Here is a 57,671-nt window from a genome sequence, read left to right on the forward strand (position 1 = left end):
ATTATAATAAAGTTGTGATACAAAAAGTTGAGTCAAAAGTGGAGGAAAACACGGTTTTTTAGCATGACTTTATTTATGAGGCCAGCGGTGGAATGCGGGTTTGAGGGCTGTTTTTTAGCAGGAGTTTATTCATACTGAACATAGTAGGGACGAAAAAAGGAGAAAAGTTTATTTTCTCTTTTTTCTTTTGGGAAAAGGGTATAGGGAAAACCGACTTTGAACCCAATTAACCTGGCAGACAAATCTCTATTGAATGCAGTGTTACTTTACTTTTTTTTTTATAAACATGAGTTACTTGACATTTATTATAAAAAGGTAAATAATATATATATCAAATGGTATAGAGGTGGGGGTTGATTATGAAGAGTTATTTAGCGAAGTGTATGCTTACAGATGAGCAGAGATCTCTTATTGTAAGAGGGGTACAGGAAGGGAAAAATGAACATCAAAACATAAAAAGTCTACTAAGGAAATTCACTACGAATACATATGATCCCCGCTTGCAATATGATTGCGTTAATACTCATGTAGAAGAAATAATCCTTAGCAATCCTCATACACAGATGAGAGTTTTAAAGAAAAAGGCTGGATTTCATCCATATATCGTGATTCAGGATACAATAAGGAACATTTTTATACTTGTAGCAAAACTACCGAAGAACAAATATATCTACAATCCGAGCGGTTATCGAGGTGATTTTGCTTCTTCGAATTTTGATCGCCTTTTGGAGATGGGAGCATCCAAAGAAGAACTGCTCGGTGATCTCACATATCAGACATCAATGGCGTTGGGTATTGAGAATCAGCCTTTTGGGATTATCGTTAGCTACGACAGAGATAGTGACATTATTTTTGAGGGAGCTTTAAAACCTGATCAAGAGGGCTGGATCTACAAAGAAGATATTACGGATTCAATTATTGCTCATACGGTAGATGTCGTACCTGTAAACGTCTATAATTCGTCAAACATAGAGCCGAAACTTAAAGTACCTAACACAGACAGTGAAATTGTTATTAAACTAAAAAGCAACGCTACATCGTAGAAGGATAACTTTTGATTAGGGGAAATAAAAATGAAAGTAAGGGAAGAACAACAATTTAATCCCAAAAGATTAAGGGAGGCTCGATTAGTAAGAGGGTTATCGATAAGTAATCTTGCTGATGAAATAGGAGTATCGAAACAAGCGATATCACAATTTGAATTAGGTGATCACACGCCGAAGCCAGAAACAGTAATGGCTTTAATCAATACATTGAGATTTCCGAAAAGTTTTTTCTACCGTGAATTCAAGGAGCAATACGTTGGTAATACATTTTTTCGTGCGAATGCAACGGCAACTAAAAAGAGCAAGGAAATACAATTAAATAAATCGCTGTTAGGTGGATATATTTTTGAGTATGTTTCAGAGTATATTGAGTTCCCTGATTTGAACCTGCCAGATACATCGCAGAATATAAATTTAGAATGGGATAACGATTCTATTGAAAGTTTAGCTAAACAAGTACGAGAATATTGGGGAATTGATGATAAGCCAATCACTAATATCGTTCATTTGTTAGAGAGAAATGGAATAATGGTCTTTTCTGTTGATACGGATAGTGAAAAGGTAGATGCATTTTGTCAACACCGCAAAGGCAGACCGTTTATTTTTCTTGGCAACGATAAGCAGTCAGCGTTCCGAAGGCAATTTGATGGTGCTCATGAATTAGGGCATGTTTTAATGCACAAATATATTCATAATCAAGATGTGCTAAGTCGAGAAGAGTTTAAGAATATGGAGAGTCAAGCGAATAGGTTTGCTTCAGCATTGTTAATGCCAGCAGAGGCTTTTGCTAAAACAATAAACTCAGTATCTTTGCTTCATTTCGTAGACTTAAAAAAATATTGGAATGTTTCTATTGCCGCTATGTTATACAGATGTTTAGATTTAAAGCTAATTGATGAGAGTAAATATACCTCACTTGTTAAACAAATGTCCATGAAAAAGATGAGGACAAAAGAGCCACTCGATGATGTCTTTCCTCTACAGAAACCTGTAGTCTTTAGGAAGAGCATTTTATTGCTATTGGAGAACAAAATTAAAAATGAATTGCAGTTAATACAGGAGATATCCGTACCACAAGAATATATTGAAATGCTCTGCAACCTTGATCAAGGCACTTTAAATCATAAAGAACCTGAACCCACCATTAGGTTGATTAAGGGATAAATAATACTGAAGGGAAGCTCCAGTTTACAACTGAACGGAGCTTTTTACATAATATGAAAGCGGGGGAATACATTACAGAACGTTACTTAGCAAAATTCGAGGACATATGGGATAAAAGTTTACTTGTTTTTGATACGAGTAGTATGCTTCGAATATATGAATGGCAACTTAATAAGGCTATTGAATTCAAAGACGTAGACGTTTTGAAGTTTAAAGTTGATAAGATAATATCTGGATCCCCCATCAGTTTAATTTAGAATTTCGAAAGTATGTTGGCTGGGTAGAGGCTGAAAATAAGTATGTAAAAATAATTGAAAGGATAGAAAATCAACCAATAAAATGGGCAAAAGTTCGAAAAATACTTGAGAGATGGGAAAGTAATGGGTTCGAAGAAGCGTTTAAGCTGAAAGTATTGGAAATGGACCAAGCCGACGAATTTCAGGTATCCACTCCTGATTTTCGCTCGGCTTTTCTTTACTCTTTTCCCCCGCCCCCAGTCTTCTTCAATCCCTTTCTCCTGCCTTTTCCCAAGCGATTTTAGAAAGCAGGGCAAAGGGGATAGGAAGCCCCAAAACCCTCCATGCCTTCCTTCCCTTCCTACAAACCCTTACCCCAAAAGAGATTCTGCCACTTTCATGCAGTGCCTTTAGCTCGATCTTTTCCCCAATTTCTTTCCCGACCTGATGTGATGATTGCAATCCTCCAGCGGCTGTTCCCAGGTATTTTCTCCGTCTTTTTCTCTGCTTTTTCCCTTTAACCCTTTGCCCTTAATCCCTGATTCTCTCCTGCTTTCAGCGGCAAACTTATTTTTCCTTTTCTCGGCTGTTTTTCCTCGATTTTTTTGTATTTTGGGCAGTGATTTTGCGGGCTTCAGTGGCAAACTTAAATTGCTTCGGGGATTAGGTGGAAGGGAGGCTGAATCGCTGGGAAGCCTTGTGGGGCGTGGGGGACTTGGAGGGGGAGTGGTAAACTTATTTGCAAGTCCACATAGTAGGGATTTCTAATTGTAATTCTCGTAATCTGGGAGTGATTTCGAGGTTGGGATTCGGGTGTAGGGGAAGAATTGTCTTCGTCAAATTATAGATGTAATCAATCTATAATTATCAAATGATTAGAAATCGGTTACAGCCAATAAATTTGCTAAAACCATACTGCAAGTTTATGTGATATGATTCCTATGTGATTAACTCCAATATAGGGGGCTTTGATCGAATGGTTATTAGTACAGTAGAATTGAAGTTTGCAGAAGAGTTTAAAAGGTTCTTAACAGGAACTTATGATAATCCCAGGGTAATTAGTGATTGTTTATCCAGATGCAGAAGAGTGCAAAAGTATGAGGGGGATCTTTGGGGACATTTTCAAACGGATAAAGGTCGTCTCCTTATAGGTCGATTAACTTATACACTTGATGATGTTAAGAATTGTGTGAATCCAATACACTCTATTCCAATTCAGGGATCGAACGGCTTTAAGTCCACTTATGATGGAACACAATCTTTAAGTCATGCTATTAGTAAGTACTTTGAATTTTTGAGTAGGTTTTAGTAAAGTATTTTATTTCAAGAAACTACAGAACGAGTTAATATTCAATATAAGGTGGTTTTGATAATGAACACCACGAATCAAATCATTAACACGTATAGTTCAAGAACAATACTTTTGAAAAAAAATGGCTATAATTATGATCCACTTGTTAATGGGTGGAAATTCATGAGTGGCAACCGCAAGATCATACCTGATAAACTGGTAAGTAATCTTGAAATTTCATTTGTAGATTTTGAATTAGCAGTTAAAAATTTTGTTCCTCTTAAACAGAGAAGTAAATTCAAACAATATAGAACAGAAAATACGAAAAAGAAAAAAGAATCAATTGTGACAATTGATAAACTCGACCACAATGATGCACTGGATTATAGAGTATCTGGTGGTTTTGGAACAGGAAAGAGAAGGTAAGTGATAACAAGATGAGTTAATTTCAGGTGTTTTATATTCCAGATTTTGCTCGGCTTTTTTGCGCTGGATCAGGGGGGTATGCCCTCATGAGGGATGCTATTCAGCAACGGCATGCGTTTTAATCAAATAAGTATATTTTCATTATAGTATCATAAATGTTTTGCCAACTGCATCTTACGATATACTTGTACGTTTGACATGGTTGTAGAACTGCATTTAAGTCTGCAACTCCGCACATAAGGTTTGCCATTCATCACTTAAAGTTAACCACTAAGCCGACGAACTTCAAGTATCACTACCCTGATTTTCTCCCTGCTTTCAGCTCAAAATTATTTTCTTTATCTAAACTGATTTTCCCCGATTTTTGTGATTTCCTCGGTCATTTTGCGGAGTTCAGAGGCAACCTTAAATTGTTTTAGGGATTAGAGTAAGGGAGGTGGAATGGCTGGGAAGCCTTGTGGAATGTGGGAGATTTGGAGGGGGAGCGGGAAACATATTAACTTATGATCACAGTAGGGATTACAAAATAGATTTTGAGATTTTGATAGATTTGTTTGAGCTGGGGAAAAAGTGATAGGCAGACATAGATTCAATTTAGCTTGTATTTAAAAATTGACGCTTACATTCTGTTTATAACGATGAAACGGTATGGGTAATATTTCGTATGGAATGGACATATTGAGGAGAGGGGGATGTATTTTGAGTATTAGTAAATATCAAATAGAGTCTGATCAGGAATTTCATTTAAGGGTGGCATATTATGAATGTTGGAATAGACTGATTTTAGCAATTGAACAATTAGATCGACAGGATCTTGAACATTTGTCCAATCCGTTTTTAGTTACAGCATTGCCTGCTTATAGAAAGGCAAATAAAAAAGTGCTGTTTGTAGGTCAAGAAACGAACGGTTGGGACTCATTTAAAACAACTTTAGATACATTTAGGAGCCACGATGAGGAGGTGCGGCGGAAGAACAGTATTGATTTCTTACAATGGATGTATGAGGATTTACGATATCATCGTAGGTTCGATCATACGGCGTTCTGGAAAGGTATGCGGAGGCTTTATCAGGCTTTTTCACCTGGAGAGGGTGACGATGGTTTTTTTACATACGGAATTAGTTAGGTTTGATTATGCGAATAAGAGACCAGCCCATGAAATTGAAGACTTACTCCAGCGTGAATATAACATCTTGCCGATGGAGATATCGGCTCTTTCGCCTGATATAGTTTTATTCTTGACGGGTCCTGATTACGATGAACGATTGAGAGAAACTTACCAAAGTGTTGGAGGATTGGGCAAGCCATTAAGCTTTGAATCTGTTAAGCATTTCAGTGCAAATGCATTGTCACGAGTAGTTCATCCCAAATTGCCATATCATACATACCGAACTTATCATCCGAATTACTCGTTATACTATAACGAGAAAAGCGTATTTAAGCCAATTGAAGATGCTTTACAAAAATTGATTTGCATTGGCAATTAATATATCTCCTCCTAAAAGCCGAGTCACCTCAGATAATGATCTGAAGTAACTTGGGTTATTTAATTTTCTCAAGGGAAACCTTTTTTCCTGTACCAAAGCTCAAACTTACTTGAACATTAAAGCGGTAGCAAGCCCTCTACAATCTGCGTACAATCACAGTATCTATTACTAAGAAGGAGATGATTGAAGTGTACGGACATCAATTTCACCAGTTCCCGAATTCAATAAGGGTCGAACTTTATTCAATTCCTACAAATTCCTTGTTAATACTAACTACACTCATATCAAGAGATGAAATGTGACAATCCCCCTTACAATGGAGTGTAAATCCCTATGATTAAAGTTTGGCGTTTTATCCTCATTGTCATGATGAAACAGTAACTTCCCATCTTTCGAAATCCAATCATAGCTGTAGCCCACGTTGAGCTTCTCGGTGACACAAAGCTTGGTATCGTCGATAAAAGTAATAGTTGCCCGCTGAATCCCCTCTGAACTCCGCTCTCTACTTCCGTCTATGTCCTCCACTAATTTAATGGCAGGGGCAAACTTCTTTGTTAAGACTTCAAGGTCGGTCAACATCTCCAAACTAACTTCACTCCTCTGTGTGATCGTTAGATCATGTATATTACCATTTTGAAGAAAAGGCAAGATGGAGCTAAGATTATTTTCAATATGGTTACAAATGTAACGACATCGAGATTTTATTTGACGTAATCAAGTTGCTTGAGTATTGTCATACAAAGCGAGTCTGTAAAGATCGTATCTTAATGTGAAATGAGGAAAAGAATGTAATGGCTCTGGCAATCCTCAAGTCTTTTAGGAGCGGGGGCATAAACGATGCATCTTCCAAAAGAATATTTGGATGATCTTTTAGTACGTATGACTCATCATTCATGTACATTAGAAAGTAACAATATCACGCTAAGTGAAGCTATTTCCATCCTACTTTATCGAGTGATTCCTGGCAATATTTCAGTTCGTGAATTTTACGAAATAGAAAATCATCGGTTAGCTTTTAAGTTCATTTTTGATAATATCGATCAAGAACTTACGATATCATTAATCCAAGACATTCATTCGATTCTAATGGATAGACTTCACCATGAACAAGGACAATTCAAATCAGAACATAATGCATTTGTAGGAGAGAAACTCTCTACTGCCTCTCCAAAAGAAATACCGTCCCTTATGTATCAATGGGTTCAAGAGCTAAACAACCAGATTAAACAAGTGAAATCACCTGATGATATTATTTTCTCAATCTGTTCCAGTCATATTGAATTTGAACGAATTCATCCATATGGGAATGGACGAACGGGTAGATTAATAATGATGCATCAGTTTTTGCAAAATCAAATTTTGCCCCTTGTTATTATAAAAGAGCACAAGCAAGAGTATTTTCATTTTCTCGATAATCAAGATGCAGAAGGATTTGCTGTGTACGCTAAAGCAACTATAGATAAAGAGCAACAGCGATATAATGCATTCCTAAATTCTCTTTCCAAAGAGAGAGGTGGAGAGACTAATGGAAAAAAAGGAAGATAATTTTGACGATGATTTCGATGATAGTATATATGCGGTCCCAAGACCGAAGTGCCTGCCGCAATACAGCATACGCAGAATTGCACAGTAGATGGAGAAATATAAGATAGGAGGTCCGTTAAGTGAAGATGAGTTGAAACAATTCATGATTGAGCCGAGCGGATTTATTTGCAGACAAGTCAAGACGACGACAATTATAGCTTCTCACTTATCCATATCTGGCTTAAAGGTAGATATGTCGTCCTTGAAGAAACATGAAAGTAGGAAGAAACGGGATACTGAATATAAGGAGAGGAGCGATGTCTATGGTTAATTATTATGATCATCAGCAAACCGTTAAAGAGTGCCTATTAGCATTTATGCGGCAAAAGGGTTACTCAAGGTTAACGTTTTCAGAATTAACGAATATACCCAGGAGAGCTATTAATCAACTAATGCTTCAGGGCGGGGAAAATATAGATAAATCGGAATACAATGCTTATATTGTGCAGATCAATCAAACATTTAATTTTGCTGAGGACTACTTACTAACAACGAGAGAAGGTGTAAAGTCGTCGACAATTTCTTCGCTAAAAAGCGAAAGAAGCCCAGAAGCAGAAGAGGCGCATTTTGGACTGGAATGCATCTTGGACATCTATTCGATGTATATCAAATGAGTATTACGTAAATCTTTGATTGTTAGGGATGTGCCCGATTAAATGCTGAGAGAAGCACTATCAAAATGTATCTGCGGTGAGCAATCATTTCTGTACTTCGTTAATGAGCGTGGTAGGGTTGGCAAAATAATAATTACCGTGATTGAAGTTCCCCTTTATATTTGCTCTAAATGTGGTGAGCAATTTTCAAACGGTCCCGACAATATTCGCTTTGCAAAACAAGTAAAAGAGGCGGTGTAAATGGGAATAAAAAAGATACAGTTTTAAAGATGTGAGAAAAGCAGAAGCCAAGGGGTTTACGATGGGAGGTTGGGATGCCCGAATTTCACATGGCTGAGGACTCGCTGAGGCGGGTCCTTTGTCTTTTTGATATCACGTTGGAAGTGGGTTTTGTTCACCAATTCGTTAAAAAAACATAAAAAAAGCGTGTGAAAAGAAACCACTGATACATGCCTGTACAAACCATAAATGTGGATATATAATTCGTTCATAACGTCAGGTATTACATAGAATGGAGAGCTTTGTATGATAGAATTAAGTTACTACAGGAAGAATGAAACGGGTCTATTGGCACAATATATGGATTCCATTATTGATGCATCTGGTTTGGTGAAAGATATCGATTTCGAGATTGTATCAATGATAGTGATGGACAACGAATTTGATACATTTTCATTGGGTGGCTTTCTTGGGAGCACAAGCAATAAAATATTCAAAAGTAGCACTGGTTTTTTGGAGCAAGCCAAGAATGTTATTAAAGAACAGGGTAAAGAAAAGGATTTAATGTGGGTCGCTCCAACTCAAAATGTAGTCAGAGACAATGTTAAGTTTTATAAGATTAAGGGTGGTATCGAATATGATTTAGCGGCGGAAGTCGGCTTAGGAGTTGTTTCGTATAAGGACGAGTTTATGATTTACTCACCGCAAGGAAACGACGACCCAATGGATGTAGTACATGAAATGATTAAGTTGAAGGTATATCTTCAATTGATGCATCCAGAAAACGTGGATATGAAACTTAAAGAATCGTTTGATAAAAATGCTCATTTAATACAATCCTTAATGCTTATTAACCATTGCAAACACATGGATCGATTGGGGGATATTTTATCTTATGATGGGGGCATTGCAAAGGAAACAGAAGAAAAGTTGGAAAAACCCAAATTAAACCGTACAGAGCGTATCACGAGTGGGGATATCCTATACATTCTCACCTTTTTAAACGGAAGAAAGGTTGAACGCTACGAGGCATTAAAATTCTTAAAAAATGTTGATGATTGTATCCTTGACGATGTTCAGAATGGTTCCCTAAAAGCGATTTATACAGCATCTAAACAGAGTTTTTTTAAATATGTCAATTCAAAATACACTAAGCTATTAGAAAATAGAGATATAAGAACTTTTCAGGAATTAGATGATTATGCAAATCAATACGTAATTAATCATTTCTGAATGTCGGACGAAAAATATAGAAAGTGAGAAATGTAGTTGCTGGACTGTTACAAGTCTGCACTCCATTACGTCAAGTTTGCTTCAGCGGATAATATGCATGAATCCTTATCATGAGGGGTGACAGCAGGATATTAAAAGAAGTTGGGACCATGATTAAAGATGCAAATAAAGATAATATATCTGGAGACTTCACTTTACATGGAGGGGATTTTCTTATGGAGATAACTGATGGAATAGGTTATTCCCAATCAGAGATTAATTTAAGATTTGACCACGGCTTTATTGTTAATAAGATAATGAAAATTGAGGCTAATTTCCAAAGTGATGAATTAGCAATACTATTATTTAGAAAGAAGAATGAATTATTATTTAGGGATAAGTTATCCTACCTAATTCAAAAAGATATCCAGCACGATAACTATATAGTGACCCCAAAATTGAAGGCAAAGAAGTGGGGGCAATGTGATGGAAATCCATCATTTGATGTGGCAATATTAAAAGAGAAATCGGTTGAGCAAGGGTATCACAACCATCAATACACTCCTCACACATTAATAGAAATCAAAAATGCATATTCTCCGTTTATTTTAGGATACGAAGCAAGTGATAGTATATGGGAGTACAATAATGATGGGGGAATAGCTTCTTACATTAAGAAAATGCGTGATGCCAGAAGGGGGCACGCAGGCATCGTTGACTTTCATGCAATTCTTGCAGTCAACTGTCCTCGAAGGCATCGTTCAGAAAAGTATTGATTTATTGCTTCTGATAACCCCAATTATACGTCATTAAACAAGCTAATGATTGGTTATAAAAATGACTTTAGTAGAATAATTGAAGATTTAACAATTAAACCTCGTGCTGAGGCGGAAAAGTTCAATCCTACTGACATTTCGTTTGTAACACTCTATGGTGGTCAAGCCTATGAAAAATGAAATGGACATTGTATACATAATACTTTCCTTTTAGACTGCATTTGTAGATAAAAGAGATACTTGTACCTTAACCAGATCTAAAGTATATTATATCTAACATCATATAATGTTCGGGTTTGTCGGAAGCACCGCAAATCTCCTTTCATAAGGGGACGTTGCGGTCTTTTTGCGTTTCCGAGACAAATTGGAGGATAGAGATTATGAAATGCTGTACTTTTTGCTCGAAAGAGGCTGAGAAGTTGTTCAATCACATGACGCATGATATAGGGTCGCTCTGTCTTAATTGTTACTTGAAATTCCAGGGGTCGTGTGCGGTGTGTAGTGAAAGTTTCATGCCTGATGTAGTTGCATGAAGGGATTAAATACAGAGTGGAGTCAAAGTTCATCGGCTTGGGAGAGAATAATATTATTGTATGTGATGGTTGTTATGTAGAAATTCGTCGTAGGTTTCCATAAATGATGGTATGAGATGGCAGGAATAACAGCGGATCGGGAAATTGAGGGATATGATAGGTAAGCGGTGATTAATACCAATCACAAACTAAGTCACAACACCCAATTATTTACGGAGATTATGGAGGTAGCCTATAATAGAACGATAGGAAATAACTGGAGTAGGGAGAGTGGGGACATGACTTTAAAGGATAAGATCATCGGTTATCTGAAAGACAAGGATGGCTTGACCGATCGTGAAATTGCGAATGGGATATTGGGTGTAAATGAGCCTCAGCAGGCAGTAAACCAGGCATGCAGGGCTTTGGAAGGCAAAGGGTTGATCAAAAGGGGAAATCGTAGAGATGGATTAATCGGAAACTACTTAGTGACTGAGGGCATACCTTCTGTGTCAATTCCAGTCGTTAAGGCAAAGTAGATAACGATGGAATCCGCGGTGTTTAAGGAAGATAATCTCAAGCAGATATTGAAAGATTATTTACATGAGGATGGTTGGGAAACGCAGATAGCATGGGGGAGAACGCCTGGAATTGATATCAATGCCGTTAGAGGAACAGAACGATGGATCATTGAAGTCAAAGGGTTAGGATCCCTAAGTGCGATGAATGTGAATTGTTTTTTGGGTGTGCTGGCGGAAACGATTCAACGAATGGATGATCCGAATGTAAAATATAGCATTGCATTACCCGATGTGAGGCAGTTCCGTAATCTTTGGGGTAGGCTTCCACTCTTAGCGAAGAAACGAACTGGTATTACGGCAATATTCATTGATGAGCAGGGTAGTATTGATGAAAGTGAAACTTAATGGCTCTTCTTCAGTTCTGCATAAATAAATATCTATAAAAGATTGTTCAAAATATCAAGTTGATTTGTAATTCACCATGTCAGACAACCCCAGAAGTATGACATGGATTCCCTTCTGTGCTTGGTGTATTGCAGATTACGTATGGTTTCTTCTCAGTCGCCTTACGTTCGGAATTTCAATTAACGCCTTCGCTCTGCAATATTCTAATGATTGATTGGCAGTCATCATGCGGAAGCCTCATACATAAGATAGATTGCATCCAACGTACTAAATACAACAAAGCATCGATATACGAGGATCATCTTCACTGAAGTGCATATTCGTCATATTAAATGATGTTAACCATCCAAGTCAGGTGCTGCACAACACTTTAATGCGGAAAACTACTGGAATATTATTTTTCTAAATAAAAGCTTTTATAAGGGAGTGATACGAATGAAGATGGATGCGGTATTTGATCCAACAAAGAAGTACAGATATTTGCTATCTCGTGAGTGGAATGCTTCTTTGCCGAGGTTGTTATACGTCATGTTAAATCCCAGCACGGCAAGTCATGAAGAGGAGGACCAAACCTCTAAACAGTGTCTTTATTTTGCCAAAAAGTTTGGCTTTGGATCGTTAGAAATCGTTAATCTATATGCTATCATTTCAACAGATCCAAATCAGCTCAAGTTCGTGCACGATCCAATTGGTGATGAGAACGATAAATTCATTCTTGAAGCCGCAAGTAGAGCAACGACAATTATTGTTTCTTGGGGAGAAAAGCATTTTATCAATCAACGGCATAATAAAGTTGCGAGACTTCTCACCTCCAAGGGACACCAACTACACTGCTTGGGTATAGCTAAATCAGGTCATCCAAGACATCCCTCCCGCATGAGTCATAGTATCGAATCCCTGACTTTATATTCAACAGACGATTATTTGAGAAAATTGCATGCACCTCAGAAAGTCATTTCGTTAGTGCCCACTATTATGAACAGAAAATTGAAGAGTCCAGATAGATATGATCCAGTTACAAGATCCGATTATGATTTTCACAAGGATGTAATGGAGGATTGAAATAATCATTTGTGTCGAATATGGTTTACATTGTAACAACATCCAAATTTTTATTGACTGGCTAAATGCGATATATTATTCTCATATGGAAAGTGATAGGTGCTTGGTCATGGATGACTGGGCACTTTTTTTATAAAACTTCATTTTAAACGAGGACAAAGACGATGGCTAAGGTAAATCGGAAACCTAAGAAGGATTTGAAATACGATATGCAGACAAGAAAGATAGGACAAAGAGAATTAGAAATGACGCAAGAAGCATTATGTCTGTTGAGAAATCATAAATATCTGGTTCTTGATTGTTATTTGAGAAGGAAACGAGGAGAGAAGGAACTTGACTGACGAAATCCAGCATTTAATAGACATTCATGATCGAGCTTCAGCTAACGAATACCTTAGAAGGAGAGATGAACGGAGGCGTCGGCTTATTGCTTCTCGTATGTTGCAGTTGGGTGAGCGTGATCATAAGTATATCAAACAAATTACTCTTTGCCGTATAGAAGAAATTGAAGGTTTAAAGGCATACCTGACGATGGAGCAAGTAATGCATGAGCTTGGGTTATCAGAGATGAGTTTGAAAAAATACATCCGACAATGTGGACTAACTGTTTATAATCGAATGATTCCTCGATATGCGATTGAACTTGCGAAGGATTCCGTTTATGGAATTCTGATGCAGAAAGAGTATCAGGATAAAAAGTTGAAAACACAAACCCAAGAAGAATACCTTCTTGAGATCGAAGAACGAATTGCTGAGTATGGGAAGTGTTTTTAGGAGGATTTGGGGAGTTATATGGGCATTTAACTGATGAAGAGTTAGATTTAATGGACGAAGGTATGGAAATTAAAGCATGGAAAGACTTAATTGAGGAGTTGCGGGAAAATCAATCAAGAATAGGGGAGTGAGATACGATGCGGGCTAAGATCGCACCTATGGGAAAAAAGAGAATCACTCATCTATCGAATAAGTCAACGACAAAGATATCTTCCGAATTGACGTCGATGAATTGAACCGTTCAAAGGCGTATTACCTTCAGAAAGTATGGAGGTTTCCATTAAAGGCGGGTCATTCCTTCAACTTTTATAATTTGAGGTGAGTAAGATATCTAAATATACTTGTCGTTGCTGTGGATACATTACTTTGGAAAGTGAGATTCATGATATTTGCTCCATTTGCTGGTGGCAGGATGACCCTGCTTGCTGGAATGACCTTGACGCAAACGGAGGAGCTAACGGAAGCACATCGCTAAGACAAGCTCAAAAAAACTATATTGAGTTTGGAGCTTGTGATGAATGCATGCTTGACCTTGTACGTGCTCCAAGTATTGATGATGTTCGGGACCTTAAATGGAAACCATTTGAGGTCAACAGGTAATGATATGCACGCTACTACAAATTTCCCTAACCCCATCGTATTCATTTCTTCCCGCCCTCTCGCTATAACATAGGAATTCAAAAAAAAGCAGGAGGGAGCTACTATGGATTTCTGTTTCCAAGCACCAGGAGAGAGTCGAGCGATATTTCGAAATGGATGAGACTCATTCGAATGATTTAGAGCGGCAATCGTTATGCTTATCCTCTCCTCGGCATTTCCCTGATCAGTACGTAGTCATCGGAGTCCCAATCCCATATAAAGACTCCTTCCCTACAAACTAAGTGATCTTCCCATGGATAAAGCTCATCATCACAGGACGGTTTCCCATCACTGTCGAAGCCTGTCTCTAATGCCTTCTTCTGCTCCTTAATTTCCTCCCGCAGAGCTTCGATACTTGCTAATTCAAGATGATTGATAATTGTAAGCACTCCTACAAGTCCTTCCCTGTTATCGCCGTACATATATATCATACGATCATTCTCCACTTTTGCTTGATTTTGCAAGCAATGATTTCTCCAGGCATTAAGTTCAATTTTGATATTCATTTTGAATCTCCTTTGATTTTTTTTTTTTTTTTGGATGGTTCTCATCTTATTTCAGAAGAGGTAGTATCCTCTACGATCTCATATTCTCCTTTCAATGTGTGTACAAGTCCCAACTTAATAGAGTAAACTGTCGTGTTGTAGTGGTACATTTCTCTGAAGGCATATAGTTTGCCGTCTTTTTCGTAAAGGTCTGTGGAAATGGTCCTGAATTTTCGGTTGTATTTAACCTTACCGATCTCCTTATATCCCTTGTCTGCTAATGCTTGAGAAGCAAAATAATAATGCTTACTGTCGTCAGTTTTTATAGTAATTATCTTCATGGTGTTCCCCCCTCTAAGTGTAGTAATGGGTCGTAATTGCCCTGTATAGTATCTTATGCACTTACTTAACTATGATAATTAATCATCAAACGATAAGTAGAGAGCGTTGGTCGAATGAGGTTTGACCACTTCTCTGACTTGATTGATTGAATTATTTCCACCATGGGTATTTTACCTTTCTGTAATAGTAGTACCATATTAAACGATGAAATGAGGTTCAGGTTGCACCCCCTTGAAATTTTTTTGAAAATTGATTGAGTGGGAAAAAATACTAATAGCGTCTTTTTACTTATAGTAGATTAAGCGTAAACGTATAGAAACTCATTTTAGGTCATGTTTTGTTCAAATTCTGTGTTGTTCAATGCCAGTATAATGAAGAGAGGAGGGCAATCGAGATCTAAATGTCAGTTGGCAAAGGTTTTGTGAGAAATCCGTCAAGAATTTCGAAGTTGATAAGAAAATGTTTGAAGATAAGGTGAGTACGAAGAAAGGGGCTTCGTAATTAGGTATGGCTGTGCCAGTCTAACTCAATCAAACATATACTTGAAAGCCATAGTGCTGTATGTATTTTGTTGCAAAATAGAGGCTGATTTGAATGCAGTGATGGATTCAAAAAGCAATAAGGTTATAACAGTAACAATATTACATTTTTATTGACTGTCCCCCATTTCCAGATTAGTATTAGCAATGGAATAGTATAGGGGAGGTGATCGGGATTGACTCCGATGCGTAGTAGTGTATTTAAAAATAACTCAATAAGAATCGAATGAACCACTTAGTCGAATGGCGGCTAAGTGGTTTTGTTTTTAATGGAGTTTTGTAAGCAACATTATGGAGGTGAAATCGTTGAAATTCGTGTTGGGGAGATTGAAGGAGCGGCAATTTATACAGAATATTGTGATTATGGTGGTGGCGGATCTAACCATGCTTTCGGCAGGAGTTATAATTGGGTACTACTTTAAAACGATGATGATTTAAGGACGGGGGAGAGGTAGAACGCATGGTTATAAAGTGGGTAGACAGTTGCTAATTGTATATATAGTTGTGATGACAGATGAACAAAAGAAGGCTGTCAGAGATGCTGTTATGGATTTGGACGATGATGAGTTTCTGATTCTGCCTCAATATAATCAGGCAATCTATGGAGATAAGAAAACTGGCAGGGTCGTTATCAGAAAGGTTATGAATTATTTTTGAAGGGTAGGAGGGAAGAATGCATGGGTAAACGATTAATTAAGGATGAAATCAGTTGGGAGTTGGGACAGGCATACGGCATGACGAAGGCTATCCAAAGATTTATGGATCATTACTTTGACCAGCTAAAGGCAGAGTATTTCAAGATGTTGCGGGAGATAAATGATCTGGATTTGGTTGATCAAATCAACGATGTCATATATACAACAAAACCGACACGAGATGATTGCATGTTAATGCTAAATTTGATTCATCAACAGCATATGGAGCAGATTAAGAGGAATCGAGTAGATAGCCAGATACCATCTAAAGATGCCAAAGCGAATGATGAGAGGGGATAACGGTATGAGAGGAGATTAAGCTTTTAATATGCTATTGCCTCCGCAGGTAGTTTATCTTTAGAAGCAAGTAATTGATAATGAAGATGAAAACCGCCCGTTACTGAATGGCGGTTTTATTGTTTCATCTACTGAGATAATCATTTAGTGCTTCTTCAAATTGATCAAAGGTTTCAAGATATTCAGCTACGAGCCATAATTGATCAAACTCTTTGACCCCACGTTTTAACACATAGTAATGCCAAAGATGCATTTGTTGTTTCTGGGTCATTCCAAGCTTTGCAATGAGTCGTTCTTTAAAATCGGTATAATTCATTTTCTTAGCGGGTTGAGTGATAGCTGGGCTATAAGATGAAGCTACTTGCTGTCTTGCTAATTCAGCAGGCTCATTAATAAATCTGTTACTTTCTTCTGTTGCTAAATTAGAACTGGGATGGTTGACATGAATCGTTTCCTGGGATTTGAGTCTGGCTTCATTCCTTTCGCTCCATTTTGCTTTCATTAGATCGTATTTCTGACGAAAGGTATCCTGATCATTCTTCTCCAGTGTGGCATCACTCAATGCCAACTTTTCATTAAATGAGAGTGCGGTTGAAATACTCATTCGATATCCTTTTGATAATGCAAATGCACGATGGGGAAATTGCAATTCATCAATGATGAAACGGTGTACGGAAAAATCAATGCCCTCCTGAGTGGAATGGATGTAGTACAGGCTTCGGGTATCCATCTTAATTTCACTGTTTTTTCTCCAGTAGCCAAATATATCGAAGAGCTCGGGGAGATTGTTGTTTAATCCATTAATGAATGCATCCCATTGCGTATCTTCTGCCGTTTTAATGGACAGATCAATTTCAGACTCCCAGAGATGAATAACTTGATTGCCCCAGTCCAGTGATAGTTCTTGATCCTCAATAAACCAGATCGTCTGCAAACCCTTATCCCTGTAATACTGATTTCTCTTTTTGATTTGTTTGGTTAGTTTGCTGTCCCTGGAGCGGTCAACATTTGTTAAAATAGAGATGGCAAGCTCGTCCTCACGATTTCGCAAAATGATGTCAGGGTAATGGTTCCATTTTTCAGTTGCTTTTGCAATGTAACCAAAATCAACATGAAGATCAGTCCGTATTTTTTCCTGATTTTTAAGGACTTCATGGACGATTTCTCTCATTACGGAATGTTGCTTTGATTCCCTCGCTGTCTGTTTTTTATATGTGTTATAACTTTCGTTCAATTCACAGGCATCTCCTGAAGAATGTGCAAAGAAGACGCCTCGAATATCTCCAGCTTTAACAATAAGCGAAGCACCGCAGTGAGGGCACGTATAAGCTCCCTTGTCAGCTCTCTTCTTTAGCATGAAAATTTCTTGCTTACGATCTAAAGTATTATTTAATTGTTCTTCTAAGTTAAAGATTTTGCCTTCATAGAGAGCGTGGTACATACAGACACCTCACTTGGTTGATTTTCTATATTTTATCAGATTAGTAATCTATTTTGTGAATTAATATAAATTTGAGATGCTATAATTCGACATTTCAATTAGGAGGAAATATGTTGAAGTATTTTATGACCGATGTACACGGCGAGTATAAAGGTTTGGAGTTACTATTGAGGTATGCAGAGATCGATTTTACGAGTGATCAGCTTGTTTTTGGAGGCGATTCTATTAATCGAGGAAGGCAGAGCGGGAAAGTTATCAAAAGAGTAAAGGAGCTGACTGAGGCTTATCCTCAAAATGTCGTAGCTCTGATTGGCAATCACGAGGAGATGATGAGGGACTATTACCAGCGAGGTAACGTACTTTGGCTGAGCCACGGAGGGAAGGATACGATAAGAGATCTTGAGAAGACCTTTCCGAATGAGAAGGTAAGAACTGAGCATATAGAATGGGCAAGTAATCTGCCGTTGGTTTATGAAGATGACGAATTCGTTTACACGCACGCTGGCTTAAATCCATTTGAACCGCTTGATAAGCAAAGTAGGGATATCATATGGATGTCGGAGTTCGACTTTTACAGTATTTCGAAGGAAGACCTCATGAGCTTAACACAGCGTAGACCAGTGGTTCACGGGCATACTCCTTGCGAACGTATTTATTTTGATGGATCGAGATTAAACTGCGACATGGGATCAAATACATATATGATTGAGGAGGAGCGGGGATTAGGTCTGGTGAACCTGACAGAAATGACCTATCTCGTCTATCGGCAATATCATACGAAGATAGAGAAGCGGGAGATTGCAAGATTTTAAGTAGTGAATAGTAATTTTGAGGAGGATGCAAGGTGTCGGATCGTCAAAAAGTAAATTGCCGAGATGAGATTTTAGCGGCTGTACATGACATCGTGAAAAGAAAAGGGCGAAACGAGTTTGAGGTAAAAGAAGTCGTCGATTATATGTTGAGCAAGAATCCGAAACTAAATGAATCGACCATTCGAACGCATATTGGGTCAAGGTGTTGTGTGAACGCAAATGCTAATCATGCAGTTACGTATAACGATTATGAGCGAGTTGGATATGGAATGTATCGATTATATCAACCCGTGGAGTGTTGAGGACGATGCCCAAGATAGCAGAACAGAAATCGCAAAAAGCATTCAGACTCGTGAAGAACTGGAACGTATTGCGGCAGAAAAGGCAAGCGGATTTGGTCGTCTCCTGTTTCGGTAGCAAGACGCATCCAAATTCACAAGGATTGGCACTATCGTCAGGATGGTAATAAAGAACAATAAGATATGGTTCTTTAATAAGAAAAGCATCCTCACAGAAAATTGGGGGATGCTTTCATTTTGTCGCTGTGTGTCTTAGAAATGATAATCTGAGACTTGATCAAATAAGCCAAACAGTTTTACTTTTTCTGAATGCTTGTGACCAAGCAGATGAGTCTTTTCGCTACACATCTGACATGAACAATGGATCTTTCCTCTGCTTAAACGACCAAAATAGTCTCTGGTTCTTTTTGTTTGATATGGTTTCACTAACTATCACGCTCCCTGGAAGAAGGACTTAGCCTGCAACTGCCTCCAGAGAAAGAGTTGAACGGTTACAGGCTAAGCGTGAAATTCGTGAAGTATTGAGTTTGAGTCATGTATCATCACCTCGTTTTAGATACATTTAGTTTATTGGTTTACTACAAAAAAGGGCAATCCTAAGCGGAAACAATACAAGCGGCAGTAATGAAATCCATGCAAGCCAGATGAATTCCCGTTGTTTGAGAAGAATGGAATAAGTGATTAGAATATGAAAAACGAACAGAAGTATAGCACCTGTAAAGAGAGGTGTTGCATTCAAGTATAGTGTGAAAGAGGCATACAAAACTACACTTACGATTATATACTGCCATTTTCGAGAAACGATGGTGATAAACGCTACAATTAGTGAAAGAATTATTGAACAGCGAAAGATAGTACCTATCAACCTGCCATCCCCTTTCGCTCAATCCTATCCTTCCACGTACTCGTCATTGAAATACATAGACCAATATCTCAGATCGTCCATTCTACAAACTGCTTTTTGGACATCGATTTGCCCATTACGAACGTACCCTTCAATGAAAATCATTAAATCAAAGCATTGCGTATCTTATGATGCTTTCATCGTCCTTTCGTAATCAGATAAGGGAATTATATAAGAAAAGGAAACTACTGGATAAACTAATCGAACCGACAATCAACAAGTTCTTGGAAGAATTATTCAAAAGTCGTAAAATGATAAATATGAGTGAATGTTTGTGGAGGAGAGATGACAAAGTGAAGGCAGTTGAAACAAATTTACTAAAATTTCTGCAAGGGACAAAACAATTCATTATCCCGATTTATCAACGTAAATATAGTTGGACGATTAACCAATGTCGCCAGCTTTGGAATGATATTGTGCGAGCGGCGGAGGATGAGAAGGTAAAGGGTCACTTTGTCGGTTCGATTGTTTATATCGAGCGAGGATTGTATCAGATTTCTTCAGTTCCCCAATTGCTTGTAATCGATGGACAACAGCGGATGACCACATTAACCCTGTTTTTACTTGCACTGGGGAAAGCTATTGAAGGAAGTGAACAAGTATGTGATATTACAAAAAAGAAGATCATGAATTACTTTCTGGTCAACAATGACGAAGAGGGTGAGCAACGCCATAAGCTCATTCTTACGAAAAGTGACAAAGACACCTTGATCAGTTTGACAGCAGATAAAAAACTACCTGATGAATATTCACAGCGAGTATACGAAAATTACATGTTTTTCTTAGAAGCAATTCAAAAGATCGAAGTTGATTTAAACAAGCTATTTCAAGGTATATCGAAGCTAATTGTTGTGGACATATCGCTGGATCGTGATCATGACAATCCTCAATTAATTTTTGAAAGTCTTAACTCTACTGGACTTGATTTATCACAAGCGGATTTAATTCGTAACTTCGTCCTTATGAAATTAGAGCCGAAAGAGCAGACGGACTTATATACCGATTACTGGTATCCAATGGAGAAGAGCTTTGGCAATCTAAACGATTCTAATCTATTTGACCGTTTTATGCGTGATTATTTAACAGTCAAACAAGGGAAAATCCCGAATATTCAAGACGTATATGCAGTGTTTAAGGATCATGTGTATCAACAGAGTGAACATACGGTAACTGAGATTGTTGAAGATATCTACCGATTCTCCAAGTATTTTGTGAAGTTGGCATTTCAGACGGAAAAGGACAAAGATATTAATCAGGTACTTAATGATATTAACGCCTTAAAGGTGGATGTGTCGTATCCGTTCCTGCTCGAATTATATGAGGACTATGAACAACAAAAACTTCCCAAAGAAGATTTTATCAAGATTCTAAGAATGGTTGAATCGTATGTGTTCCGAAGATCGATTTGTGGGGTTCCGACAAATTCATTGAACAAAACATTTGCATCAATCAGCAAAGAAGTTGATAAGGATCAATATTTGGAAAGTACAATTGCGGCATTCGTACTTCAAGATTCGCATCGACGGTTCCCTAAGGATGAAGAGTTTATTCAGGAATCCGTTATAAAAGATGTTTACAATTTCAGAAGTCGCAATTATTTGCTTCGTAAGTTGGAAAACTTCAATCGTAAAGAGATTGTGGACATTGAAAGTTACACGATTGAGCATATTATGCCGCAGAATCCAAATCTTTCGTCCGAATGGAGGCAGGAACTCGGAGCTGATTGGGAGGAGGTTCAGAAGAAGTATTTACATATTCTTGGGAATTTAACGCTTACTCGATACAACTCTGAACTTAGTGATAAACCATTTATTGAGAAGCGTGATATGGAGGGGGGCTTTGGAGATAGTCCATTGCGACTGAATAAAGGAATGGGCAAACTTGGTGCTTGGAATGAAGTAGAGATCAATAAACGTGCTCGTTTACTTGCAGAACAGTCGGTTCAGGTGTGGGAGTATCCAAGTATTTCTGATGAAATCCTGTCTAAATACAATAAAAAAGTAACAAAAGGGGAATCTGCTACCTATACAATAGCTGATCATCCAGAGTTGCAGGGGGAAATGCTGGAACTATTCGAGGAGTTAAGAAAACGAATATGTAATCTCGATAGCTCTGTTCGTATGGAATACAAAAAGCCGTACATTGCTTTTAAGACAACAACTATTTTCGTGGACATTGTACCGCAAAAGAGTAGACTTCGGTTGAGTCTAAATATGGCTTTCGATGAAATAAATGATCCACAGGGCATCTGTAAAGACGTGAGCAAACTGGGACTTAGGGGTAATGGCGACGTAGAAATCGGGCTTTCGTCCATGGATGAAATTGAGAATGCGATGTTTTTAATCAAACAGTCATTCGAAAAGCAGTTGGATGATGAATAAGTTGTTTAATATCCAGTAGTAAAGAAATTTGGTATGACGTGGACCAGTAAGTTAGACTCTTGCTGGTCTATTTAGGAGGTCTTTATTAGATGGCTCTGTTAAAGCTCATTGTTGATTTTCAAGCAACAGAAAAAACCACCTTTTTCAGGACGATTGAATTGATCTTACGTTGCTCGTTAAATGCCTTGCTCCCTGCCTTTTTCAAGTAGCTTACTATATTCTTTGAATTTATCCAGGAGGTATAAAGTCATAATAAATTCCTAATTCTACGACAATTGATGTTGGAGTCCAACCTGTAACCTGCGAAAAGTAGTTATTAAGCACCCATATACAAGCATTACGCTATCCCCAAAAATTTCTTATTCGAGCCTTTGTCAATTCATTCTGGTTAAATACAGGAGTTATTATCTTTCGTATAACTTTGTTTATTTCTGCTGTACCAATCACAGTGGTCCCTCCGATTAAGCTCATGATTGCTTTAATATCTTTCCACATCCTTGATTACATTAAACTGCCAGTTAGCTTTATGAAAGAAAATCAACACCGACGTTTAACAAAGCCATAATGATAAGTGGCTCTACTAACGTTGAATATATGCAGATATTATGACCATATGCATAAGACATTCATAACAGTTATGAACAAGTGGAGATGTATTTATGTGGGACGCTTCATTCCTTATGTATAAGTTAAGATAGAGTTATGAGGATGTATGAAACAGGTATGAAGATGTACGATCAATTGTGAACAATTCTAATCAAATGAAGAAGCGACTGTATTTATACACAGTATCAACAGATTAGCCTGTGGATGAAACCTTAGTAACTAATCCCTGACTCCACTATTTTACTGATTAATATTTCCCCTCAGTCGATGCGGTGTGTGAGATTTCATTTAGACAAGCATTGTTTACGTCTCGAACGCTTGTTATAATTTAACCGAACGTAAGTTCTTATAAAGGGGTGGATATCTATATGCAGTACCGAGTCACACGAGACAATAATATATTCAGTAGTATTCAGAAGCATGCCTCCAGTATCAGAAATGGAGAGCGTGCTTTTTTTATTTCGTTGTGATGAGAACGGTATAGGAATGAGTATTTGAAATGATTTTAGGTTACATGGAACCAAATCATGACAGGGCGTGCCTTATTTTGAATGTAAACAGTATGCGAGGGGGGAGTGAGGGCAGTGAATATAAAATATCCTGAGTTCTCATGGAGTTTGAGCCGCCATAAGACGTTATCCGAGTGTGCCCGTCGCTACTACTTCAGTTACTATGCCTCTCCCATTGGAAGACGAAGGAATGCGTCCAACCTCCAAAAGCATGCTTGGAGACTGAAGAATCTGCAATCACTGGCAATGGTCTTCGGCTCTTCAGTACACGAACAAATACATCGAATTGTAAATTCATTAGATGAACTGAAGGAACTGCCTCTACAGCTTGAGATTATGGCGAATATACGCTCAGACTTGAACAAATCTTATTGTGATTTAAAGTACCGACAGAATCTATGGTTAGAGATGCCGAGTGATTATTCGATTTTGTCTGAAATCTATTTTGATGGTGAATTATCGCTTGAAGCAATTTCGGATTATCAACAAAGATTGCCTGATACAGTTCACAATCTAATTTCCTGCAATACGGTTAATGACTTATTTCAACGGCGGAAAGATACGGAGTTGATAGCGTCAGAACGGTTTAGATTTATTGAAGTTAGGGGCGTTAAGGTTTGGATCGTAATTGATCTTTTGTACAGGGACTTGGGGAATGGAAAGTATGTGATAACTGATTTCAAGACTGGCAAGAGAAGTGAAAATGATCGAACACAGCTCGCCCTTTATGCCAAGTTCGTAAAAGAATCATTCCAGATCGGCACTGAGGATCAGATTGAGCTTCGGAACGAGTATCTAAACGATGGTTCATTTGTTTCATTCGCCCCAACTCGCTACGATTTTGAAAATATTGATTATCTCATTCATACCAGCATCGATTGGATGCAGTCTTACTTACAGGATATTCAGAATAATGTGCCGCTCGAAATGGAGGCGTTTGAGCAGACAAAGTACGAGCCAACGTGTAGGAGCTGTCAGTTTAGGGAGCTGTGTGGGAAAGCGTGAGCATTCTAAAAGTTGTATCTGGATGCTCGCTTTTGTAAACCTGAATGTTATTGCATCAATCCCTGAATGAAAAAGTTGTATCTAATTTACCTTCTATAAGGAAGCAGGATGAAATTCAGTACAACTTTTAGTTTTGATCAGAATTCTGGAGTGGATTTCCCAAGAGATTTTCATTGAAACCAAATGTTGCCTAATACTCCAAGATGATTGAATTCTGTTGTCTTACGACAACAGCTAAGATGTTACTGTATTGTCCCTTGAGTAATTGATAAAAACAATGTCTCAATAAATGAATTGTTGATTTAAACACCAAAGGAGATTGCCATTCTTCAACTGGTAATTCATTTGTTAAACGTCTAAAGACAACATCATCTGCACTCATCAAAATTTAGATAACTGATGCTTCAAGTGTTATTGAAACGCAGGTCAATGCTTATGATAAAAGGTTCTACAGAACAAAGGATTCTCACTACGAGGAAAAGCAGAAAGGAGCCATTTAAGAATGGTAGATGACAAAAAGAAAGACAATACAGCTTCAGGTTTAGCAATTGAGGAAGGCAACCACGTAGGAGGGTATGCAATTTCGGAGAGCTTCGGAATCTTGATTCGGCACTACAGAATGAAAGTAAAAGATCTATCCTTGAAGCAACTGGAGGAAATGAGCCAAGTGTCAAGCTCGTACATCAACAGACTTGAACGAGGTGAAAAAACATCACCAAGCTTACCCGTTGTATTTTCATTGGCAGAGAGCCTTGAGATCCCGTATTCCGTCCTAATGGCGACTATCTTCCAAAAGACAGACGACAAAGAGCAAGGACAGCCATCAATTTCAGACGTGCTGATCCAAAGTAACTTTGCCTTAAACGACCAAGCACTAAGCAAAGAAGCACGTTCCATTCTGATAACGATTAACGAGTTTCTGGTTAATTGCCAATGGGATGCTGGAAGTAAAGTGAAGGAATTGTACATGCTGTCTGAAATGCTGGATGAGTTTAAATCGGCTATATAAAGGATGAGTAAGGGAGGGAAGGCGTTGTCTTCCCTTTCTAAAATGATGGAGAGTGATGTTGAATGAGTAAAAACGGATCCGAGAAAGAGTTTATTCTAACCCTTTTTCTCCTAAAGTATCCCGAATACCTGGAGGATCTCATTGGACAAAAGTTAGAGCTTGCAGAGGCAGAGGTTCCGATTGGCAGACGCAAAGTGGATTTGTATGCGATAAATGTATCTCGGAGATTGCCGATATTTATTGAATCTCAAGTTAACCAATCTGATCAACGTCACTTAGAGAAAGTGCTTGAAATATTAGATGGAACATCGGAGGGAACAATCATCTGGATTGCTTCAGGATTCAATGAGAGTTATCTTCAACGAGTTAGATCATACATGAAGAGTCATAAACACAAGTACATCGATTTTTACGCCTTGCGTTTACATGAACAAGCCATATTGTGGGCAAGTGATCTTAACAAGCTATACAAGCTTGAAGTGTGGGGAAAACTACATTGCATAAGAGATTCGGCGTATCCGCCACTGGAACTGTATGACTCTTATTCACAAGTTCCGTCAACTCATACTGGGCGGATAATAGTGAAGACAAAGTATGATTTTAAGCGGACGGAGGATGTGAAGCAATACATGCTTGAAAAGCTAAGGGGATACGTACCCCACTTAACCAATGTATGGAAAGCTAAGAAGCATAATAGTCACGATTGTCAGCTCTCACTTGGAGGTGGTCGCAATGGTGTTAATTTCAAATTGAGTGCTCATAATAAATATGGACAGGCATCGATTTATCTGCATTTTGATCAATCTCAGGCGGAGTTGTATCACTCATACGAGAGTAAGATTCAAGAGCTTCAGGCAAATATACACCCTGTACTCGTTGCGAAGGATCGAAAAATAGGATTAGGATTTCACCCGCAAGATGAACTGGACGATACTATCAGAAGGTTGGCCAATATACTTGAAAGGATGCTAAAGGTGATGGGACCAGAATTGTATTGGGGGAAATAATGTTGTCATCAAACCGCTTAACAAGCGGTTTTTCTTTTTGGGATGATCCTGTATAATAAAAAAGTAAGAGTAGAGTAATAATGAAGTATAAGCAGATTTTGTGCGAGGTGGTTAATTTGGAACTGAAACTTTTTTATAAAACTCAGAGGGAACTCGCTACGGCGTTAAACGAGATCGTTGATGCTTATTGGGATAATACCGTAAGCGAAGATTCGCTAATGCAGAGTGTGTCGAATATGTACATAAACAACCCGAACAAGATTATAAAGCAAGAACAGTTTACAACGATACTTAAACAACAATGCGGGAAGCGACGATTGGAGGTTATCGAACGGGTACTATTAATGACTGGAATGATGAAGGATCAAAATACTATTGTTGTAAAAGCAGGGAGTTGAGTTATGTCTACAGAATTAGAATATAGTGCTACATTAACAGGGGCTTCATTCCTATTTTTCGAGTTCAAGCAGGTCGTAAGTCTTAAAGTGCAGGGCTTAAATGAGCAAGAGATAAGGGAAAAGGTACTATCAGAGAACTTATTTCAGTATCAGGTCAGTGCAAGCCTTAAAAGAAGCATACCGTCGGTAATACGGAGGACAAGCATTCTCGATAATACATTATGTCGGTTGGTGCTGGAGCATTCGCTGGAGTCGGGAAAGATTATCAACCTTTATGCCATAATGAAAACAGACAGGCTCTATTATGAATTCATGAATGAGGTCATTCGTGAGAAGCTTGAATCGAATACCTATTTATTGGAGAAGAAGGATCTTAATCTTTATTTTAACTCTAAAGCGGAGCAAGACGAAGGTATTGCTGGATGGACGGAACAAACCGTTACGAAGCTAAAGAATGTCATCCAACGAATCTTACTTGAGTCAGGTGTGTTGAAGGACAAGAAGACAGGCGAGTTAAGCAGGATTATGATGGATGAACAGTTGAAACAACATTTGATCCAAATCGGAGACATTGCTTATGTTCGAGCAATGGGTGAGGTATAGCGTATGGCGAATATTAAAAGTAGGCTTGATAAAATAATACCGAAGATCAGGGAAGATAAGTTCATTGAGGGCAGAGGCTTGGGAAACGAAATTAGCTTCTATGTGTTTGATTACGAGCCTGAGAACGAACTGCTGGTTCGAGATTATATCCCTCACGTATTGAAGGAGTTCAGTCACGAAGGTTCTGGACGCAAACTCATTGAGTTCGATTTATATAAGATGCTCATTGAGATTGCCAAAGAGAAACGGATCTATGACCGAATACCTCAAATGGAAGAAAGACAGGGCAAGGATGCCTTGTTTAAAGCGATGGCTAACTTTGCAAAACCTGAAGTGTTTCTTCAAAAGATAAAGGAACAATTGGCCGATAATAATGTTGTGCTTATTACTGGTGTTGGAAAGGTGTATCCATTCGTACGTTCCCACAACATCCTTAACAATCTTCAAGAGGTGCTGGATAAAACTCCTGTCATTATGTTTTTCCCAGGGAAATACGATGGATTATCATTACGCTTATTTGATCGCTTCAAAGACGATAACTATTATAGAGCATTTCGTTTAGTGGATTAATTTCGAGGGGGAAGACTTGTGCAAATTAAAGACATGTTTGTAAAAGACATTGAACGTAGCATTAAAGGCGTAATTAAGGTTGCTCAAACCGATGAAGATAACATATATCAGGAACTTGATGAATATGTCGTGACACGAGAACTTAATAAGCACTTATCCAAATTCTATGAAAATTATCAGCAAGGTATTGATGGAAATACAGATAAAATGGGCGTTTGGATTTCGGGCTTCTTTGGTTCGGGTAAGTCGCATTTTTTGAAGATCCTTGCATACTTGCTTGAAAATAAAAAGGCAAAGGATAAGAGAGCTGTGGATTTCTTTGCTGATAAAATTCAAGATGAACTCATATACGCTAATATGAAGAGAACGGCAAATGTAGAAACTGAGGTCATTCTATTTAACATCGATTCGAAAAGCTCTTTGGATAACAAGTCGAAAGAGGATGCGATCCTTCGGGTATTCACGAAAGTCTTCTACGAGCATATGGGCTTTTATGGGGATATCCCTGGTGTGGCAGAGATGGAGAAGTACCTGACCAAAGAAGGTGTGTATGGGGACTTTAAACGTGAGTTTAAAGCGGCGGCAGGCGAAGAATGGGTTGACCGCAGAAACACCTTCTATTTTGATGCTGACTATGTAATTGGAGCCTTAAACAAGGTTACTTCCATGTCCGAGGAGACGGCTCGTAACTGGTTCGAGAATGGTGTTAATAACTTTGAGATTAGCATCGAAAAATTTTCGAAGGACGTAAAAGAGTACATTGCTCAGAAGGGGAGCAACTTCCACCTCATTTTCCTGGTCGATGAGATTGGTCAATACATAGGTGACAGTAGACAACTCATGCTTAACTTACAAACACTGGCGGAGGATCTCGGAACGCATTGTCAGGGTAAAGTATGGATCATGGTTACTTCGCAGGAGAGCATTGATAGTATTGTTAAGGTGAAGGGTGATGACTTCTCCCGTATTCAAGGACGATTCGATACGAGATTATCACTTTCCTCGATTTCGGTTGATGAGGTTATTAAAAAGCGGATTCTTGAAAAGAAAGAGCATGTTGCCGATAAGTTGAAGCTTCTCTCACATGAAAAGAGTGCTACCCTTAAAAACCTGATTAGTTTTAAGGATAGCACAGCGGATTTGCGTGGCTTTGAAAATGATTTGGAGTTTGTGGATGTCTATCCGTTCCTTCCTTATCAGTTCAAATTACTTCAGAACGTTTTTGAACAAGTGCGTAAGCATGGCAGTTCAGGTAAGCACTTATCTGAGGGAGAGCGTTCCATGCTTTCGGCTTTCAAGGAAGCTGGCTTGCGGTATAAGGATGCTGAAGAGGGTACACTCATCCCGTTTTATGCTTTCTACGATACAATTAAGGAGTTCCTAACCCCTACAATCGCAAGGGTTATTGAAGGTGCTTATGAGAATCCAGTATTAAAAGACGATCCGTTTAACATGGATCTGCTTAAAGTGTTGTTCATGATTAAGTATATTAAAGAGCTTCCTGCGAATATCGACAATGTTGCTACGCTCATGGTTACACAGATCGATGAAGATAAGTTGGCTTTGAAAGAAAAAATCAATGTTTCAATTCGGAAGTTGATAAAAGAAACATTAGTAGAGAAAAATGGGGAGCACTATCAATTCCTTACTGACGATGAACAAGATGTTAATCGTGAAATTAAAGAAATGAAGATTGATGAAGACACTTTGAAGAAAGAAATTAGAACTTATATTTTCGAAGGATTATTCGATGTAAAGAGGATTCCTATTTCGAAAAACTATCTATTTTCATATAACAAGAAAATGGATGAGAAAGATTACGGGTCTCAAACAGCAAGTATTGGAATCAATATTCTCTCTCCGTTATCAGATCACTATTCAAAGTCTGAGCAAGAATTAATGCTTATGTCATCTGGATCGAGTGAAATGATTTTACGATTGGGTGGAAGTGAAACATATATTGAGGATATGGAAGAAGCCTTAAAGATTGAAGAGTATATTAAGAAAAACCATCCAGAACAGCCAGAGCATATTCAAAATATTTTTAATAACAAACGTGTCGAAGCGAGAGTACGTAGAGGGAGAGTAAACAGCTTTTTAGAAGAAGCCATCAAAAACGGCACATTCTACATTAACGGTAATAAAGCAGATATTAAAGTTGCGACAGTTAAAGAACGAATCAACGCTGGATTTTACTCACTAATTGAGAATGTGTATACAAAGCTTGGATATGTAAAGAACTTTTTGGAATCGGAAAAGGATCTCCTTTCGATTTTGAGAAGTAATAATGAGCAGTTGACTATAGATGGTGGATCATCGAATTCAAACGAGCTGGCTGTCAAAGAAGTCATGGACTTTATTGGTCTACAGGATAGCATTCAGAAGCAAATACGAGTAAAAACTCTTTTAGATCGTTTCAAAGATAAACCGTATGGGTGGAAAGAGCTTGATATTGCAGGACTGATAGCAGAATTGATGAAGGAACAACGCATCCGTCTTAGACTTAACTCTGAATACTTGGAGCCAGAAGATAGTAATACTTTAAACGCTTTGACCAAGGTAAGTGAAGTTGATAGGGTTATTGTTACGAAACGGGTTAAAGTTGATGAATCACTTTTACGAGTGGCGAAGAACATCTGTAAGCAAGTGTTCAATAAAACGGATGTTGCTGATGATGAAGATGGACTGATTAAGGATATTCGAATTCTTATTGAACAACAGGTTAGCGAAATCAATGCACTGAAGAGCCGTTATGAGGGTAGGAAGTATCCTGGCGGAAGTTTGTTGAATAAAGGTCTTGAGTATTTTGGTGAATTTACGAAGGGTTTGGACAATGTTTCGTTCTTTACCAAATTACGCGACTTGGAAGACAACTTATTGGATTGGGAAGAAGATGTTACTTATGTAAAGAGCTTCTTCGCTTCCCAAAAAGATATCTTTGACAAAGGACTTCGTGCAATTGAAAAGTATAAAGAGAACAATGTTTACTTAACGGGTAACGAGATCAAAGGCTATGCAGATAAACTGCAAGAGATTTTGACGGAAGTGCAGCCATATCGCAAAATCAAGGATATTCCTGAGCTTGTGAACAAAATTGATAAGCAAATTCTGGGGGTACTTCAAGAAAAGAAAGTAGCGGCGAAGAACGTTATTCAATTGGATATTAATCATCTCACGTTACGTGCTAATGAAGATGGAGTTTCTGAGGAGACGAAACAACGAATCCACTCTTACTATGAAAACTTGTTCATAAGTATGAATGAACTTGTCGACATCTTTAAAGTTGATGCGACAATAACGCAAAGTTCAGCTTTCAAAGACAAACAAGAACTCATTATTAATCGTGAAATTCGTGATTTTGAAGAGAAGCTACAAGTGGAACCGCCAGAGAAAGATGGCGGAAGAGATAAGTATAACGTTGTAGTGAAGCCAGTCCCTCAGCGTGAACGTGTAAAGGTCAACGCCTTACTTTCAACCAAGACACTGAGAACGGAAGAAGATGTGGATATGTTGCTGGAGACATTATCGGCAAAGCTGAAACAGATTATTAAGAGTAATAAACAGATCGAGTTTATTGATTAGAAATTTGTGCCGTGGTCATAGGCCACGGCATTCTGACTATAAATTCTATTCTAATATGGGCTGGTGAAAATACGGATGAATAAGACAGCATTGAAAAACTTTGCGACCAATGCTCGCAAGGAGTTAATTGAGAAGGTCAAAGCGAAGGCGTTTAAGATTGGGATAACGGAAGAAAATATAAAGAAGGCTCAATTCGAAAGTTCAGATGCAATTTATATTGATGGTAAACGACTCTCAGCAATTGAAAAAAAACAACGGGAAAAGCTGATTTCTCGAATTAAGGAAATCGGGTATCAACAAGTAGTCGAAGAAGTAGCATATACATGGTTCAATCGCTTTACTGCATTGAGATTTATGGAGGTAAACAACTATCTTCCTACAAAGGTAAGGGTGCTGTCCTCCAGTAATGCCGACAGTAATGAACCTGACATTATAAAAGAGGCATTGACGGTCGATTTAGATGTGGATAAAGAACTGGTTTACGATCTCAAGATAAACAATAATACTGAAGAACTTTTTAAGTATTTGGTCATCAAGCAATGTAATCACTTGAATAAAATTCTTCCTTTCATGTTTGAAACGATCGATGATTTTAAAGAAATTCTTTTTCCTGATGGACTATTGGCTAAAGATTCATTTCTTCGTGTAATGACTGACTTAACAGCTATTCCAGAATCCAATTGGGAACAAGTTGAGATTATTGGATGGCTTTATCAATTCTATATTTCAGAAAAGAAAGATCAGATTTTTGCTAACCTTAAGAAAAATATAAAAATCAGTAAAGATAATATTCCTGCGGCAACTCAACTTTTTACTCCTCACTGGATTGTTAAATATATGGTTGAAAATTCGTTAGGGCGAACTTGGTTGGAGAGTTATCCCGATAGTTCATTAAAGTCAAAGTGGGAGTATTATTTGGAGGAAACAGATCAAAATGCAGAAGTTAAGAAGAAGCTCGAAGAAATGCGTTATAAAAATATAAATCCAGAGAGCATCACATTTCTGGATCCATCTTGTGGAAGCGGTCATATATTGGTATATGCTTTTGATATGTTATATGAGATGTATCTTGAAAAAGGGTACATTGACGATGATATTCCAAAGTTAATACTTGAAAAGAATTTGTTTGGTTTGGATATTGACGATCGAGCAGTTCAATTATCCTCTTTTGCTGTGATGATGAAAGCAAGGGAAAAATCCAGAAGAATTTTTAGACAAGACATTAAACTAAACATATGTGCAATACATGAAAGTAATTGGATGCGTGAAGAAATAATCAACGAAATAATAGATGAAAATGCTATAGGGCTTCCAATTGAGGAGCAATTAGAGGTGCTGAAAAATATAAGGAATACGTTCAAGGACGCAAAAGAGTATGGCTCTATTTTGATTGTTGAATCATTTGATTTGAATTTTTTAGATAAGAGATTAAAAGATTTATCAAAAGAAACAGAGGACCAAGGAGATATACTCCAACGAATCGCAAAAAACGAAATCATTGAGAAACTGCCTAAGATTTTGTTGCAAGCGAGAATTTTGGGAAATAAGTATAATATAGTTTGTACCAATCCTCCTTATATGGGTGGGAGCGGCATGGGAGCAAAACTTTCTGATTATCTTAAACGTAATTATCCTAATACAAAAATGGATCTATTCTCTGCATTTATTGAAAAGGGCTTTTTCTTAACGCAAGATTCAGGATATAACTGTATGGTAACTATGCAATCTTGGATGTTCTTGTCAAGTTTTGAAAAGATGAGAATGGAGATTTTGCGGAATAAAACAATTTCTACTCTACTTCACATGGACAATATGGTTATGGGTATAGCTTTCGGTACCTCTGCGACTGTTTTTAGAAATGTTTTAGTGGAGAATTATAAGGGCACTTATTTAGAAATAAAGTATTCAGACCTAAATAATAAAAATGAACCTTCTGAATTTCCCTTTAAAGAAAATCGAATTGCACAAGTGTGTTCTGAAGATTTTTCAGAAATCCCTGGCCAACCAATTGCCTACTGGATAACTGATAAGGTGAAAAGGATGTTTTCTAATGGTGTGCCATTAGAACAAAAAGCTCAACCAAAACAAGGAATGGCGACTTGCGACAATAAAAGATTTTTAAGATTTTGGTTTGAAGTAAGTCAAAATAAGTTGAATTATAACGCCAAAAACTCTCATGAAGCTATTGATTCAAGAATGAAGTGGTTTCCGTACCATAAAGGCGGAGCATATAGGAAATGGAGTGGGAATTTTGAATATGTTGTAAATTGGGAAAATAATGGTGCAGAAGTTAAAGAGTTCACAAATATGTTAAGTAAGGATAAGCCAGGTGGCCGTATTAAAAATGAAGACTATTATTTCAAAAAGGGTCTCACTTGGTCTACATTATCTTCGGGGAGCATATCATTTAGGTATTTTGAAGAAGGTTTTCTCTTCGATACCAAAGGATCAGTCTGTTTTCCAAATGACATTGAGGATATTTATTACCTTGCAGGCTTGCTTAACTCTAATGTTGTGAATCAACAAATGAAAATTTTAGCACCAACAATGGATTATAATCCACAAGCGATTAGGAGAATTCCATACATTCACAATGAGGAAAGAAAATCCATTATCGAGTTGTACGTCAAGGAAGCTATTATGATCTCTAAAAATGACTGGGATTCATATGAGACTTCTTGGAGTTTCGTAAAGCATCCATTATTAAAAAGTGGGTATGAGAATGAGAATATATCGAGAATAAAAAACTCGTTCGAAAGATGGTCAGCTCATTCTGAGACTCAATTTAATAGACTAAAAGAAATTGAAGAGCAACTAAATCGTATTTATATTGAAATCTATGATATACAAGACGAATATATACCTTCTGTAGATGACAAGGAGATTACACTTCGTAAGGCTGATTTAGAGAAGGATATTAAATCTTTTATCTCCTACGCAATTGGTTGTTCTTTCGGTCGATATTCTTTGGACGAAGATGGCTTGATTTATGCTGGAGGAGAGTTTGAATCATCTCGTTATAAAGTTTATAAGGCTGTTAAGGATAATATTCTACCTATTATTACGGATGCTTATTTTGAAGATGAAGCCGTTACAAGATTATTAGAACTTGTTCGTGTTGTATATGGAGAAGAATCATTAGAGGAGAATTTGGATTTTATAGCAAGCTCCCTTGGTAGAAAAAACGGAGAATCGGCAAGGGAAACATTGCGACGTTATTTACTTAATGATTTTTATAAAGAACATATTCAAACATATAGTAAGAAACCAATTTACTGGCTATTTACTTCTGGTAAGCACAAAGCATTCAATTGCTTAATCTACATGCACCGTTATGATAAATCGACACTGTCGAGAATTAGAACGGACTATCTGCATGAACTACAGATTCGGATGGATGCCGAGAAGAAGACATTGCTTGATGTTATTAATGGGGATGGAACAACTAAAGAAATTGCCAATGCTAAGAAAGAACTCAAGTCTCTTGATCTGAAGATTGAGGAACTTCGAGCATATGATGAAAAGCTTCATCATATGGCAGACATGCAAATTGAAATCGATCTCGATGATGGTGTTGCTGTGAACTATGCTAAATTTGATGGCTTACTCGCTCCAATCAAATAATTTGGGTACAATGGGGATATGCCAGTTATTGTTGGTATATCCCTGTTTTCAACCTGATTCTGAAAAGGTGTTGATAAATAATGAATATGGACGAAGTGACCAAAGCTCTCCAAGAGGCCTTTCTTCAGCCGCTTGCTGAGGGTGAGCATCGGAAGATCATCTTCTGGTTTGATAAGGATCAGGAGTTTGCTGAATATATACATGAGATTTCCCTTGAGAACGTCAAAGTGCATACGTTGACTGAGGGTAATAACTTCTATACTAAGGTGTTGCTCGAAGAAGAGGATTCGACCTCGAACTATTTGATCTATTCCAACCTGGACATGAGTATGGAAGACAATTGGTTGTTGGATACAATTCTGTACTCGAAGAAGTTCTATGCGGATAGGATATCCCTCATCATGAATGAACTGAACATCGATACTTCCCTTCGGAGTTCAGTAAAGAAATATGAGAAGTTCTTTGGAAGTAAGGATCGGATTAAGAAATTCAAAGGGTTCGAGGTTAAGGCGGATTCTGAAGGAACAATTGAACTAATGATAATGAGTGCGTTATGCAACATCAAGACTCCAGATTTTGAGGATGTTCTAAAGGGTGTACTGATGGATTCAATTGATGACAGTGAGAATAAGCATCTGGATTCGATTGCGAAGTATGTAGGGTTAGAAGTGTTTTGGAATGCGGTAGCTGAGCGGTATGGCTATGAGCAAAGTCAAAAGTCACTTAAAACGCTGTTTATCCATTTGACGGTCACTGCACTTAGCCATGCGGTTAATGAGGGACGTCTTTCACTGGTTAAAGGCTATATTGCTACTCGAAATAAGTCCAATGCTTTGGTGTTCGTTGACCACTGGATGCATCATAAAACGGATTATCATCTGTATGACCGATATGCGGAAATCGCTGAGAAAGAAATCAAGCTATCGGATATCGTAAATCAGCTCCCTATTGAAGAATTCAAGGCGGCGGATATATTCCCATACTTCGATAAAGCAATTATCATTTATATCGCCAATAGTCTGGAAGATCGACTTGAGGATTATGATGCATATACGAAGCTAATTAACCTGCGGAGAGCGAAGCATTACTACGAGAGATATCAATCCATTTATGAAGCCCTCTACTACACCGTTAAGATGTTCGAGTTTCATAAGAAATACAGCATGGGTATTCCGAAAACGCAAGCAGTGGACATGTACCGAGCTTATGTGAATGACTATTACCAAATGGACATGTTCTATCGGAAATTCTATGTTGCATACGATAATGATTCGAACAGCGAAATTTTGAAGAAGCTTAAAGTGATGGTTGAGAACCTATATACGAACTGGTATATGAGCGAATTAAGCTCGCATTGGTCCGCCGCTGTGCATGATGAGTTAAAATCAAGCTGGGTATTGCCAGGGATCCAAAGCCAGAAGGATTTCTATAGAAGTTTTGTTGCACCGAAAATCTCTAATGGTGATCGGGTATTTGTTATCATTTCTGATGCACTTCGCTATGAGATAGCGGCGGAGCTGGCGGACAAGCTAAACTCGGAGACGACAGGAGCTTGTGAAATTCAGCCATTGTTAGGAGTTGTACCTTCTGTAACCAAGATGGGAATGGCATCACTTCTTCCGCATAAGAATTTGGAGATCGATCTAAGTGGAAAAGTATTGGTGAATGGGAAGTCTTCCAGTGGGATAGATAATCGTATTGATATCCTACAAGGAGCAGTAGCTGATAGTACCGCCATTCACTATCAAGAGCTGAAAAACATGAATAAGGCTGGTCGCAGGGAAACTTTCAAGGGTAAGAAACTGGTATATATTTATCACGACAGCATTGATGCAACGGGAGATAAGGCATCGACCGAGGTCTATACGTTCACAGCGGCTGAGAAAGCTATTGATGAATTGTACGATATAGTTAAAATCATCAAGGATGATTTGAGCGGTACAAACATTTTCATCACTGCGGATCATGGTTTCGTTTATCAACGTGATGCATTGGAAGAGAGTGACAAGATTGATAAGGAAGATATTCAAGCGTTTGAGGTTAAACGGAGACATCTTTTCTCGCAAGAAAATGGAGAACGAAGCGGTCTCCTTGATATCAACATGGATAGTCTAATTAAGAATGAGCATAAGATCACCACTTATGTTCCGAAGGCGACTATTCGTTTCAAAATTCAAGGGGCTGGTGCTAATTTTGTTCATGGCGGAGCCAGTCTTCAAGAGATCGTTGTGCCGCTCATACAATTTAAGAACATTCGAGCTGGGCAAAAGAACAGTCGTGAAATCGAGAAAGTGGATGTAAAGATCACAAATACCACCAGAAAGATCACGAATAGCCTGTTCAACCTTACCTTCTTCCAGACGGAGAAAGTGGAGGACAAGCGGGTTCCTCGAACGGTTAAGATCTACATGGTGGATGATGCCGAAAGCGTGATTAGTAATGAGGAACTCGTCATCTGTGATCGAACATCAGATAAGCCAGACGAGCGTACATTTAAGCTTCGCTTTGCGTTAAAGGCGATACCATATGATAAGAATAGTAACTATTACCTCATTACAAAAGACATTGAAACAAATGTAGTCATTGAAAAAACGCAGTTCACAATCAATATGGGCATAGTTAGTGACTTCGATTTTTAGAGGAAAGGAGAGGAACGAATGGAGTCAATAAGCGAAGGACAAACGATCGATTTAGATAGGAAACTGAATGATGTCTTTTCAGGCAGGGCTGTTCGAAAAGACCTGACAAAGCTAATGAAAGAGGGGGCAAATGTCCCTGTTTATGTTCTTGAATATCTTCTTGGTATGTATGCCGCTACAGATGATGAAGACAACATTCAAGAAGGGATTCAACGGGTAAAGAAGATCCTCTCAGAGAATTTTGTTAGACCAGATGAAGCGGAGAAGGTCAAATCGAGAATTCGGGAACTCGGTCAATATTCCGTTATCGATAAGATAACGGTAACGCTCAATGAGAAGATCGATTCCTATGTGGCAGAGTTCTCTAACTTGGGACTAAAAGGGGTTCCAATATCGCCGAACTATGTCAAAGAGTACGACAAGCTCTTGGCAGGCGGGATCTGGTGTATGCTGAAGATGGAATACTTCTTTGATGAAGAGGTCAAGAACAGCAATCCGTTCAGCATCAGTAGCTTGAAGCCGATTCAAATGCCGAACATGGATCTGAACGAGGTATTTGAGGGTAGGAAGAGCTTCACGAAAGAGGAATGGATCGATGTACTTATTCGCTCTACAGGTATGGAGCCGACCCAACTTGAGGACAGAGTGAAGTGGCATCTACTACTTCGACTTGTACCACTTGTTGAAAACAACTATAACATGTGTGAACTCGGTCCACGGGGGACTGGTAAATCACATGTGTATAAAGAGATATCGCCTAACTCGATTCTCGTCTCTGGTGGCCAATCGACGGTTGCTAACCTTTTCTATAATATGTCTTCGAAAAAAGTAGGGCTTGTTGGGATGTACGATGCCGTGGCATTCGATGAAGTAGCGGGTATAACCTTTAAAGACAAAGATGGTATACAGATCATGAAGGATTTCATGGCTTCAGGATCATTTGCACGGGGCAGAGAAGAGAAGGCGGCTTCTGCTTCCATGGTATTCGTCGGGAACATCAACCAAAGTCTTGATTCACTGATCAAGACATCCCATCTGTTTGCGCCATTCCCTGAGGCAATGGCGAATGACTCTGCATTCTTTGATCGGATGCATTACTACCTCCCAGGCTGGGAAGTACCGAAGATGCGACCTGACTTCTTCACAGATAAGTATGGCTTCATCGTCGATTACATGGCTGAATACTTTAGAGAAATGCGGAAGCGTTCGTTTGCGGATGCTCTGGATCGGTATTTTAGGCTGGGTAATAACCTGAATCAACGTGATGTTATTGCAGTGCGTAAAACGGTATCAGGGTTAGTGAAGCTATTGTATCCGAACGGCGAGTATACGAGAGATGGCATCGAGGAGATCTTGAAGTATGCCCTTGAAGGAAGAAGAAGGGTAAAAGAACAGCTCAAGAAAATCGGAGGTATGGAGTTCTACGATGTTCACTTCTCTTATATCGATAAGGAATCATTGAGCGAAGAGTATGTATCTGTACCAGAGCAAGGTGGCGGCAAGTTAATTCCTGAAGGCATGGGCAGACCAGGGCATGTATATAGCGTTGGGCATGGAGATTCTGGAATGATTGGGGTATACAAACTGGAGAACCAAGTCGTTTCGGGGTCAGGAAAATTCGAGAAGTCAGGTGTCGGATCCCATCGGGGAGCGAAAGAGAGCTTGGATACCGCCTTCCGTTACTTTACTTCAAATAGTAAAAGTATCAGCGGCTCGATTAGTACAAAGACCAAGGACTATCTGATGCATATTAGTGACATGCAAGGCATCGGATTGACGGAAGAATTAGCGATTGCCGAATTGATTGGATTATGCTCAGGTGCATTGGAACGCCCCGTTCAAGAATCGATGGTCGTGCTTGGTAACATGACAGTAGGCGGTACAATTGCGAAGGTCGATGAGTTTGCCAATACTCTTCAAGTGTGCGTAGATGCAGGAGCTAAGAAGGTATTGATACCTGCGTCGTCCGTAGTTGATTTTCAAACGGTTCCCGCAGATCTGCTGATAAAGGTTCAACCCGTGTTTTATTCGGATCCGACTGATGCTGTGTTTAAGGCGTTGGGGGTAGGATAAACATATGGAGGATAAGGTACATAAAATCATTGCTGAGCTTGATTATGGTTCTGCTTTTATCATTACCTATACCGATCCTGACGGGGAAGAAAGGTGTTATGATCTTTGGTTAGACAAAGAGGACACTATATACCGTTTACAGACCATCTAATTGCTTGATGGTAAACCAGAAGAGGTTGGGCAGACTGTTGGGTACAGCAAGACAGAAATCACAAGGAAACTGATCGAGCTGTCAGCCTATGATAAGTTCCATATCCGTGAAATCGACTGAAAATAAAAGTTGTCAGGTCGTCGGAAGGGTGGTTTTCGGACTTTTTTAAGGATTACTGCCTAAGAAGTTTCCATCACGGCTTTTAAGAGGTAACACTCAATGGATCTTATTTGTAGTCGAAATACATGTGAATTGCTAAAAACCCTGCCGATAATGCTCAAATAGAGCAAAAAAGCAGGGTTTTCGTTTGAAAACAAGTGAAATCAGAAGAGTTGTGATAAAAGCTCGACATCTTCCTCTAAAATCTGGTGCTCAGGAGGGGGAGCGGACAAGGTTTGCGGAGCATTGCCCTGCTCCTGAAGGATCTGCAACACCATGTTCTTGATCTCTTTTTTTGATACGGGTGATTGCCCGCCGCCGCTGATAAACACTTCTAACGCTCTTGCAATATAGTCACTTTTATTCGTAATACCCTGCAAATGGTCATAAATATACTGATGCTCTTTCTTGAATGATATGGATAACCGATTACGATTTCCCATGATGTTTCGCCTCCAGGATTGTGAGAAAGCTCAATACGTTTGACATTTGTGGATCGTTAGATATAGCGGCGGCAGGATATTCTTGTTTTAGATGCTCCTTTAGCAATAACGAACCCCCACCTACGACTATGACTTCACTATTTGAAAAACTAACTTTTCGACTACGAGCATAGTTGAATATCTCCTTAACATGATTGGTCATCGATTGATCAACAATTTGTTTGCTTTCCACCATCTTCTCCCCGTTGATAATCAAGTGTTTGTCCCGATATATCGCCTCAACGTCAGAATCGGAAACGCTGATGCCGTATTCCGTTGAGAGCTTGTCCGCTATTTTTGAGCGAAGAATGTTCACCCCAAGATCAGCAGTGACCATTTTGTCGTAAATAGGAATCAGGTTGTTAAATTCCTGGATGTTGACATTAAGCGAGCCAATATCGAAGATCAATACCCGTTTCTGCCGATATAAATTTAGGTTGCTGTAGATGGGACCAATGCCTTCAGGGAAGAGGTGGATACTTTCAATACGGAAAAGAAACGGCTTGTTATTGACAATGATATTGATTGTATCGCCGTTGTTTCGGATGAATTCACTGAATTCGATCTTCTGTTTCTCATTTTTATACAGGCTGATCGGAATATTAACTGCCAATGAAATTTTACTTAACACGATGTTCTGCTTCGATTTTTTGAGCAATTGGGCGATAGCGAGATATATGCATATTCGATGCGTGTCAGTCTTTTTGCTAAGAGAAAAATCCATCTTGCTTTCTCCAAGCATGTTCCCCAAGAGATAGGTTTTATTTCCGAATTCAACCGAATATGAACCTGGTGTTAAGTCAGCCCCTAAGTTGCTGACTTCCTCAACTTTGGTTTCGAACTTGACCTTTTGTAGCGTCCCTTCCTTCATGATTCCCTTTGTAGTTGACTTGCCGCTGTCCACGGCGATTAGAAAATGGTTGTGCATGTTAGTAGCCCCCTCTTTAGTAGTTTTATAGATTATATGCACATTTTATCTGAGATAGTCGGACATGATCGCATGTTTTGGTCTAAGGCTGTCGGATAATGGGCGATGAAGTCGGACTTGGCGGGGGACGTGGAATTGACAGATAAAAAGGGTTGTTAGATACATCAGAGGGGTAAATCAACTTTCGGAATACATATACCTGTATATAAGGGCAAAAATTCTTCGATAAGTTTCTCGCATGCGATCTTCTGTAGGTAATTTCGCATCCATACCAGTAGATTTAATCGTCAGATAATATGTAGCATCCTCCTTATGCAACCCTCCAAAGAACATAAGCATTCGTCTTACGGTACAGGTTTCAATTTTCGCCTTCGCTTTTGAATCTTAGCAACCGTCTGCCTGTTTGTTGCCAGAAGTAATCGATCGTCATGTAGGATTTATACATTAACCTATATAGGAACGCCAAAATCAGCGTTTCAGGTTGCAATGAACAGCATTTGCGTAATGATTTTGGTATTAAGCATCAATTCAATTGGCTTGCGTTAAAGTTCCTGATAGTATGTCTTTCTTCAGTAGGCTTTCAAAGCCAAGAGGTTTTAATAGCTCATTATCTGCTGTCGCTGAATGAATATGAGAGGTCTGTCCACAGCGAACAGACTTCTCCCTTCCCCTCTCCCCAAGGATCCTCCTGTTGGCTATGTCAACCCCTGAATGCTCCGACCTGGTTCGACGCTTATTGCCACTCAGACAATTACTTTTTCCATATGATAGGGAGAGAGTGATAGGGGGAATAAGTATGATACAAACAATTGTCTGTGAGATAAATAGAGCGGAATACACGGTAAATTTAGTTTATCTGCGAGAAATGCTTAGCAGTACCATTGAGGAAGGGAAATTTTTAAGGCAAGAGCTGAATCAAATCGTAGGGAAGTACGGAGAGGATGTTGACTTTAGGTCTACAAAAGATGTCACTCGGTTTAGTAAGTTATTGCTTAGATCGGAGGATACTGAGGTGAGAAAAATTACGAATGAAGCCTTGGACAGATGGATTGAACAAACCAAGGATGTGTTTTTCATTAAGCTAAAGAACTACAAACGATGCCGTGATAGATATAGGAAGATAGCCACATTTATTAACTCGCTCTCAATTACTTTTGATGAATGGGGTAATAACTGCGTGCATGCTTTTATGGAGTCGAATTTGAGAACGGCAACTATTAACCCACAATTTACTGTAAACAGGATAGGCGGGATATCAATGTTACAGCCTGCCATGCCGTTTTCGATTACAGAGATGATGGGATTGCTAAGCTTCAATGTGGCGATTCAATTCGAGTCGAGCGATGAGATGGTAGGTTTTCTGAATAAGTATGGTGATATCATTTGGGGAGATTACATGGGGGAATGGTTGTTGGTTAGTGGAGAAGTATTATACGCCCAAATGATAGTAAGCGAATACGAGGTTATCCCGTTCTTTGACAGTGAGGATGAGATGAAGCGATTGATTGGGCAGTTCAATTTGGAGTATCGTAGACCATTAGCAATATCATCAAAGATCATTATCAAGGATTAATTAGCATGCCATGAATAAATGTTAAGCAAGGGGGTCAGACGCTATAGAACCACAAAGCCGTATTCAGGCATTGCAATCTCCGTTATCCTCTATATGCAACAGAACATAATGCAAACCGAGGGGGAGATATAAATGAAAGTAAAAGAGAGCTACTTCAGTGGACTATCAGAACAGATCATTAATAAAGCAAAATGGAGTCGAGATAAATTTGTGGTGTTTAATCATGAGGCAGGGACAGGCAAAAGTACAAGAACGCATCAGATTATCGGTGGAATGACGAAGAAGCAATCACATCGGGTACTGTATGTGCAACGGTTCCTTAAAGACGATGAGCTGAACAATACTGTGAAGGCTATTAATCGCAACGCAGGACGGAAAGTGGCAATTAGCATCACAGGAAAGGACACAGAGAAAGGTAAATCAACAGAAGTATTTGAACGTAGCCAGGTTATTTGTATTACTCATCAAATGTACATTCAGGTTTGTAAAGGGGAGCACCAACACTTGATAAAGGATCGGGATATTCTAATCATAGACGAGTTTCCAGACTTGCTTGAGAAGATTAATATATCAAATTACGAAATAGGTCTTCTTTGGACTGAATGTAGAAAAAGGAATGTACCTGCAATAGAGGAATGGGCGATATTGCTTCGTGACTTAATAGATGAAGGTAATGTAGCTAATAATGTCATGAGATTTACCGACTTTTCTGATGGTAAAGATCAGCACTATGAACCGATGATAAAATCTGCCATTAAAAAGTTGGATGACAAGAACTCGAAGATATATAAGGGTATTTTGAAGGAAAGTCTTCAACTAACAAAGAATGGTGGATTCTTGTTTGAAGAGGGGTTTCATACCTTTAATGACAACAGACAATTTGTACTCTTAAAGAATAACATCATTCTCGATGCGAACGCTGCGTTCGACTATAGGTATAAACTTTATGGCAAATTTGACCTTCATGAGAAAGAGAAAATGTACGATTATGCAAAGGATACATTACATCATATTAACGTTAAAACGACTAAGAACGCATTAAAGAAGTTCGAAAAATTTGTTCAAGAGGCGTTAAAAGAAATTCAACTTGAAGGTAAAACAGGAATTCTTTTCGTAACGGAAAAAGCAAACGTTGATAAATTAGAGAAAGAAATTGTTCAATACTTCTCAGATTACGGAAATAGCCTTTCAGAAATTGAAGGTAATTTAAAAATCAATATAAAGATCGACTATTTCGGTAACTTAATAGGGGTGAACCATTATCATGATTATGATGCCGTTGTTTTGCTTAAAACTCCTCACTATGATTATCTCACGTATGCCTTAACCTACCAATACTACATGCGGTTGACTGGGCAACCTGTTGAGAATGTTGAATTGTTCGAACATGAAATAGTGGAGGCTATTCGGAAAAGTACAGTTGCAGGTGAGATGTACCAAGCAATAAAAAGGATTAATCGGGACAATAGTAGGCGTGCAGATATATACGTTTTTGCCGATTTTCAGGAAGCTATAGATACGGTGGTTGAGCAATTGCCGAATATTCAGTACAACAAAAAGGATCTTGAGGAAAAGCAGAATACTGGGAGACATTATGACAAAACGAAGAGAGAGAAATCCACTAAAAGTGAAAAGGCAAGAACAATACTTCTCGAAGCTAAGAAAAGCGGTATAGAAATGATGCAAAAGCTGGAGTTGAGGAACTTGTTGGAGATAAAAAGCAGAGGAAATCTCACCAAGATACTGGATAAATTAGAGGCTTTCTTTAAAGAACACGGGATAAGTCAAACTGGTCAGCAAATTTGGTTTCACGATAATTTGAAGGATTTTGAATATAACAAACTTTGTGAGTCTGCTTAATAACTGAAGGGTGAAGCTTATGTTCTTGTTTCATGTAAGCTATACTCTTGTGTTGGACGTTCGAGAGAACTTGTTCTTATAGGTGTTAGGCTTTGATTGAGGGATATCATAAATGATTGATTAGATCTCTACAAGCAGATTTTATTTGAAACGATGGTTTTATACTTTGCGGGATATGATACTTGCATCCTAAAGGTTTAGGTTGCCATAAGGCAACCGTATATGTCAGTGATTGATGCTTAACTCTATGAAGATGATGCCAATTAATAAAAGTTGTATCGAAATTAGCAATTCCTTTTATATAGGAAGAATTCAATACAACTTTCTAAGTAAAACCCAATTGATGAAGCGGAAAACTCAAGGGATTTAAAGAACGAACGTCCAGATACAACTTTACTGTAGGATAACCTATACTCAAACGAGGTTCGACAGAAAAAGCCTTTTTACGAACTGCCAAAAAGGATAGAGTAATGTTATCAACAAATAAACTTACTACTGGGGGAATATAACCAATGCTATCGGATGGAACAATTATTGAGGGAAATGAAAACGTGAAACCATTAATTAGTTTGCAAGAAGCAAGTGAGACGATAAAGCAGTATAAAATGGAGAATCTCTTTGAACTCGCCTGGGAAGCGTACTCAAAGGAATGGGATCACGGCTATGCGTGGTTCGACTTTAAAAATGGGGAAATAGTGAGCGGTCATGAACATCTCATCGATCCGAAGCATTCCTATCTAATATTAATGAAAATAAGTGAGGCAGAATACCTATTTGAGTGGGACGATTATGATGAAGCATCCGATTTCGAGAAATTTAAGGATCGATTATCTTTACGTGATTGGTGTGAATTAAAAGGAATTGACCATCGGGAACGCATCAGAGATGGGGTACTGCGTGATCCACAAAGGTGGAATGAATATCACCAGTTACATTCTAAGCTGTATACTGGATTAAACGATTGGTATCGTAAGCATAATGTAACTGTTCAAACGGAGTATTCTACTCAAAGTTCTCAAGCCAATAAAAAAGTGAGGAATGGACAATTGGGTGAATCAAAGGAGAAAGATTATTTTTTGAGGGATTTCAAGACGTTGACCTTGTACAAGAAGGCAGTAGAACTTGAGGAGATAATTGATAAGTTGGCTGAATCTTTTCCGCAAGAGGAAAAATATCGCTTAACGGACCAGTTAATTCGTTGTACCACAAGTATAGGTGCAAACGTTGCGGAGTCAAATGGCGGTCAGTATGCTGGCAGGGAACGCTATCATCTCGGTGTAGCGTTTTCCTCGGCAAATGAAGTTAGATATTGGGTTGAGCGAGCTTTTCGCAAGACGTATATTGATCAAGTGACATTTGAGCGGTTGGATGAAATGACACAAGAGTTGAGGAGAATAATGGGCGGGATGTTCAAACGCTTAGATGGTTTGAAAGGTGAATCTGCTTAGAAGAATGAAAAAACCATGGAGGTCTTTGTTTCCATGGCGTACATAGATCTATTCAGTGTCTGAAATCTGATGAGATATTTGTCCAGGATTTGATGTGAGCGGCGGCAGTAGTCAGCAAGTTTGTCATAAAGGTTACTGTTACTGACCATTTATTATTAAGAATGGTCAACATTTTAATCAGTCTTTGGACAAGCAACTCCGTCAGCAATCGGATAATCGTTCCTCGAAATATTCGCCTTCTTGATCCTCTCACATTCTCTATGCTCCTCGATTAACTGAACATCATTTTCATCATCTAAACAAATAGGGCACCCACAAGGAGTATTGTCACTTCGGAATTTAGAACTCTAATTTTCTTGCCATCACCATCGCATGGGATATCATAAATATTCATCTGTAGATCCTCCTCTTCTGGCTTTTCCCAATACCGTTACCTTCCAAACTATGACGGGAATATATGTTCCTATTTGGTTGAAGATAGTTTAATCGACAATTAAGTTGTTAGCAATAGACGGTCAAACACATCAATATAAATCACACTTTATTGGTTATGTTGATTGTGCTATACTAATGTCAAAATTCATGTGCAAACACAGAGGTACTTCATCGAAGGTGAATTACTGGTAAAAAAACCAGTAACGTTGCCTAAAGATTGGAATACCTCTTCTTGTCGTCTGACAGGAAATTTAATGGAGTAGGAAGGTGCGATTCTCAGTGTGAGGGAAGTCTGAGAAGTAGAAATGATTAAAAAATGGTCTAAATAAGTTATGTACCGAGTTTCGAGTTGTTTAATTGATTTTTTGAAACGAAGGAATGCGGCTTCACAGATTTTGAAAATGAGAAACTCTCCACAGAACATATAGTTATGTTAAAAATGCCCCTGAAGTCATGGATCGCTTTTATTCGTTAATTTGTTCTGAAGGTTGTTGTAATAGTTGACTGTACGATCATAGTCTGCTCTCATTATACTTTAATTAAATTCATATAAGAGAACGGAGAGAATGCGTGATTCTCTCCGAACACTTTAGTTGAAAAAGTCCTCAGCTTGTTTCCGATGTTCATCCGTGATATGGGTATTTATGCTATTGAACGCTACCCAGAAAGCGGCGGCATCGTCAGTGTACCCAAGAATCAAGATGAAATCAGGAATTAAATCAATTGGAAGTACAACATATGCTAACGCACCAATAGCAATTGCTTTTGCTTTCATAGGTGTTTTAATATCGATCGCACAGTAATACATGGCTAATGCATCTTTGGCAAAGGGGATTTTTGATGCATGTTTTTTTAATTTTTTCAGAAAATTATCTTTAACATACTTTTCTTGCTCATTTGAATCTCCAATTTTTGCTATCCAAGTTTTCGTGTCAATTTTTTCATCTTTAGAATAGGCGTGGTCTGTTGCCAATGCAGTAGCTAATTCTTGTTCTGACTTATATACACTTAGTTCTACATCCTCACTAAATTTGGATTTACATGTACCGCAGATTGCTTGTGCAAAACTTTCAGTATAAATGTTATTGATTTGACCACAATTTTGACATTCCATTTGTCTAATCATCGTATATTATCCCCTTAAAAATGATGATGGAATCTAAAATTAATAAGAGATGAATATGAAGTCTGTTATATTGACATTGACATGTTTTGAGTAGGTAATGCCTTTAAGTTTTCACTGCCTTCCCAGGGGAGTTGTCCGAAAAAATCTTCTAACCCTTTATTTATTGTAATCATATCTTCAATTGTTCGTGGATCACTGGTTTCAATAATCGTTTTCAAGTTATCCAAGTGTTCTTCAATTTTTTGCAGAATTCCTTCGACAACTTCATTTAACCCAATCTTACTATCATCCCAAAACTTAGTGATTGCATCCGAATAAGAGTTAATAACCTTTTCCTTTTCCAGAGTTTTAATCACTTCTTTTGCCAACCTTTTTTTCCAACCATCACCAAAGAGAGATGTAACAATTGCAAATGCTCCAATAGCTAATGCTATACCAATAGTAATTGGCCCTCCAATCATGGCTACGAAAGAAGCCGCCGCCGCAGTTCCACCTACTGAAATTCCTAAAGCGCTCAGTAAGCTGACACCTTTTGCAACAAGAATATATCCACCAAGGTTTCCAACAGTTGCCGCCCATAATCCTAATCCACCAAGTACACTTGCTCCAGCGATTCCTCCTGCGAGTGCACCTTTAAAATCAAAGGGTATTTGAACGTTACCGACAGATATTTTACTCAATGAATTTGCTTTCTTCTCAACATCTTTAAAAAATTGAGTCAACATGGTGTTGAACTCTGAGGCACTGCCTTTAAGTATCTCCTGCATCTTTGCATAATAAAGATCAGAGATGTTGGAGAGAAGATACTCTTTAGCCTGTTTTTTATCGTAGTTTTTCTCATTAATTAAATTTATAATGTATTTTTCGGTAATGGTCTCCTTTTCCCAAAGTTTTATTTCGAGTGTGTTGCTTTTTTGGGACTTATCAATGAACGAGATAAGCTGGTTTCGAAGGGCGTTTATCTCCTCGAACTTTTGAGGCTTTTCTCTAACGGCTTTCTCATACTCCTTTTTGGAGTTTTCACGGTCTCGCAAAATGGTCTCATATTTTTGGACTTCATTTGCAAATAAGGTGCGAGATTCATTTTTAAAATCCTCAATAGCTTTGTTTAATCTTGCCTTTCGAATAGTAGGTAATGAATTTACAAGCAATTCTCTGAATGCATTTTCAAATTCTTCACGAAGAACTGGGGTATCAAGTGAGTACGAGAAAAATCTTGTTTTAAATATTTCAACAAATTCTCTTTTACTAACATTAAAGATTTGTTTAATCAATTCGTCAGAGAGTTGCTCTGAAAACGCAATGGATCTTGTTTCTAACACTTGTGGAATTTTTTCGGGACCTACAACGTGTGCCTGAGAAGCTATTACAAATAGATTTGAAAGCAATGGAACTTCTTTTGTGTTCAAAACTGGCAATGTGCGGATTACATCTTTTAGGAACAAAATATCAGATTGCTTATTTAAGAAACTGTTGCTCTGGCATAAGAACAAAACAATATCTGCCTCGTCTTTAGCCCTTTGCGCTCTAACCGTATCATCCATATCTTCAGTTCCGAAGCCTGGAAGATCAACAATGTCGCAAGACAGTAAGATGTTTGAATCTAAATAAACGACAGCAGAATCCACCTCTTTATGAAGTTTGTTTGAGTTTCTATTACAGTATTTTTCTAATATATCGTAGTTTCCAACGTGCAGAGCATGATCCCTGCAATACTCTATATCATGAATTCTTCTGAAATTCCAGCCTTTGTCATGAGCTTCTGCTTTGAAAATACTAACATGGTTTTCGCCCATCCAAGCTGGTTTGTCATTAATATGTTTCACGTAGACGGTTGATGACGTTGTCGGTGTCCATTGAGACAAAAGCGCATCAATTCCTGTAAGGCTATTGATCATTGTGCTTTTCCCAGCATCAGATGGACCGAGCAAAGCAACGAGGGGTTTTGCTCCGTAAATGTTAATTAAATCATCTAATTCAGATATTTTCTTAATAGCCGTCTGATATTCAGGTTTTTTCTTGAAAAGTTCCATTGTTGGAGCTATGTAATATTTTAAGGCGTTTTTCTTTAAGCTCTCTTCTCCATAAACATTAGGAATAACAAGGGCTTTAGGTTGTTCTAATTTAAAATTACTCAAAACATCGTTTGGTAGCATGCGAGCTACACTGCACAGATTCATAAAGAATTCGAGTGACATGTTTCCAGGATTACTTTCCATTCTGGAGATATAGTCTTGTCCGCATTGAAGAGCAGAAGCAAGTTCAGCTTGGGTGTATCCTAACTTTTCTCTAAGACCTTTTAGATCAAAATCTTTCATTTTAGCACGCCTTTCTACTGGGAAATTTATGTACAAGATATTTATACCATATTGCTTTTTAGATGTAAATATTGGATATGCAAAAATCCATATTATAATATACGAATAACAAAAAAAAGGATGCATCAGGACATATTTGATTGATTGGTCAGGTATCCCAGTTGATGCGAAATGACGAATCGAAGTGATTACTTGGTAAAATGATCGAACCTTACTTAATCTGATTAAGGAAACCTAAAAATCCTATAAAATAGGGATTTATAAAATTAGCCCAAAACACTTGGCCATTGAATCTTCCTCAAGGGTCCTGATACAATAGTTTTGTATGATTGGCATATTTTGAGGAAGAGAGTCCACCTTTGAAGATAGATTCTCGATTTCTTGACTTCAAATAAAGTGGGGCAGTGAGGAAGAAGACGAATGAAGATGGTTTACCCGATCCGAGATAAAAAACAGATTGAGCTTGTAAAGAGTTATCTGAAGTCAAGGAGCCTGAGAAATTATCTTATGTTCCAAGTCGGCATATCGTCAGCCCTTCGCATATCAGATATTCTGAGCCTTAAAGTGAAGCATGTATGGAATAACAAGCGACCGTCCGAGTTTATTGAAGTAAATGAGAAAAAGACAGGGAAATACAAGAGGTTTCCTGTAACAACTAATCTTGCGAAAGCAATTAAAGAATACGCCGCTGTTTATGACATGAGTGATTCAGAGTTATATCTGTTTCGAAGCAGAAAAGGAGAAAATAGACCGATCACCAGGCAACAAGCTCGTGATATATTAGATCATGCATGTGATATGTGCGGAATTCCCGATAAGTTCGGGAGCCACGGTCTTCGGAAGACCTGGGGGTACTTCGCATTTAAACAGGGCATTTCGTTGGACTATATTTCTATAGCCCTAAACCATAGATCAATCGCTGAAACCAAACGATACCTTGGTTTACTTCAAGAAGACTTGGATGATATTTATTTTCAGATCAATTTATAATAAAGCATGAGTTTTCAAAATTACTTCATGTCATTCTTAATAAATTCATATGCAATAAGTGATAAAGCATTGAATTATAGGCTATGCCGCAAAAAAAAGCGGATTAATTGCCTGTAATACCAATGTTTTTTTGCATTGCATGTTAGGCAATGGACGGCTACTTGGAGGTAAGATTATGAGCGGTTGGAACAAGGAGAAACTTCAGAGATATATTAAAGAAGGAAGAGGGCAAGGGGAAAAAGCCTCCTATATTCCATGGACGAAAACGCACGAGTTCTCCTCCAAGGGAAGAGCAACGAGAATATTTGGAATTAAGACTCAACGTATACACCATCTTCACTCAGACAATCAGTTAAGGGCATTCCATATGTTTGAGTGGGAAGACAACGTAATTGATATAAGAGAAGGTTTTCCATTGTTGGATGTTATGGAGGTTATTGATAACAAAGAGAACCTTCGATTTGATAAATTCCGTGATAAAGAGTCTGGAGAACAGCTGGTACTGACAACCAGTTTCCTTTTAACGATTAGAGATGCAGATGGAAAAGAACGATATCTTGCAAGAGCTATAAAAGACTCATCCGAATTAACAAGAAAAATTACTTTTGAAAAACTTGAGATCGAGAATCGATACTGGAGAGCCAAGGGAATAGAGTGGAGAGTAATAACGGATAAACAGCTTTCAAGACAGTTTGTTAAAAATATTGAGTGGGTTAGAGAGACATTATTATCGAACGAACAATCGGATATAAATAAAGATCAGCTATCCGATATGTTATTGAATCATTATCTTCTGAGCAATCCAGATTCAGTTTTGCGGGATAGTTTAAGGGATTTCGACAAGAAGACTGGAGCAAGTAATGGTACAGGACTCTATTTATATCGATATTTAATAGCCAAAAAAGCAATTAGGGTTGATATGAGTAGAAAGTTCGATACAACGGCAAGAATTATAGATCTACTAATGTGATGGGGGGGATTACTGTGAAATTCATGGAGAATATGCTGTTTAAATATGGTGATGGTAAAGTCATTAGAATTCTACATATTAATCGAGTTTCTTCAATTATATATGTGATCGATATGGCGAGTAATAGATGGGCGTATCCTCTGAAGATGGATGAACTGAGGCGGTTTCAGGAGCAGTCAGAAATTATACTGTTGGAAGAAGATATCTATTGCAGAATTTTTATCGAAGAGGATTTAAGCGATGCGGAGAAGAGGAAGAGGGAGCATGCCTGGGGGATCGTAAAATACATACTAAATAATGTCGAAACTGAAGAACATCTGTATCTCAGTAAATATAGAGAACCAGCAATTAAGGAAGCGATGCAGATGTTTAAGCTGAGCTATAACGGAGTAAAAAACTTGTTAATTCGCTATTGGCATGGAGCACAAACTAAAGATAGCTTGTTACCAAGCTATCATAGATGCGGGGCTAAGCGAAGGGAGAGAATTAGCGGGAACCATAAGCGTGGAAGACCACGTAGCGGTGAAAGAGGCATCGGCATAAATGTTGATGATAAGATGAAAAAGGTTTTTAAGCAAGCACTCAATAGGTATTACTACTCTGAACGTAATAATTCCTTGAAAATCACTTATGAGCTGATGCTCAGGGATTCCTTTGTTAAAGATGAAGTTGAACAAAATGGGATTAAATTACCCGTACTCATAGACAAGTCCCATTTACCGACCTATCAGCAATTTTTGTACTGGTATAAGAAATTGAATAATCCTAAAAAGGAGATCTCAAAAAGGAAAGGAACCAGAGCATATCAACAAAATTTTAGAACAATCATTGGCGATTCAACACAAGATGCAGGTGGAGCATGCGGATCGCTTTTGCAGATCGACAGTACGTTATTCGATATCTACCTTACATCCAGCGTATCAAGGGATTTAATTGTAGGTCGCCCAATTGTATTTCTGTGCGTTGATGTGTACTCACGCCTCATTATGGGTATTAACATCAGCTTTGAATCATTAAATTCGTATAGCGGGGCAATGGTTGCACTCGCAAATAGTATGTCATCCAAGAAAGAATTCGCTTCAAAGTATGGCATAACTATTGAAGACAAAGATTGGCCCTTCTGCGTACCACTCAGAGTAATGGCAGATAGAGGTGAACTTGTTGGCAAACAGATTGAGAATGCCATACAAGGTTTGGGGATTACGATACAAAACAGCCCGCCATATCATGCAGATTATAAAGGGATAATTGAGGTTGCATTTGCAGTAATGAATTCGAGAGTGAAGCCCTTTGCTGAAGGTGTTGTGATTAATGGAAAGGGTTTTAAAGAGAGAGGTGAGTCCGATCATCGATTGAGGGCAAGTCTATCAATTGAGGATTTTACTAAAATCATTATAAAGTGCGTGCTGTTCCATAATAAAAACCATGTCCTTAATGATTACGTGTTAGATGAACTAATGATAGAAGAGGGGATAGAAAAGATACCCATCCAAATTTGGAATCATGGATTAAAACATAAAAAAGGGCAATTGAGGGTTTTGTCAGAAGAGATGATTAAAACTCACCTCTACCCAATCGACCGTGCTTTGGTTTCTGCCAGAGGAGTATCTTATAAAAAGATGCTGTACGCTTCGGAATATGCATTAAAAAATCAATGGTTTGAGAAAGCTCGTATAAATGGTAGCTGGAGAGTAAATATCTGCTTTGATCCACGGGATTTAACAAATATTTATGTGATTGGTGAGGGTGACGAAGGTTTAATCAAACTGACTCTATTAGACCATTTATTAAAATATGAAAATAAAGGAATTGAGGAAATAGAACAAATGATTAAGCATGAACAAACAATGGATGAGAGGAGCAAGGAGAGAGAGTTGCAAGAAAAGGTTCATCTCTTTGCTGAAATTGAACATATTGTCGAAGAAGCAAAGAGGAAAACAGCATCCGAAAGGGATTTTGGTAAAAGTAAATCACAAAGATTAGCGGGTATAAAGGAAAATCAACGACAAGAGCGTTTATTTCAACGGGCAAAGGAATTCCATGAAACATCAATTGTTGAAACGATCGATGTTCATGCCGAAGAATCAGATAATGAAACAGAGGACTTACGAATGTTTTTTAATAATGATGATGGAGATTACGATGAATAAAATCTATCTACCCAATGGAATGGAAGCTCAGGAAGCCCACTATAATGAGTTTCCGATTGAAGAGTATAACACAAATCCTTATATTCAAGCTTTACCCCCAATCGCAGATAAGAAGACAATTATCAGAAATTTATTGACCGTTCCTAACTTTAAAGAAGAAGAGCGTCAACTGGATAGCTCATATAGAGTGCATATTGTTAATCGATTGTATAAGCTTTTTCAGCCTTTACCTCAACATGTCCAAATTTGGAATATGGTATTTTCGCTTATTTCTCAGGGATACTTGGCGAGAAATCCATTTAATAAGGAATACCGCAGATATGTGAATGCAACGGGTAAACAAATTATTAATAGATCGTTTGATATCAATAGTAGAACGGATTTTAGAACAACAGCAAGTTGTGGGCTTGTGATTGGCTATTCGGGAATGGGAAAGACAACTACAATTAATAAGATTCTAAGTAACGTGTCATCAGTAATTGTGCATGATACTTATAATGGTCAACATTTTAACCAAACACAATTGGTTCATATAACCTTACAAACACCGCATAATGCAAGCCTAAAGGCACTTTCACTTCAGTTTTTTATGAAAGTAGATGAAATACTTGGAACTAATAATTTTAAAAAGTATGTATCACGAAATCTAAGTGTTGATGCGATGCTCCCTCTAATGGGGATTGTATCACAAAATATCGGTCTTGGTTTGATGGTGATTGACGAAGTTCAACATTTGCAAAACCGTGGTGTACAGCAGATGATGAATTACTTTGTTACTCTTATGAATTCGTTCGGTGTACCCGTAATTTTTATTGGTACACCAGCATCGTATCCAATTTTCCAAAATGAATTTAGGATTGCAAGAAGAGTAACGGGGAGTGGCGAGGTAATCTGGAATAACATGAATAATGACGAGGAGTTTCGTTTGTTTTTGAATTCAATATGGAAATATCAATGGAACCGAAAATTCACACAACTAAATGATGAATTGATTCAGATTTTCTATGAAGAAACTCAAGGGATATCGGATCTCATTATCAAGTTATTTGTCAACGTCCAACATATGGCAATCCACAGTGGAAAAGAAGAGTTAACAGTTGATATTGTGAAAAGAACGGTTAGAGACAATTTTAAAATGATGAAGCCAATGCTGGATGCACTGCGATCAGGCAACCCTTATAAAATCGCTAAATATGAGGATTTGAGGAAAAGTGAACAGAAAAATAATATTAGAAGCGAGGTGTTAGCTCAGCCAACGAAAAATTATAATGAAGCGAGAACCAAGGAAAGAACTGTAGCAACTTCAAACAAGCTCAAGAACAAAATGAAACAGGAATATGAATCTAATGATATAAGATTAATCCTTGACCAAGCTAATAAGTCGGGTACACCTGCATACCAACTATTGATAGAACATGGCTATATTGATGAAATGACATATAAGCAAGGTGATCTAATTGTATGATGAATTTTTTGCCGATCTTATACGAAGACGAAGTGCTCTATAGTGTTGTGGCACGATATAAAAGAATGTGTGGGATGATAAGCAAAACAGCTCTCATTCGGGACGTATTTGGCGGAAAAACAGCATTCAAATCAACGTTGTTTCCGCAACATCTGAACAAACTGATAGAAAACTTACCCTGTAATTCAAAAATAGAGGTACACGAACTTATCAGAAATCACACACCTATAAATTTCTATACTGCCTTTTTATCCAATCAGCATTCTAAAACTGTTGTAGATGGAATGATCAAAGGAAAAGGAACTGGAATTGAAGCCCTGGTTGGTATCGCAGGAAGCAAAGTGAAATTAAATGATTATCTGAAGGTCTGTCCTAAGTGTTTCATAGAGGATAACGAACACTTAGGAGAAAGTTACTGGAGGAGATCCCATCAAATTGTTGGGGCATTGTTTTGTTTAAAGCATGAAGTTCCTTTAGTAAACAGTAAGGTAGGATGTTCAGATAATATTGTTGATTTTATTTGTGCGGATGAGGATGTCTGTGATTTGGAAAATATCTTAATAACTAACTACTCTGAAGAAATAAAGCGGCTAAATCTGAAATACCTTCGTAATGTTTTCTATTTACTAAACGTTAATGAGGAAAGAAAAGACCTTTCCTTTATTAACAATTACTATATAGACCGATTACGCGAGAAAAACCTCGCCTCAAAAAGTGGGAACTTGTATATTAAAGATTTGGTAACAGCGTTCGTGAATTATTACCCAATTGAGTATTTAAATCTTATGCAAAGTGCTATAGATATTAATAACGAAACAAACTGGTTGAGGCTTTTTGTAAGAAATAACAATAAGAATAGAAGTCCACTAAGACATCTTTTACTGTTAGAGTTTCTTGGCTTAGAAGTCGCAGACTTATTCAATTGTAGTTCAGCAGTAGGAAGAATTCCATCCAAGTCAAATCGAAAACCCATTTATGAGTTAAGTGAACGAAGGAGTAAATGGATAAAGCTAATACAAGATAATCAGGGGGCTACGAGAGCTGAGTTAAAAGTAATCGGGAAGGGGCTTCATACATGGATTATTGCTCATGATAGAATTTGGTATGAAGAAGTAACACCCAAGATTCGAAAGAGAGAGAATAAAAAAGCAGTAATTGATTGGAACCAAAGGGATGAAGAGTGCTTGAGGCTTGCAAAAGAGGCGGTTAAGACACTTCTAAATAATGATGGCAAACCAATTAGGATTGTTCCAGCAAGCATTAGAAGAGCCGCAGGGGTTAAGAGATGGTTTCTTCACAAAAAGTTAAGCAAGACATGGGAGTATTTGCTGGCAGTCACAGAGGATATAAACAGCTATAGAATCAGAAAAATTAAATGGGCGATAGCAGAATTAATGGAGAAGCAAGGGAAGGCAACAGTTTATCAAGTTCAGTTGTATGCAGGGTTTGGAGGCAATAATAAAGAAATTAAATTAACTATAGAGCAATTTTTGTAGTTCTAAAGCAGATTGATTTTGGATATGACTCCAATAAAGAAGGAAATGATATAAAAGGGAGAGAGAGTACGTGGGGTCAAGATACAATTGAATTTCTAATTGATGATTTCTTGAAGTATATAGGAGGTATAAGTATCACAGCATTAGTAATGGGGGCTATATTTCTTATTTTGAAAACTACTACCAATTCAATGATAACTTCAAGTTTTAATAAAAATCTTGAGAGCCATAAAGCTGAGCTAACAAAAATGATTAATGCCGAAACTGAACAAAAGAAAAGTGAATTAGCTAAAGTAAATGATAAATTTAGAAATGAGCTTAATGCAGAAATTG

52 protein-coding genes (1 of these 52 running past the window's edge) are annotated in these 57,671 nt (G+C 38.1%); 44 read left to right on the forward strand and 8 right to left on the reverse strand.

Features of this window, described 5'->3' with window-relative positions:
* The first annotated feature begins 359 nt into the window (after positions 1-359).
* From HP552_RS07330 to HP552_RS07355, 7 genes are all read left to right on the forward strand, one after another.
* Complete coding sequence (locus tag HP552_RS07330; RefSeq protein WP_175394911.1) at positions 360-1,043, forward strand: hypothetical protein; 684 nt, start codon at positions 360-362, stop codon at positions 1,041-1,043.
* Between the two features lie 30 nt (positions 1,044-1,073).
* Complete coding sequence (locus HP552_RS07335; protein WP_175394912.1) at positions 1,074-2,210, forward strand: helix-turn-helix domain-containing protein; 1,137 nt, start codon at positions 1,074-1,076, stop codon at positions 2,208-2,210.
* Between the two features lie 235 nt (positions 2,211-2,445).
* Positions 2,446-2,751 carry a hypothetical protein gene (locus HP552_RS36005; protein WP_512698964.1) on the forward strand — a complete coding sequence of 102 codons (306 nt, stop codon included), beginning with the start codon at positions 2,446-2,448 and terminating at the stop codon, positions 2,749-2,751.
* A 671-nt stretch (positions 2,752-3,422) separates the two neighbouring features.
* Complete coding sequence (locus HP552_RS07340) at positions 3,423-3,755, forward strand: hypothetical protein (protein ID WP_175394913.1); 333 nt, start codon at positions 3,423-3,425, stop codon at positions 3,753-3,755.
* A 63-nt stretch (positions 3,756-3,818) separates the two neighbouring features.
* Positions 3,819-4,163: a hypothetical protein gene (locus HP552_RS07345; RefSeq protein WP_175394914.1), complete on the forward strand. Its 345-nt coding sequence runs from the start codon at positions 3,819-3,821 to the stop codon at positions 4,161-4,163.
* A gap of 699 nt (positions 4,164-4,862) precedes the next feature.
* Positions 4,863-5,288 (forward strand): hypothetical protein, encoded by a 426-nt coding sequence (locus HP552_RS07350; RefSeq protein WP_175394915.1) that lies wholly within the window; start codon positions 4,863-4,865, stop codon positions 5,286-5,288.
* Positions 5,260-5,649, forward strand: a complete 390-nt coding sequence (locus HP552_RS07355) for a hypothetical protein (RefSeq protein WP_175394916.1) — start codon at positions 5,260-5,262, stop codon at positions 5,647-5,649. Before HP552_RS07350 ends, HP552_RS07355 begins: the two co-directional genes overlap by 29 nt.
* A 279-nt stretch (positions 5,650-5,928) precedes the next feature.
* On the opposite strand, the gene HP552_RS07360 is transcribed toward HP552_RS07355, so the two are convergent.
* Complete coding sequence (locus tag HP552_RS07360; RefSeq protein WP_175394946.1) at positions 5,929-6,228, reverse strand: toxin-antitoxin system TumE family protein; 300 nt, start codon at positions 6,226-6,228, stop codon at positions 5,929-5,931.
* Positions 6,229-6,486: 258 nt separating this feature from the next.
* On the opposite strand from HP552_RS07360, the gene HP552_RS07365 reads away from it, so the two are divergent.
* The 12 genes from HP552_RS07365 to HP552_RS07415 all read left to right on the forward strand — a co-directional run bounded on the left by HP552_RS07365 (position 6,487) and on the right by HP552_RS07415 (position 13,928).
* Positions 6,487-7,194: a Fic family protein gene (locus tag HP552_RS07365; protein ID WP_175394917.1), complete on the forward strand. Its 708-nt coding sequence runs from the start codon at positions 6,487-6,489 to the stop codon at positions 7,192-7,194.
* A gap of 296 nt (positions 7,195-7,490) precedes the next feature.
* Positions 7,491-7,847 (forward strand): hypothetical protein, encoded by a 357-nt coding sequence (locus HP552_RS07370; RefSeq protein ID WP_095288508.1) that lies wholly within the window; start codon positions 7,491-7,493, stop codon positions 7,845-7,847.
* A 42-nt stretch (positions 7,848-7,889) separates the two neighbouring features.
* Positions 7,890-8,087, forward strand: coding sequence for a hypothetical protein (locus HP552_RS07375; protein ID WP_175394918.1), 198 nt, complete (start codon positions 7,890-7,892; stop codon positions 8,085-8,087).
* Positions 8,088-8,372: 285 nt separating this feature from the next.
* Positions 8,373-9,299, forward strand: a complete 927-nt coding sequence (locus HP552_RS07380; RefSeq protein ID WP_175394919.1) for a hypothetical protein — start codon at positions 8,373-8,375, stop codon at positions 9,297-9,299.
* Between the two features lie 110 nt (positions 9,300-9,409).
* Entirely contained in the window at positions 9,410-10,054 is a 645-nt protein-coding gene (locus HP552_RS07385) for a hypothetical protein (RefSeq protein ID WP_175394920.1), read from the forward strand.
* Positions 10,055-10,865: 811 nt separating this feature from the next.
* Positions 10,866-11,105 carry a MarR family transcriptional regulator gene (locus tag HP552_RS34865; protein WP_246310790.1) on the forward strand — a complete coding sequence of 80 codons (240 nt, stop codon included), beginning with the start codon at positions 10,866-10,868 and terminating at the stop codon, positions 11,103-11,105.
* Between the two features lie 6 nt (positions 11,106-11,111).
* Positions 11,112-11,492, forward strand: a complete 381-nt coding sequence (locus tag HP552_RS34870; protein WP_246310791.1) for a hypothetical protein — start codon at positions 11,112-11,114, stop codon at positions 11,490-11,492.
* Between the two features lie 435 nt (positions 11,493-11,927).
* Positions 11,928-12,554, forward strand: a complete 627-nt coding sequence (locus HP552_RS07395) for a DUF1643 domain-containing protein (protein WP_175394921.1) — start codon at positions 11,928-11,930, stop codon at positions 12,552-12,554.
* A 164-nt stretch (positions 12,555-12,718) separates the two neighbouring features.
* Positions 12,719-12,895, forward strand: coding sequence for a hypothetical protein (locus HP552_RS07400; protein WP_175394922.1), 177 nt, complete (start codon positions 12,719-12,721; stop codon positions 12,893-12,895).
* Positions 12,888-13,328, forward strand: a complete 441-nt coding sequence (locus HP552_RS07405) for a hypothetical protein (protein ID WP_175394923.1) — start codon at positions 12,888-12,890, stop codon at positions 13,326-13,328. Before HP552_RS07400 ends, HP552_RS07405 begins: the two co-directional genes overlap by 8 nt.
* Complete coding sequence (locus tag HP552_RS07410) at positions 13,319-13,459, forward strand: hypothetical protein (protein WP_175394924.1); 141 nt, start codon at positions 13,319-13,321, stop codon at positions 13,457-13,459. Before HP552_RS07405 ends, HP552_RS07410 begins: the two co-directional genes overlap by 10 nt.
* Positions 13,460-13,655: 196 nt before the next feature.
* Positions 13,656-13,928 carry a CPCC family cysteine-rich protein gene (locus HP552_RS07415; RefSeq protein WP_095288542.1) on the forward strand — a complete coding sequence of 91 codons (273 nt, stop codon included), beginning with the start codon at positions 13,656-13,658 and terminating at the stop codon, positions 13,926-13,928.
* A gap of 197 nt (positions 13,929-14,125) precedes the next feature.
* On the opposite strand, the gene HP552_RS07420 is transcribed toward HP552_RS07415, so the two are convergent.
* Together HP552_RS07420 and HP552_RS07425 are read right to left on the reverse strand one after the other, a co-directional pair.
* The gene (locus HP552_RS07420) at positions 14,126-14,473 is read right to left on the reverse strand and encodes a hypothetical protein (RefSeq protein WP_175394925.1); all 348 of its coding nucleotides are present in this window, start codon (positions 14,471-14,473) and stop codon (positions 14,126-14,128) included.
* Between the two features lie 41 nt (positions 14,474-14,514).
* Entirely contained in the window at positions 14,515-14,793 is a 279-nt protein-coding gene (locus HP552_RS07425) for a hypothetical protein (protein WP_095288515.1), read from the reverse strand.
* Between the two features lie 846 nt (positions 14,794-15,639).
* On the opposite strand from HP552_RS07425, the gene HP552_RS35335 reads away from it, so the two are divergent.
* Together HP552_RS35335 and HP552_RS07430 are read left to right on the forward strand one after the other, a co-directional pair.
* A complete protein-coding gene (locus HP552_RS35335; protein WP_281366016.1) occupies positions 15,640-15,771 on the forward strand; it encodes a hypothetical protein in 132 nt (43 codons plus the stop codon).
* Between the two features lie 239 nt (positions 15,772-16,010).
* Positions 16,011-16,328, forward strand: a complete 318-nt coding sequence (locus HP552_RS07430) for a hypothetical protein (RefSeq protein WP_095288516.1) — start codon at positions 16,011-16,013, stop codon at positions 16,326-16,328.
* Positions 16,329-16,449: 121 nt separating this feature from the next.
* Here HP552_RS07430 and HP552_RS07435 read toward each other — a convergent pair whose 3' ends face one another.
* Positions 16,450-17,766 carry a competence protein CoiA family protein gene (locus tag HP552_RS07435; RefSeq protein ID WP_175394926.1) on the reverse strand — a complete coding sequence of 439 codons (1,317 nt, stop codon included), beginning with the start codon at positions 17,764-17,766 and terminating at the stop codon, positions 16,450-16,452.
* Positions 17,767-17,876: 110 nt separating this feature from the next.
* Between HP552_RS07435 and HP552_RS07440 the strand changes: the two genes are divergently transcribed.
* The 14 genes from HP552_RS07440 (at position 17,877) to brxL (ending at position 39,787) form a co-directional block, all read left to right on the forward strand.
* The gene (locus HP552_RS07440) at positions 17,877-18,578 is read left to right on the forward strand and encodes a metallophosphoesterase (RefSeq protein WP_246310792.1); all 702 of its coding nucleotides are present in this window, start codon (positions 17,877-17,879) and stop codon (positions 18,576-18,578) included.
* A 92-nt stretch (positions 18,579-18,670) separates the two neighbouring features.
* Positions 18,671-18,880 carry a DUF7669 domain-containing protein gene (locus tag HP552_RS35920; protein ID WP_446686454.1) on the forward strand — a complete coding sequence of 70 codons (210 nt, stop codon included), beginning with the start codon at positions 18,671-18,673 and terminating at the stop codon, positions 18,878-18,880.
* Positions 18,798-18,995, forward strand: a complete 198-nt coding sequence (locus HP552_RS07445; protein ID WP_175394927.1) for a hypothetical protein — start codon at positions 18,798-18,800, stop codon at positions 18,993-18,995. Before HP552_RS35920 ends, HP552_RS07445 begins: the two co-directional genes overlap by 83 nt.
* Before the next feature lie 1,079 nt (positions 18,996-20,074).
* The gene (locus HP552_RS07450) at positions 20,075-22,162 is read left to right on the forward strand and encodes a DUF262 and DUF1524 domain-containing protein (protein WP_175394928.1); all 2,088 of its coding nucleotides are present in this window, start codon (positions 20,075-20,077) and stop codon (positions 22,160-22,162) included.
* A gap of 1,190 nt (positions 22,163-23,352) precedes the next feature.
* The gene (locus HP552_RS07455) at positions 23,353-24,282 is read left to right on the forward strand and encodes a PD-(D/E)XK nuclease family protein (protein WP_175394929.1); all 930 of its coding nucleotides are present in this window, start codon (positions 23,353-23,355) and stop codon (positions 24,280-24,282) included.
* Between the two features lie 502 nt (positions 24,283-24,784).
* On the forward strand, positions 24,785-25,291 hold the full coding sequence (locus HP552_RS07460) for a helix-turn-helix domain-containing protein (protein ID WP_095288522.1): 507 nt from the start codon (positions 24,785-24,787) through the stop codon (positions 25,289-25,291).
* 62 nt (positions 25,292-25,353) lie between these two features.
* A complete protein-coding gene (locus tag HP552_RS07465) occupies positions 25,354-26,298 on the forward strand; it encodes a hypothetical protein (RefSeq protein ID WP_175394930.1) in 945 nt (314 codons plus the stop codon).
* A gap of 107 nt (positions 26,299-26,405) precedes the next feature.
* On the forward strand, positions 26,406-26,696 hold the full coding sequence (locus HP552_RS07470) for a TIGR04540 family protein (RefSeq protein ID WP_249281071.1): 291 nt from the start codon (positions 26,406-26,408) through the stop codon (positions 26,694-26,696).
* A gap of 3 nt (positions 26,697-26,699) precedes the next feature.
* Positions 26,700-27,299, forward strand: a complete 600-nt coding sequence (locus tag HP552_RS07475) for a DUF1819 family protein (protein ID WP_175394931.1) — start codon at positions 26,700-26,702, stop codon at positions 27,297-27,299.
* A gap of 3 nt (positions 27,300-27,302) precedes the next feature.
* Complete coding sequence (locus HP552_RS07480; protein WP_175394932.1) at positions 27,303-27,869, forward strand: DUF1788 domain-containing protein; 567 nt, start codon at positions 27,303-27,305, stop codon at positions 27,867-27,869.
* 18 nt (positions 27,870-27,887) lie between these two features.
* Positions 27,888-31,451 carry a BREX system P-loop protein BrxC gene (gene brxC, locus HP552_RS07485; protein ID WP_175394933.1) on the forward strand — a complete coding sequence of 1,188 codons (3,564 nt, stop codon included), beginning with the start codon at positions 27,888-27,890 and terminating at the stop codon, positions 31,449-31,451.
* Positions 31,452-31,526: 75 nt separating this feature from the next.
* On the forward strand, positions 31,527-35,075 hold the full coding sequence (gene pglX / locus HP552_RS07490; protein ID WP_175394934.1) for a BREX-1 system adenine-specific DNA-methyltransferase PglX: 3,549 nt from the start codon (positions 31,527-31,529) through the stop codon (positions 35,073-35,075).
* 80 nt (positions 35,076-35,155) lie between these two features.
* A complete protein-coding gene (pglZ, locus tag HP552_RS07495) occupies positions 35,156-37,714 on the forward strand; it encodes a BREX-1 system phosphatase PglZ type A (RefSeq protein WP_175394935.1) in 2,559 nt (852 codons plus the stop codon).
* A gap of 18 nt (positions 37,715-37,732) precedes the next feature.
* The gene (gene brxL, locus HP552_RS07500) at positions 37,733-39,787 is read left to right on the forward strand and encodes a protease Lon-related BREX system protein BrxL (RefSeq protein WP_175394936.1); all 2,055 of its coding nucleotides are present in this window, start codon (positions 37,733-37,735) and stop codon (positions 39,785-39,787) included.
* A 474-nt stretch (positions 39,788-40,261) separates the two neighbouring features.
* On the opposite strand, the gene HP552_RS07505 is transcribed toward brxL, so the two are convergent.
* Together HP552_RS07505 and HP552_RS07510 are read right to left on the reverse strand one after the other, a co-directional pair.
* Entirely contained in the window at positions 40,262-40,540 is a 279-nt protein-coding gene (locus tag HP552_RS07505) for a hypothetical protein (RefSeq protein WP_095288530.1), read from the reverse strand.
* On the reverse strand, positions 40,527-41,507 hold the full coding sequence (locus HP552_RS07510; protein ID WP_095288531.1) for a ParM/StbA family protein: 981 nt from the start codon (positions 41,505-41,507) through the stop codon (positions 40,527-40,529). Before HP552_RS07510 ends, HP552_RS07505 begins: the two co-directional genes overlap by 14 nt.
* A 796-nt stretch (positions 41,508-42,303) precedes the next feature.
* Between HP552_RS07510 and HP552_RS07515 the strand changes: the two genes are divergently transcribed.
* From HP552_RS07515 to HP552_RS34875, 3 genes are all read left to right on the forward strand, one after another.
* Entirely contained in the window at positions 42,304-43,080 is a 777-nt protein-coding gene (locus HP552_RS07515; RefSeq protein ID WP_175394937.1) for a hypothetical protein, read from the forward strand.
* A gap of 132 nt (positions 43,081-43,212) precedes the next feature.
* Positions 43,213-44,940 (forward strand): hypothetical protein, encoded by a 1,728-nt coding sequence (locus HP552_RS07520; protein ID WP_175394938.1) that lies wholly within the window; start codon positions 43,213-43,215, stop codon positions 44,938-44,940.
* 512 nt (positions 44,941-45,452) lie between these two features.
* Entirely contained in the window at positions 45,453-46,388 is a 936-nt protein-coding gene (locus HP552_RS34875) for a four helix bundle protein (RefSeq protein ID WP_246310793.1), read from the forward strand.
* Between the two features lie 1,024 nt (positions 46,389-47,412).
* On the opposite strand, the gene HP552_RS07530 is transcribed toward HP552_RS34875, so the two are convergent.
* Entirely contained in the window at positions 47,413-47,949 is a 537-nt protein-coding gene (locus HP552_RS07530) for a YkvA family protein (RefSeq protein WP_175394939.1), read from the reverse strand.
* Positions 47,950-48,014: 65 nt separating this feature from the next.
* A complete protein-coding gene (locus HP552_RS07535) occupies positions 48,015-50,267 on the reverse strand; it encodes a dynamin family protein (protein ID WP_175394940.1) in 2,253 nt (750 codons plus the stop codon).
* A gap of 420 nt (positions 50,268-50,687) precedes the next feature.
* Between HP552_RS07535 and HP552_RS07540 the strand changes: the two genes are divergently transcribed.
* The 6 genes from HP552_RS07540 to HP552_RS07565 form a co-directional block, all read left to right on the forward strand.
* Positions 50,688-51,257, forward strand: a complete 570-nt coding sequence (locus HP552_RS07540) for a tyrosine-type recombinase/integrase (protein WP_095288535.1) — start codon at positions 50,688-50,690, stop codon at positions 51,255-51,257.
* 175 nt (positions 51,258-51,432) lie between these two features.
* Entirely contained in the window at positions 51,433-52,227 is a 795-nt protein-coding gene (locus tag HP552_RS07545; RefSeq protein WP_175394941.1) for a TnsA endonuclease N-terminal domain-containing protein, read from the forward strand.
* 23 nt (positions 52,228-52,250) lie between these two features.
* Positions 52,251-54,377: a TnsB C-terminal domain-containing protein gene (locus HP552_RS07550; protein WP_246310795.1), complete on the forward strand. Its 2,127-nt coding sequence runs from the start codon at positions 52,251-52,253 to the stop codon at positions 54,375-54,377.
* Complete coding sequence (locus tag HP552_RS07555; protein ID WP_175394943.1) at positions 54,370-55,842, forward strand: ATP-binding protein; 1,473 nt, start codon at positions 54,370-54,372, stop codon at positions 55,840-55,842. Before HP552_RS07550 ends, HP552_RS07555 begins: the two co-directional genes overlap by 8 nt.
* Complete coding sequence (locus tag HP552_RS07560; protein ID WP_175394944.1) at positions 55,839-57,338, forward strand: TnsD family Tn7-like transposition protein; 1,500 nt, start codon at positions 55,839-55,841, stop codon at positions 57,336-57,338. The genes HP552_RS07555 and HP552_RS07560 overlap by 4 nt, the downstream gene beginning before the upstream one ends.
* Positions 57,339-57,508: 170 nt before the next feature.
* Positions 57,509-57,671 carry the start of a hypothetical protein gene (locus HP552_RS07565; RefSeq protein WP_175394945.1) on the forward strand. The gene runs 551 nt beyond the window's last position, so 163 of the gene's 714 nt are visible here — the first part of the coding sequence; it begins with the start codon at positions 57,509-57,511; its stop codon lies beyond the right edge, outside the window.

Source organism: Paenibacillus xylanilyticus, assembly GCF_013359935.1.
GTDB classification, from domain to species: Bacteria; Bacillota; Bacilli; order Paenibacillales; family Paenibacillaceae; genus Paenibacillus; species Paenibacillus xylanilyticus.

Excerpts from the sequence above, each read along its gene's own strand:
- HP552_RS07330 (WP_175394911.1), top strand. The coding sequence starts at position 360 with ATGAAGAGTTATTTAGCGAAGTGTATGCTTACAGATGAGCAGAGATCT.
- HP552_RS07335 (WP_175394912.1), top strand. The coding sequence starts at position 1,074 with ATGAAAGTAAGGGAAGAACAACAATTTAATCCCAAAAGATTAAGGGAG.
- HP552_RS07340 (WP_175394913.1), top strand. The coding sequence starts at position 3,423 with ATGGTTATTAGTACAGTAGAATTGAAGTTTGCAGAAGAGTTTAAAAGG.
- HP552_RS07345 (WP_175394914.1), top strand. The coding sequence starts at position 3,819 with ATGAACACCACGAATCAAATCATTAACACGTATAGTTCAAGAACAATA.
- HP552_RS07355 (WP_175394916.1), top strand. The coding sequence starts at position 5,260 with ATGGTTTTTTTACATACGGAATTAGTTAGGTTTGATTATGCGAATAAG.
- HP552_RS07360 (WP_175394946.1), bottom strand. The coding sequence starts at position 6,228 with ATGTTGACCGACCTTGAAGTCTTAACAAAGAAGTTTGCCCCTGCCATT.
- HP552_RS07365 (WP_175394917.1), top strand. The coding sequence starts at position 6,487 with ATGCATCTTCCAAAAGAATATTTGGATGATCTTTTAGTACGTATGACT.
- HP552_RS07370 (WP_095288508.1), top strand. The coding sequence starts at position 7,491 with ATGTCTATGGTTAATTATTATGATCATCAGCAAACCGTTAAAGAGTGC.
- HP552_RS07375 (WP_175394918.1), top strand. The coding sequence starts at position 7,890 with ATGCTGAGAGAAGCACTATCAAAATGTATCTGCGGTGAGCAATCATTT.
- HP552_RS07380 (WP_175394919.1), top strand. The coding sequence starts at position 8,373 with ATGATAGAATTAAGTTACTACAGGAAGAATGAAACGGGTCTATTGGCA.
- HP552_RS07385 (WP_175394920.1), top strand. The coding sequence starts at position 9,410 with ATGAGGGGTGACAGCAGGATATTAAAAGAAGTTGGGACCATGATTAAA.
- HP552_RS34865 (WP_246310790.1), top strand. The coding sequence starts at position 10,866 with ATGACTTTAAAGGATAAGATCATCGGTTATCTGAAAGACAAGGATGGC.
- HP552_RS34870 (WP_246310791.1), top strand. The coding sequence starts at position 11,112 with ATGGAATCCGCGGTGTTTAAGGAAGATAATCTCAAGCAGATATTGAAA.
- HP552_RS07395 (WP_175394921.1), top strand. The coding sequence starts at position 11,928 with ATGAAGATGGATGCGGTATTTGATCCAACAAAGAAGTACAGATATTTG.
- HP552_RS07400 (WP_175394922.1), top strand. The coding sequence starts at position 12,719 with ATGGCTAAGGTAAATCGGAAACCTAAGAAGGATTTGAAATACGATATG.
- HP552_RS07420 (WP_175394925.1), bottom strand. The coding sequence starts at position 14,473 with ATGAATATCAAAATTGAACTTAATGCCTGGAGAAATCATTGCTTGCAA.
- HP552_RS07425 (WP_095288515.1), bottom strand. The coding sequence starts at position 14,793 with ATGAAGATAATTACTATAAAAACTGACGACAGTAAGCATTATTATTTT.
- HP552_RS07430 (WP_095288516.1), top strand. The coding sequence starts at position 16,011 with ATGGGTAAACGATTAATTAAGGATGAAATCAGTTGGGAGTTGGGACAG.
- HP552_RS07435 (WP_175394926.1), bottom strand. The coding sequence starts at position 17,766 with ATGTACCACGCTCTCTATGAAGGCAAAATCTTTAACTTAGAAGAACAA.
- HP552_RS07440 (WP_246310792.1), top strand. The coding sequence starts at position 17,877 with ATGTTGAAGTATTTTATGACCGATGTACACGGCGAGTATAAAGGTTTG.
- HP552_RS07445 (WP_175394927.1), top strand. The coding sequence starts at position 18,798 with ATGCTAATCATGCAGTTACGTATAACGATTATGAGCGAGTTGGATATG.
- HP552_RS07460 (WP_095288522.1), top strand. The coding sequence starts at position 24,785 with ATGGTAGATGACAAAAAGAAAGACAATACAGCTTCAGGTTTAGCAATT.
- HP552_RS07465 (WP_175394930.1), top strand. The coding sequence starts at position 25,354 with ATGAGTAAAAACGGATCCGAGAAAGAGTTTATTCTAACCCTTTTTCTC.
- HP552_RS07475 (WP_175394931.1), top strand. The coding sequence starts at position 26,700 with ATGTCTACAGAATTAGAATATAGTGCTACATTAACAGGGGCTTCATTC.
- HP552_RS07480 (WP_175394932.1), top strand. The coding sequence starts at position 27,303 with ATGGCGAATATTAAAAGTAGGCTTGATAAAATAATACCGAAGATCAGG.
- pglX (WP_175394934.1), top strand. The coding sequence starts at position 31,527 with ATGAATAAGACAGCATTGAAAAACTTTGCGACCAATGCTCGCAAGGAG.
- pglZ (WP_175394935.1), top strand. The coding sequence starts at position 35,156 with ATGAATATGGACGAAGTGACCAAAGCTCTCCAAGAGGCCTTTCTTCAG.
- brxL (WP_175394936.1), top strand. The coding sequence starts at position 37,733 with ATGGAGTCAATAAGCGAAGGACAAACGATCGATTTAGATAGGAAACTG.
- HP552_RS07505 (WP_095288530.1), bottom strand. The coding sequence starts at position 40,540 with ATGGGAAATCGTAATCGGTTATCCATATCATTCAAGAAAGAGCATCAG.
- HP552_RS07510 (WP_095288531.1), bottom strand. The coding sequence starts at position 41,507 with ATGCACAACCATTTTCTAATCGCCGTGGACAGCGGCAAGTCAACTACA.
- HP552_RS07515 (WP_175394937.1), top strand. The coding sequence starts at position 42,304 with ATGATACAAACAATTGTCTGTGAGATAAATAGAGCGGAATACACGGTA.
- HP552_RS07520 (WP_175394938.1), top strand. The coding sequence starts at position 43,213 with ATGAAAGTAAAAGAGAGCTACTTCAGTGGACTATCAGAACAGATCATT.
- HP552_RS34875 (WP_246310793.1), top strand. The coding sequence starts at position 45,453 with ATGCTATCGGATGGAACAATTATTGAGGGAAATGAAAACGTGAAACCA.
- HP552_RS07530 (WP_175394939.1), bottom strand. The coding sequence starts at position 47,949 with ATGATTAGACAAATGGAATGTCAAAATTGTGGTCAAATCAATAACATT.
- HP552_RS07535 (WP_175394940.1), bottom strand. The coding sequence starts at position 50,267 with ATGAAAGATTTTGATCTAAAAGGTCTTAGAGAAAAGTTAGGATACACC.
- HP552_RS07540 (WP_095288535.1), top strand. The coding sequence starts at position 50,688 with ATGAAGATGGTTTACCCGATCCGAGATAAAAAACAGATTGAGCTTGTA.
- HP552_RS07545 (WP_175394941.1), top strand. The coding sequence starts at position 51,433 with ATGAGCGGTTGGAACAAGGAGAAACTTCAGAGATATATTAAAGAAGGA.
- HP552_RS07550 (WP_246310795.1), top strand. The coding sequence starts at position 52,251 with ATGGAGAATATGCTGTTTAAATATGGTGATGGTAAAGTCATTAGAATT.
- HP552_RS07555 (WP_175394943.1), top strand. The coding sequence starts at position 54,370 with ATGAATAAAATCTATCTACCCAATGGAATGGAAGCTCAGGAAGCCCAC.
- HP552_RS07560 (WP_175394944.1), top strand. The coding sequence starts at position 55,839 with ATGATGAATTTTTTGCCGATCTTATACGAAGACGAAGTGCTCTATAGT.